The sequence below is a fragment of the Streptomyces sp. NPDC087859 genome (assembly GCF_044742595.1).
Taxonomy (GTDB): Bacteria; Actinomycetota; Actinomycetes; order Streptomycetales; family Streptomycetaceae; genus Streptomyces; species Streptomyces canus_F.
Map to the genome: position 1 here is coordinate 453,186 of NZ_JBIUUU010000002.1, position 56,254 is coordinate 509,439.

A 56,254-nucleotide genomic window follows, 5' to 3' on the forward strand; every position below is an offset into this window, starting at 1 on the left:
TCCCCAACGCCATCGACTTCTCCTCCAAAAAGGTCCTCATCACCGACGACGTCGCCGACACCGGCAAGACCCTCAAGCTGGTCCGCGACTTCTGCCTCGACACCGTCGCCGAGGTCCGCAGCGCCGTCATCTACGAGAAGACGCAGTCGCTGGTGAAGTGCGAGTACGTGTGGAAGCGGACGGATGAGTGGATCAACTTTCCGTGGTCCGTCGAACCCCCCGTGATCAAGCGGGCCGGGCAGGTGCTCGACGCCTGAGCAGGGGCGGGTGACGAAGAAGGGGCTTCCCGTCGTGGGGAGCCCCTTTTCGGTGTGTGGAGGGTCGGTGTCTAGAAGGTGCCCAGTTTCACGATCGACAGCAGGGCGATCAGCTGGATCGACGCCGCGCCCAGGGCCTTGGGCCAGGGGAGGTCGTGGGACTTGGAGACCATCAGGGTCAGGAGGGCGCCCGCTGCCACCCAGGTCGCCCAGCCGACGCCCTGGACGAACGTGGCGTCGCCGCCGAAGAACATGGCGAGCACGAGGCGGGGGGCGTCCGTCAGGGACATGATCAGCATGGAGAGGCCGACCGTGGGCTGCCAGGCGCCGTCACCGCCGAGCTGGCGGGCCAGGGTGTGGGTGACCACGCCCAGGACGAAGGAGGACAGGACCATCGCGACCGCCGTCGTCAGGACGATCGGGACCGCGTTGGAGAGGGTGGCGTTGATCGCGTCCTCGCGGGCGCCGTCGAAGCCGAAGACGGCGAGCAGGCCGTAGAGGAACGTCACGATCAGGGCCGGGCCCCACATCGTGTAGTCGCGCATCTGGAGGAAGGTCTGGTTGGGGGCCGTCACGATGCCCCTCAGAAGGTCCTTCCAGTGGAGGCGGGGGCCCACCGGGCCGGGCGGCGGGGTCGAGCCCGCGCGGTACGTGCCGCCCTGGTTGTAGGGGTCCTCGCCGACGGAGAACGCCTGGGTGTGACCCGGGTTGTTCGCCGCGTACGGGTCGTGGCCGCCGTCGCCGAAGTACTCCGGCTCGTCGTAGCCGCCGCCCTGGGGGCCGCCGTACTGCTGCTGCCCCGGGTGCGGGTGCGCGGGCGGCGCGGGGTAGCCGCCGTACGACGGTCCCTGCGGGGCCTGCTGCCCGTACGGAGGTTGTTGCGGTCGCGTGTGAGGAGCGCCGTTGTCCCGGCCGCGTCCGATCCTGAATCCAGCCACGCCTTCGAACGTACCTGGTCCCGGAGAGCCGCGTGCCGGGCCCGCGGGTTCGGACCCGGCTTTGCTGCCGAGCTGTGACATCCCCTAAGGGGTTGTCATGACTGTCCCTGACACGTCGTGAGGGTCAGCCCACCAGGACGTCGCCGAAGTACGCGTCGCCGGTGGGGCCGCCCAGGGTCGGGCCGCTGAAGGACTTCGACCCGGTGGCGGTGAGGCCGGAGGTGGTGGACTTGAGGAACCAGACGGCGCCGTCGCTGCTGTTCTCGCCGGAGGCGGAGGTCACCAGTTCCGTACGGCCGTTGTTGTCGATGTCCGTGAGGTGGACCGCGTAGCCGAAGTGGTCGTAGGACTCCGCCGTGCCGGGGACGTTCGCCGTGTTCTGGGAGTAGGACTTCGAGCCGGTGCCGGTCAGGCCGGAGGCCGAGCCGCGCAGGATCGTGACCGTGCCCGCGTGCTTCGCCGAGCCGATGGTCTCCTGCTCGGAGCCGACCGCGATGTCGGTGTAGCCGTCGCCGTTGACGTCGCCGGCCGACAGGCTCCAGCCGAAGAAGTCGAACTTCTCGGCGGTGCCGGGGACGCTCGCCGAGTCCTGCGTGAACTTCACCGGCGTACGGGTCGACAGGCCCGTGGACGCGCCGTACGTCACCGTCACCGCGCCGCCGAGACCGCCGTTCGGCTCGGACGTCGACTTCTCCATGAAGTTGCCGGTGACGATGTCGCCGTAGCCGTCCTTGTTCACGTCGGCGATGACACCGGCGTAGCCGCCCGCGAGCTTCTTGCCGACCTTGAGGGTGGTGGTGGCGTCGCCCGTGTAGAGGACGCTGCGGGTGCGGTAGTCGCCGGTGCTGGTCTCCTCCTGGCCCATGACCAGCAGGTCGGTGCGGCCGTCGGCGTTGACCTCGCCCGCGATGAGGCCGTCGGGGTAGATCGTGCTCTGGTCGACCGTGTCGACGCCGACGAGCGAAGCGGCCTTGCCGGTACGGGAGACGGGGCCGCGGAAGATGTTCAGGGACGGCGTGGAGTTGTTGCCGGCGGCCAGGTCGGTGTGGCCGTCGCCGTCGAAGTCGCCGGCCGCGAGGGACCAGCCCAGCTCGTTGCGGTACTCCGGCAGCGGGGAGGAGATGTCGGTACCGGACTTGATACCGGTCGCGCCGCCCCACAGCACGGTCAGCGCGCCGAAGGAGTCGGTGGAGCCGATCCTCTCGCCGTGCACGCCGACCACGATGTCCGTGTAACCGTCGCCGTCCATGTCGCCCGTGGTGAGGCGGTCGCCGAAGTACTCACTGGTCTCCGGGGTGCCGGGGATGCCGTCCGTGGCCTGGCTGATGATCTGGCGCTTGGTGGTGTCCAGGCCGCTCTTGGTGCCGTAGACGACGGCGACATAGCCCGCGCCGGTCTTGCCGGAGATCTTGGCGATCGGGGCGGCGATCGCGACATCGCGGTAGCCGTCGCCGTTGAAGTCGCCGTCCAGGCCGGAGGGGGCGGCGGTCGCGGTCGTCGCGGCCGAGAGGGTGAGCAGACCGCCGGTGAGGGTGGCCGCGACGGCGGTCGCGAGGGTGGTTCTGAGGTGACGCATCGGGTTCTCCTGGAAGAAAGCGCAGACAGCGAAGAAGGCGAAGAAAGCGCGGGGGGAAAGGTCAGTCGAGGAAGCCGCCGCCGTACTCCGGCAGGTGGACGGAGCCCGTCGCGGTCGGAGTGGTGCTCGTGCCGCGCATGAGCAGGGCGTCGCCGTTCCCGCCCACCGTCAGGTCGGCCTTGCCGTCGCGGTCGAGGTCGCGCAGCCGGACCGGGGAGCCGAAGGAGACGTAGGAGTCGGCCGGGCCGAGCACCGTCTGCGGGATCCACGTGGAGCGGGTGCCGGTCAGGCCGCCGGAGCCGCCGCGGAAGACGGTGACGCCGCCCTGGTCCTCCTTGCCGTCCACGTCCTCCTGCGGCACGCCGACCGCGAGGTCCGCGTAACCGTCGCCGTTGGTGTCGCCGGCGGAGACGGAGTAACCGAAGTTGTCGCCCGACTCGGGGCTGCCGGGGACACCGGAGGAGGCCTGGTTGTACGTCATCGAACCGCTCGGCCCCGAGGACGTCCCGCGCCAGACGCTGACGATGCCCTTGCCGTCGTTGTTGTCGGGCAGGCCGACGGCGATGTCGCCGTACCCGTTCTTGTCGAAGTCGCCGATCGCGGCGCCCCACGGCTCACTGGCGTACGTCTTGGAGGCGCCCGAAGTCAGGCCCGACGAGGCGCCCTTGAGGTACCAGATGCGGTTGGCGGGCTGGTTGCCGACGAACTGCGTGCCGAGGACGACCAGGTCCGTCTTCCCGTCGCCGTTGACCTTGCCGGCGGCGAGGCCGTACGAGTACCAGCCCTGGTCCACCTTGTCGATCTTGCTGACGCTGCCCGTCGTACCGGACTTGGTGAACGGGCCGCGGTACAGCCACGCCTCGCTGCCGCCGATGACGGCGAGGTCGGGCGAGCCGTCGCCGTTGAAGTCGCCGGTGGCGAGCTCGCTGCCGAAGTGGGACTGGGAGCCGCTCGCGCCGGACTTCGGGGCGAGGGTGGTGCCGCCGGACAGGCCCGTCCTGGAGCCCCAGACGATGGTGACCGTCCCGCGGTACTCGGCGCTGCCCACGTGCTCCGTGCCGTTGCCGACGACCAGGTCCGCGTAGCCGTCCTTGTTGAGGTCGGCGCTGCTGATCGACTCGCCGAAGTAGTCGTCCTCCTCGCCGGTCCCGGGGATGCCGGGGCTGTCCTGGTGGACGACCTGGGTGCGCGTCGTGTCGAGGCCGCTCGCGCTGCCGTAGACGATGTTGACGGCGCCGCCGGTCCAGCCGTCGTCGCCGGAGATGCCGGAGTAGTAGTGGCTGTACGCCAGGTCCCGGTAGCCGTCGCCGTTGAAGTCGTCGTAGTGCTTGGCGACCGCCGCCGAGGCGGGGGCGGCGAGGAACAGCGGGGTGAGGCCGGTCGCCACGAGGGTGACGGTCAGGGCGGCCGCGGTGCTTCTGCGCATGGGTATCGCTCCTGTGGGTCAGCCGATGAGGCCGGCGCCGAACGCGCCGTAGCCGCTGGACATGCCGAGGGAACCGGGGCCGAAGGAACGGATGCCGGCGGTGGTGATGCCGCTCGTCGTGCCGTTCAGCGACCAGACGGCGCCGGTGCCCTCGTTCTCGAAGCCGGCGGTCACCGTGTAGTCGGCGCGGCCGTCGCCGTTGACGTCGGACAGCAGGACGTCCGAGCCGAAGTAGTCGGTGGACTCCGAGGTGCCGGGGACGTCGTAGGTGTCCTGCGAGATCGCGCGGCCGCCGTGGAGAAGCGGGCCGACCAGCACCACGGAGGTGCCGGCGTCCTCGGCCTGGGTGGTGTCCTCGAAGGGGACGCCGATCGCGAGGTCGCCGTGGCCGTCGGCGTTGAAGTCGCCGATGGAGACCGCGCCGCCGAAGCCGTCGCCGGCCTCGTCCGTGCCCGCGACTCCCTCGGAGCTCTGGGTGAGTTCGGCCATCGGCGCGTCCCCGTTGACGGGCCCGCCCGCCGAGCCGCGGATGACGACGACCCGGCCGCCGAGGCTGCCGGACTGGTCGTCCTCCTCGCTGAAGACGTTGCCGAGGGCGATCTCGTCGTAGCCGTCGCCGTCGATGTCGCCGAGCGCGATCGACGTGCCGCCGTTCAGGGGGCGCGGCGAGCTGGTGTCGGGGCCGGCGGCGGAGCCGAGGTAGGCGACGCCCCTGGACCAACTGCCCGAGGCGTGCGAGGTGTTGTGGGTGCGGTAGGTGAGGACCAGGTCGGACTTCTTGTCGCCGTCGGTGTCGCCGGCCTTCATGGCGTCGACGGAATACGCCGTCTCCGGCAGGCCGATCTTCTTCACCGTGCCGGTGGTGCCGGACCTGGTGAAGCCGCCGCGGATCACATACGACTTGGTGCCGCCCGTGCCGACGGCGAGGTCGGCCCTGGCGTCGCCGTCGAAGTCGCCGGTGGTGAGAAGGGAGCCCCAGTTGTCGTGGGAGGAGACCGCCGGGTCCTTGACCGCGGTGCCGCCCTTGACGCCGCTCGCGGAGCCCCACAGCACGGTGACGGAGCCGCCGTCGACGTCCGTGCCGACGTCCTCGCCGGGGGCGCCGACGGCGAGGTCGGTGTAGCCGTCCTTGTTGAGGTCGGCGATCGCGAGGGCCTCGCCGAAGGTGTCCTCGGCCTCGGCGGTGCCGGGCACGCCGGTGGTGTTCTGGCTGAGGACGGTGCGCTTGGCGGGGTCGAGGCCGTTCTTGGTGCCGTAGAGGACGGCGACGTAGCCGGCCATGCCCTTGCCGCCGACCTTCGCGTACGGCGCGGCGAACGCGACGTCGCCGTAGCCGTCGCCGTTGAAGTCCGCGGTGTACTGCTTCGGCGTGGCCGCCGTCGCGGCCGGGGCCGCGAGGGTGAGCAGGCCTCCGGTGAGCGCCACGGCGGTGGCGATGCGCAGAAGTCGCATGGGGTTCTTTCGTTTCGGGGGACACGCCGAGGCCGTACGGTGCCGGGGCACCGGGCCGCGGACCGGTCGGGTGGTCGAGTGGCGGGGTGGCCGAGCGGCCGAGTGGTTCAGCCGCTCAGCCGCCCGGTGGCCGAGTGGCTCAGCCACCCAGCCGTTCAGCTGTTCAGCCGTTCAGTCCGCGAAGTTGGCGCTGAAGGCCGGGTTGCCCGTCGTCGAGACGCCCGACGTGCTCGGGGAGACCGTGCGGGCGCCGGTCGTGGTGATCTTCGTGCCGTTGGAGGGCAGGTAGAGGACCGCGCCGTTGCCGTCGTTCTCGTAGGAGCCCGCGATCAGGTCCGCGCGGCCGTCGCCGGTGACGTCGTCGAGCTTGACGTCGGCGCCGAGCGCGTCGTTCTTCTCGTCCTCGCCGGGCACGCCCGCGGTGGACTGGGCGAAGGACTGGGCGCCGGAGGAGGTGTTCAGACCGGAGGCCGAGCCGTACAGGACGGTGACCATGCCGGTGTCCGTCACGCCGTCGATGTTCTCGCCGGCGACGCCGACGACGAGGTCCTGGAAGCCGTCGCCGTTGATGTCGCCGAGGTCCAGCTCGTAGCCGAAGTAGTCGTTCTTCTCGGAGGTGCCGGGGACGTTTCCGGTGTTCTGGGTGATGCCGGTGACCGAGCCGGCGCCGCTCGCGGAGCCGTAGGTGATCCATACCTTGCCGCCGTCGGCGCCGCCCGGGTAGGTGACGCTGCCGTCGTCGGTGGTCCTGTTCCAGTACATGCCGGAGACGATGTCGCCGAAGCCGTCGGCGTTGATGTCGCCGATCGCGGTGATGGCACCGGGCTTGAGGGTCTGCGCGGACGCGACGGACAGGCCGCTCGCGGTGCCGGGGACCAGGTAGTTGGTGTTCCAGCCGTAGTCGGTCTCGGTCTCGAAGCCGTCGACCACCAGGTCGGTGCGGCCGTCGCCGTTGACGTCGCCCGCGGTGAGGTTGAGCGGGCCGCGGGCGCTGCCGCCGGACTGGATCGGCGGCTTGATGGTGGAGCGGCCGCCGACCGCGGTGCCGGAGGCGCTGATGCCGCCCTTGTAGACGTGGATCGTGCTGGAGGTGTTGCCCACCGCGAGGTCGTCCGTGCCGTCGCCGTCGTAGTCGCCGGCGGCGAGGTTCTTGCCCCAGGTGTCGTGCGAGGAGGGGGCCGGGTCGGCGATGGTCACGCCGGTGCCGGTGATGCCCTTCGCGGAGCCCCACAGCACGGCGAGACCGCCGCCGTCGGCGTCGCTGCCGACGTCCTCCCAGGGGGCGGAGACGGCGATGTCGTCGTAGCCGTCGTTGTTGAAGTCGCCGTAGGCGGTCTCCGCGCCGAAGAAGTCGTTCGTCTCGGCGGTGCCGGGCACGCCCGTGGTGTTCTGGCTGATGACGGAGCGCTTCGCGGACGACACCCCGGTGCCGGTGCCGTACAGCACGACGAGCTGCCCGGCGCCCTTCTTGCCGTTGACGTACGCACCGGCGGCCGAGAAGGCCACGTCGCCGATGCCGTCACCGTTGAAGTCGGCCTTCGGCACGACCGTCGAGTCCGCGGCCGTCGCCGTCGCGGCCGAGAAGGTGAGCAGACCGCCCGTCAGCGCGGCAGCGGTGGCCGTCGCGAGGGCGAGTCGCAGATGGTGCTGGTGCATGCGGGTTCTCCTGCGGCATGCGGGGACGCCTGGCGGGGCGTCCACAGTCGATGGGTGCGGACCGGCCGTGTTCGCCGGGAGTACTCCTCGGCTGCACAGGTCGGTCGGCGCACAGGAGACCTCTGTCGGTGCGTAAGGGTTGTACGTGTGTTCGGTAAATTTCTGTGCCCTCTGTGACGGCCGGGGACGACCCGGGTGCTCAGTCGGCTTCCAGGAACTCCGAGGTGGAGAAGGTGACCGTCGGCTCGGTGCTCAGGAGCCCCTTCTCGGCCCCGGAGAAGACCGCGACACTGTCCTTGGTCTCGCCCTGGTACGTCCGCACCGCGAGGTCCGCCCGCCCGTCCCCGTCGAAGTCGCCGACCGAGAGAACCCGGGCGGTGCCCACGGCGCCCGGCTCGACGGTGACCATGCCCGACGCCGACAGTCCGGCCGTACGGCCTCGGAACACCTTGATCCGCGACCCGCTGGAGACGAGTTCGCTCAGCCCGTCGCCGTCGAAGTCGGCCGCGTCGAGCATGGAGCCGGGGGAGGAGAGAGTGGCGCGGGCGGCGGTGGGCAGGTCGTAGCGCAGGGCGGTGCCGCCCATCGCGCCGATCGCCGCGTCCAGGGCCTTGCCCTTGCCGAAGCGGCCGAGGGCGACGTCGATGCCGGCCGGCAGGAGGATGCCGGTGCGGGTCGGGCCGGTGGGGCCGCCGAGGACGAGGGCGGAGGTGGCGGTGCCGTCCGCCGTACGGACGACCAGGTCGTCGTATCCGTCGCGGTTCACGTCGGTGGCCGGGCCCGTGGGGAGCTCGCCGGGGGCGGGGACGGGGGCGGTGGTCGCCTTCGGGGCGCCCTTCCTGGTGAACGGGCCGCGCAGATAGGTGAGTCGGGAGCCCGAGGCGTGCAGGACGAGATCCTGGGCGTCGTCCCCGTCAAAGTCCCCGCACACCGGCTGGTCCGGCCAGTCGTTGCCTGCCCGGGCGCGCGCCGGGACGACGAGCTTGACCGCCTTGCCGGTCAGGCCGGACGGGGAGCCGAAGAGGACCTGGAGGGGGACCGGCGGCTGTCCCTGGCCGTCGTAGGGCGGGTCGGTCGACACGACGAGGTCCGTGAAGCCGTCCCCGTCGAGGTCACAGGTGGCCTCCGCCTCGAACACGGCGGGCAGTTGCCCCTTGGTGGCGACGGCCTGCTTCGCCGGACTCAGCAACTGCCGCGCTCCCGGCGTCAGTCCGCGCGCACTCCCGTAGACGATGCCGATGCCCGCGTCGTCCGCGTGCGCCTGCGCCTTGACCAGGTCGTCGAGTACGAGGTCCCGGTGGCCGTCGCCGTTGAAGTCGTCGGCGGCCTCACTGCCCTTGCCGCGCGGGACGGGCAGCTTCGCGGGGGCGTTCGCGGCGCGCACGGGCGGCGTGCCGTGGCCGGCGCTCTCGGCGTGCTGGGTGGGTCCGCAGGAGACGAGCAGGAGGGCGCCGCAGAGCACCGCCGTACCCGCCCCGGCCATTCGCACGCGCACCGCACACCTCGTCAGCATCATCGACAACGAACCCCGGTAATGATGCACGCGTTCGAGCCCGGGGTTAAGGGGGAGTTCAGCCGGGGTTTGCGAGCAGGGGTCCGGGTGATGGCCGCGTACGTGCCGCGAGCCGTGATCGACGCATGACCGGGACCGTGCCCATGCCGGGTTCCCGGAGCGCGGTGTGCCCTCAGGGGCCTGCGTGGCCGCGGTCGTCGCCGATGCGGTGCTGGGGGGCGGGGCGGCTCCCGAAGGTGTTCTACGGCGGTCAGGGCGCCGTGGCGACGTCGTCGCGGCGCTGGTCCGGGCAGGCCCGCCCGGGGGCCCGCCCGGGGGCGCGTGTCACGGTGTGTCCCGCACCTCGCGGTGGACCGCCCAGGCGTCCGCCACCGGGCCCAGGTGCCGGAGCTTGTCAGGGTTGACGACGTTGCGGATCGCCTGGATCCGCCCTTCGCGGACGTCGAGGACCATGGTGTGGAGGACCTTGCCGTCCCGGTCCCGGAAGACCGCCCCCGGCTCGCCGTTGACCTCGTGCGGCTCGAACGTCACCGCGGCCCGGGCCATCCGGGGGAAGACGGCGGCCAGCAGCCGGGCCACGTTCCGCGCGCCGACGACGGCCCTGGCCAGCTGCGGGGCCTTGCCGCCGCCGTCGCCGACCAGCGTCACCTCGGCGGCGAGCAGTTCCTGGAGGCCGTCCACATCGCCCTCGCGCAGCGCCTGGAAGAACCGCGACGCCAGTTCCGTCCGCTCCTTGTGGCTCGCCTCGAACCGGGGCCGGCCCTCGGCCATGTGGCGCCGCGCCCGCACCACCAGCTGGCGGCACGCCGCCTCGGAGCGCCCCACCGCCGACGCGACCTCGGGAAAGCCGAAGTCGAACACCTCCCGCAGCACGAACACCGCCCGCTCCAGCGGGGACAGCCGCTCCAGCAGCAACAGGGCCGCCGTCGACACCGAGTCCGCCAGCTCCGCCGACCGCTCCGGGTCCTGGTAGGGGTCGGCGAGCAGCGGCTCGGGGAACCACGGACCGACGTAGGCCTCGCGCCGGACGCGGGCGGAACGGAGCACGTTGATCGAGACCCGGGTCACCGCGGCCGAGAGATAGGCCTTGACGGAGCGGGGTTCGGTCGGCGAGGCCTCGTAGCGCAGCCAGGTCTCCTGGACGGCGTCCTCGGCCTCGCTGACGCTGCCCAGGATCCGGTAGGCGATCGAGAAGAGCAGCGGCCGCAGTTCCTGGAACTCCTCGGTCCTGGTCCTGCTCATGCCGCTCCCCTCGGCCGACGGTGCTCCCCATTCTCGCGTCCTGTCAGCCGGTGAAGGACTCGGGGCCGAAACGGCCCCACGCGATGAACGCCGCGAGCACGAGGTAGACCGAGTTGAGCACCACGAACCTCGCCTCGCCGAGCCGGCCGTGGGTGATCATCGCACCGACCATGAGCAGGATCCAGCAGACGGCGGTGACCGGCACCAGGGCCGGGGCGATGTCGACCACGGCGGGCAGGACCAGGCCGACGGCGGCCAGCAGTTCGAGGACACCGAGGCTTTTGAGGAAGCCGACGCTCACCCGTGCCGTCCAGCCCCCGCCGGGGGCCGCGGCCAGCTTCTCCCGCGGTACGAAGGTCTTGGTGACGCCACCGGCCAGGGCGACCGCGGCGAGCAGTGCGGCACCGATCCACAGCGCGAGGTTCATCGTCCACTCCTTGAGTCCTTGAGCGAGATTGCCGTCGCCTCCTACGACAAGACGGCGGCTTCGCCAGTGACATCGCCGAGCACCTGGGCCGCATCCGCACAGCGACGCCCCCCACGCCCAGGTGGGCGTGGGGGGCGTCGGAGTGGCGTACGGGCTACTTCACCGGTTCCGATTCCGGGGCGGGCTCCGTCTCCGCCGCGTCCTGCGGGTCCACCGGGGTCTTCACGGACTCCAGCAGGAGCTGGGCCACGTCGACGACCGTGACGGACTCCTTGGCCTTGCCCTCGTTCTTCTTGCCGTTGACCGAGTCGGTCAGCATGACGAGGCAGAACGGGCAGGCCGTGGAGACGATGTCGGGGTTGAGGGAGAGGGCTTCGTCGACGCGCTCGTTGTTGATGCGCTTGCCGATCCGCTCCTCCATCCACATCCGCGCGCCACCGGCGCCACAGCAGAAGCCGCGCTCCTTGTGGCGGTGCATCTCCTGCTGGCGCAGGCCCGGGACGGCCGACATGATCTCGCGCGGGGGCGTGTAGATCTTGTTGTGACGGCCCAGGTAGCAGGGGTCGTGGTAGGTGATGAGGCCGTCGACCGGGGTCACCGGGAGCAGCTTGCCCTCGTCGATGAGGTGCTGGAGCAGCTGGGTGTGGTGGATGGTCTCGTAGTCGCCGCCGAGCTGCGGGTACTCGTTGCCGATTGTGTTCAGGCAGTGCGGGCAGGTCGCGACGATCTTCTTCGCCGACCGCGGCTTCTTCGTCGACTCGTCCTCGTCGTCCTCGCCGAAGGCCATGTTCAGCGCGGCGACGTTCTCCATGCCGAGTTCCTGGAACAGCGGCTCGTTGCCGAGGCGGCGGGCCGAGTCACCGGTGCACTTCTCGTCGCCGCCCATGATCGCGAACTTGACGCCCGCGATGTGGAGGAGCTCCGCGAAGGCCTTGGTGGTCTTCTTGGCGCGGTCCTCCAGGGAGCCCGCGCAGCCGACCCAGTACAGGTACTCGACCTCGGACAGGTCCTCGATGTCCTTGCCGACGACCGGCACCTCGAAGTCGAGTTCCTTGAGCCACTCCAGGCGCTGCTTCTTGGCCAGGCCCCAGGGGTTGCCCTTCTTCTCCAGGTTCTTGAGCATCGTGCCCGCCTCGGACGGGAACGCGGACTCGATCATCACCTGGTAGCGGCGCATGTCGACGATGTGGTCGACGTGCTCGATGTCGACCGGGCACTGCTCGACACAGGCGCCGCAGGTGGTGCAGGACCACAGGACGTCCGGGTCGATGACGCCGTTCTCCTCGGCGGTGCCGATCAGCGGGCGCTCGGCCTCCGCCAGAGCCGCGGCGGGCACACCGGCCAGCTGCTCCTCGGAGGCCTTCTCCTCGCCCTCCATGGTCTTGCCGCCGCCCGCCAGCAGGTAAGGCGCCTTGGCGTGCGAGTGGTCCCGCAGCGACATGATCAGCAGCTTCGGGGAGAGCGGCTTGCCGGTGTTCCAGGCCGGGCACTGCGACTGGCAGCGACCGCACTCGGTGCAGGTCGAGAAGTCGAGGAGGCCCTTCCAGGAGAACTGCTCGACCTGGGAGACGCCGAAGACGTCGTCCTCGCCCGGGTCGGTGAAGTCGATCGGCTTGCCGCCGGAGGTCATGGGCTGCAGGCCGCCGAGTGCGGTGGAGCCGTCCGCGTTGCGCTTGAACCAGATGTTCGGGAACGCGAGGAAGCGGTGCCAGGCGACGCTCATGTTGGCGTTCAGCGAGACGACGATCATCCAGATGAACGAGACGCTGACCTTGATGCCGGCGAAGAGGTAGACCAGCGTCTGGAGCGTGGAGACGTCGAGGTCCCGGAAAGCGGCGACCAGCGGGTACGAGGCGAAGAACGCGGCCTCGTAGTGGTCCACGTGGTGCATCGCGCCCTCGAGGCCGCGCAGCACGTAGATCACGATGCCGATGGTGAGGATGACGTACTCGACGAAGTACGCCTGCCAGGCCTTGGAGCCCGCGAAGCGGGACTTGCGGCCGGGGCGCGAGGGCAGGTTCAGCAGGCGGATCGCGATCAGCACGGCGATGCCGAGGCCGGTCATCACGGTGATGAACTCGACGTACATCTCCCAGGGCAGCCAGCCGCCGATGACCGGGAGGACGAAGTCGGCCTGGAAGAGCTGGCCCAGGGCCTGGCCCAGGATCGGGATCAGCGTCAGGAAGCCCATCGCCACGAACCAGTGGGCGAAGCCCACGATCCCCCAGCGGTTCATCCGCGTGTGGCCGAGGAACTCCTTCACCAGCGTCACACTGCGCTGGTAGGGGTTGTCGATCCGGGTGCCGGCGGGCAGAGGCTGGCCGAGCATGAAAAACCGGACGAACTGCGCGATGACGCGTGCGAACAATGCCGCGCCGACCACGGTCAGGACCAGCGACACGATGATCGCGGCGAGTTGCATGTCGGGGCTCCTCGGGCCTGCGATGGGGTTCTTTCGAGCGGGGTGGAGCGAGATTACTAAGCGGTAACTTATGCAGTTCTACGAGAGTACCCGCATCGTCTCTCGCACTGTAGCCAGGCGTGCGGTGATCTATGTCGCTGAGGGTTGCCTTAAGAACTGACCGTGTTATTCGTACCAAATTGATACATTCGCCCCTAATTTAGACCTGTGCTCTACGGGATCGCAGCCGCCACGACCGCCCTCCTTCTCGCCACCGTCCTCACCGCACTGCTCCGCACGGCCGCCCTGCGGCTCGGGGTCGTCGACCGGCGGTGGCAGCACCGCAAGGTGCCGCTGTTCGGGGGTGTGGCGGTGGTGCTCGCGACCTGCCTGGTGGCGGTCGTGGGGGACCGGACCGGCGTCGCCCCCCTCGGCTCCGGCGTCGGCGGGCTGCTCGTCGCCGGAGCCGCGCTCGCCGCGCTGGGGCTGTTCGCGGACGTACGGCGGGTCAAGGCGCGGGCGCTGGTCGCCGGTACGACGGTGGCGGCGGCCTGTGTCGTGCCGTACGCGGAGACCGGTGTCGCCGGAGGGCTCCTCGCCGTCTGCTGGATCGTCCTCGTCACCGTCGGTTTCCGGGCCCTGGACCATGCCGACGGCCTCGCGGGGGCCGTCGGGGTCGTCACCGCCTTCGGGGCCGGTGCCTGTGCCGCGGCGGAGGTGATGGACGGGCTCGCGGTGCTGCTGAGCGTGCTGGCCGCCGCGCTGACCGGGTTCCTCATGCACAACTGGCCGCCCGCGCGCGTGGGGCTCGGTTCGTGCGGGTCGCTGTTCGCCGGGTTCGTGCTCGCCTCGGCCGCGGTGGTGACCCGGGCGGGCTACGGGCTCGGCTCCAGCGCGGCGGTGCTGTTCGCGCTGACGGCCCTGATCGCCGCCGAGGTCCTCCTCGTCGCCCTGACCCGCCGCGGCACCGGCGCCGGCCACCTCGCCCACCGGCTCAGGCGGCTCGGGCTCACCCCGCAGGGCGTGATCGTCGTCCTCGGTGCGGGAGCCTTCTGCGGGGTACTCGTCGGGGTCCTCGTGCACCTCGGGTGGCTCGCGGCGTCGGGGGCCCTCTGGGTGGTCGCGGGTGCCCTGGTCGTCGTTCTCGCACTCCTCCGTGCGAAGCCGTCCGCGCAGGTCAGGGCTCGGTTGCGTGTAAGGAACGGATAAGAGTTGAGCCTCCCTGACTCAGGTCTGTTGACCGAGCGGCGGACGTCATGCACACTTGAGTCCGTTCCACTCAAGTCAGCTGGAGGAAATCACCATGGCACGTGCGGTCGGCATCGACCTGGGCACGACGAACTCGGTCGTCAGCGTTCTGGAGGGCGGCGAGCCCACCGTCATCACCAACGCCGAGGGTGCCAGGACCACGCCGTCCGTCGTCGCCTTCGCGAAGAACGGCGAGGTGCTGGTCGGCGAGGTCGCCAAGCGCCAGGCGGTCACGAACGTGGACCGGACCATCCGCTCCGTCAAGCGCCACATGGGCACGGACTGGAAGGTCGAGCTCGACGGGAAGCCCTTCAACCCGCAGCAGATGTCCGCGTTCATCCTGCAGAAGCTGAAGCGCGACGCCGAGTCGTACCTGGGCGAGAAGGTGACCGATGCGGTCATCACCGTCCCGGCGTACTTCAACGACTCCGAGCGTCAGGCGACGAAGGAAGCCGGCGAGATCGCCGGTCTCAACGTCCTTCGTATCGTCAACGAGCCCACCGCGGCCGCGCTCGCGTACGGCCTCGACAAGGACGACCAGACGATCCTCGTCTTCGACCTCGGTGGCGGCACCTTCGACGTGTCCCTCCTGGAGATCGGCGACGGCGTCGTCGAGGTGAAGGCCACCAACGGCGACAACCACCTCGGTGGTGACGACTGGGACCAGCGCGTCGTCGACTACCTGGTGCAGCAGTTCAAGGCCGGCCACGGTGTGGACCTCGCCAAGGACAAGATGGCCCTCCAGCGCCTCCGCGAGGCGGCCGAGAAGGCCAAGATCGAGCTGTCGAGCTCCACCGAGACCTCGATCAACCTGCCCTACATCACCGCCTCCGCCGAGGGCCCGCTGCACCTGGACGAGAAGCTCACCCGGGCTCAGTTCCAGCAGCTGACCGCGGACCTCCTGGAGCGCTGCAAGACCCCGTTCTTCAACGTCATGAAGGACGCCGGCGTCTCCATCAACGAGATCGACCACGTCGTCCTCGTCGGTGGCTCCACCCGTATGCCCGCCGTGGCCGAGCTCGTGCGCGAGCTCACCGGCGGCAAGGACGCCAACAAGGGCGTCAACCCGGACGAGGTCGTCGCCATCGGCGCCGCCCTCCAGGCCGGTGTCCTCAAGGGTGAGGTCAAGGACGTCCTGCTCCTCGACGTGACCCCGCTGTCCCTCGGTATCGAGACCAAGGGCGGCATCATGACCAAGCTCATCGAGCGGAACACGACGATCCCGACCAAGCGGTCCGAGATCTTCACCACCGCCGAGGACAACCAGCCCTCCGTGCAGATCCAGGTCTACCAGGGCGAGCGCGAGATCGCGGCGTACAACAAGAAGCTCGGGATGTTCGAGCTGACCGGTCTGCCGCCGGCCCCGCGCGGTGTCCCGCAGATCGAGGTCGCCTTCGACATCGACGCCAACGGCATCATGCACGTGACCGCGAAGGACCTCGGCACGGGCAAGGAGCAGAAGATGACCGTCACCGGTGGCTCCTCGCTGCCGAAGGACGAGGTCAACCGGATGCGCGAAGAGGCCGAGAAGTACGCGGAGGAGGACCACGCCCGCCGCGAGGCCGCCGAGTCCCGCAACCAGGGCGAGCAGCTCGTCTACCAGACGGAGAAGTTCCTCAAGGACAACGAGGACAAGGTCCCCGGCGAGGTCAAGACCGAGGTCGAGGCCGCCGTCGAGGAGCTGAAGACCGCGCTCAAGGGCGAGGACACCGCCGAGATCCGCACCGCCACCGAGAAGGTCGCGGCCGTCTCGCAGAAGGTCGGCCAGGCCATGTACGCCGACGCCAACGCCGCGCAGGCCGCGGGCGGCGCCGACGCCGGTGCGGAGGCCCCCAAGGCCGATGACGACGTCGTGGACGCCGAGATCGTCGACGACGAGCGCAAGGACGGTGCCGCGTGACCGAGGAGACCCCGGGCTTCGAGGAGAAGCCCGACGTCCCCTCCGGCGCGACCCCCGACGACGCCGAGCCGAAGGCCGCCCCCCAGGAGGGGGCGGCCCCGGCCGGGGACGCAACAGCACAGATCGCCGGTCTGACGGCCCAGCTGGACCAGGCCCGCAAGGCGCTCGACGAACGCACCGCGGACCTCCAGCGGCTCCAGGCCGAGTTCCAGAACTACCGCCGCCGCGTGGAGCGGGACCGGATCACGGTCAAGGAGATCGCCGTCGCGAACCTCCTGACCGAACTCCTGCCCGTGCTCGACGACATCGGCCGCGCGCGGGACCACGGCGAGTTCGTCGGCGGATTCAAGTCCGTCGGGGAGTCGCTGGAGACCGTCGCGGCGAAGATGGGTCTGCAGCAGTTCGGCAAGGAGGGCGAGCCCTTCGACCCGACCATCCACGAGGCCCTGATGCACAGTTACGCGCCGGACGTCACCGAGACGACGTGCGTGGCGATCCTGCAGCCCGGGTATCGCATCGGCGAGCGCACCATCCGTCCCGCGCGGGTGGCCGTCGCCGAACCGCAGCCGGGCGCGCAGACGGTCAAGGCCGAGGAGGACTCCAAGGCCGAAGACGACAAGGACAACGGCCCTGAGGAGGGCTGAGGTCACCACTGAGCGGGACACCAGGAAGGGGGCGCGTCGAGGATGAGCACCAAGGACTTCATCGAGAAGGACTTCTACAAGGTCCTCGGCGTCCCCAAGGACGCCACCGAGGCCGAGATCAAGAAGGCGTACCGGAAACTCGCCCGCGAGTTCCACCCGGACGCCAACAAGGGCAACGTCAAGGCCGAGGAGCGCTTCAAGGAGATCTCCGAGGCGAACGACGTCCTCGGTGACCCCAAGAAGCGCAAGGAATACGACGAGGCCCGCGCTCTCTTCGGCAACGGCGGCTTCCGCCCGGGGCCGGGCGCGGGCGGCGGCTCCTTCAACTTCGACCTGGGCGATCTCTTCGGAGGCGGCGCGCAGGGCGGTGGCGCCGGGGGTTCCGGCGGCTTCGGCGGCGGCATCGGCGACGTGTTCGGGGGCCTGTTCAACCGGGGCGGTACGGGCACCACCCGCACCCAGCCCCGGCGCGGCCAGGACATCGACACCGAGGTGACGCTGAGCTTCACCGAGGCCATCGAGGGTGCCACGGTGCCGCTGCGGATGTCCTCGCAGTCCCCGTGCAAGGCCTGCTCCGGCACCGGCGACAAGAACGGCACACCGCGCGTGTGCCCGACCTGCGTCGGTACCGGCCAGGTGGCGCGGGGCTCCGGCGGCGGCTTCTCCCTCACCGACCCCTGCCCGGACTGCAAGGGCCGCGGACTGATGGCCGAGCACCCCTGCCTGGAGTGCAAGGGCAGCGGCCGCGCCAAGTCCTCACGGACCATGCAGGTCCGCATCCCCGCCGGGGTGACGGACGGTCAGCGGATCCGGCTGCGCGGCAAGGGCGCACCGGGCGAGCGCGGCGGCCCGGCCGGCGACCTGTACGTCACCGTGCACGTCGACACGCACCCGGTCTTCGGCCGCAAGGACGACAACCTCACGGTCACGGTCCCGGTCACCTTCACCGAGGCGGCCCTCGGCGGCGAGGTCAGGGTCCCCACGCTGGGCGGCCCCGCCGTCACGCTGAAGCTGCCGCCGGGCACGCCCAACGGCCGCACCATGCGAGCCCGGGGCAAGGGCGCGGTCCGCAAGGACGGCACCCGCGGCGACCTCCTGGTCACCGTCGAGGTGAGTGTCCCGACGGACCTGACGGGGAAGGCTCGTGACGCACTCGAGGCGTATCGCGAGGCGACCGCGGGCGAGGACCCGCGGGCGGAGCTGTTCCAGGCGGCGAAGGGAGCTTGATCGAGATGGACGGCCGTCGACGCAATCCGTATGAACTGACCGAGGAGACCCCGGTCTACGTCATCTCGGTGGCGGCCCAGCTCTCGGGCCTGCACCCGCAGACCCTGCGCCAGTACGACCGCCTGGGTCTGGTCTCGCCGGACCGCACCGCCGGCCGGGGCCGCCGCTACTCGGCCCGCGACATCGAACTGCTCCGCGCGGTGCAGGCGTTGTCGCAGGACGAGGGCATCAACCTCGCCGGCATCAAGCGCATCATCGAGCTGGAGAACCAGGTCGCCGCGCTGCAGTCCCGCGTCGCCGAGATGGAGGCCGCCCTCGACGGCGCCGCCGCGGCGATGCAGCAGCGGGAGGCGGCGGTGCACGCGTCGTACCGCCGTGATCTGGTGCCGTATCAGGAAGTGCAGCAGACCAGCGCGTTGGTGGTGTGGCGTCCCAAGGGGCGGCAGGACTGACGCAGGCAGGTGAAAGGGGCCCGGAGGGATGAACCTCCGGGCCCCTTCCCTTGCGCCGGCTCAGAGCCAGGAGTCCCAGATGCCGTACGCCATCGGCGTGGACGCGGCCTCCGCGCCCGCGGCGTCCAGGCGGACGACGCGGTAGTAGTACAGACCCAGCGTGTCCTCGTGGACCGTCTCGTCCTTGTGGAACACGGCGTCGTACATCGTGCCCTCGGTGAGGGTGACATAGGCGGCCGAGGCCGGGTCCCAGCGCTCCACGCGGTAGCTCGCGAACCGGCCGCAGTCGCCGAGGCCGGAACTCTCGGAGCAGCCGACGTACAGCTCCGGGTACTGGTCCTCGCGGATCTCGGTCCCCGTCCAGCCCGGCGGCCGGGTGTCGGGCAGGGTGACGGAGAGCTCGGCGGGGTGGAAGGCCTCGGGCCCCGCCCACCAGTCGATCAGGGGGGAGCCGTCGGTGGCGGCCACCTTGTAGGTGTGCGCGGCGCCGTCGGGGACCGTCGGGCAGAGGATCTCGGTCCCGGCCAGGGAGTCGCCCGTCCAGCAGTTCTGGTCCCAGACCGTCTCGCCGGTCTCCGGGTCCGTGACGCCCTGCCACACCTTGTAGCCCGTGACGTCGTCGTCGGCCGGCGGCGTCCAGGTCAGGCGCACCCCGAGCGGGATCCGCTCGGCGGCCAGGTCCCGCACCGGGGCCGGGCGCTCGGTGTCCGGTGTGGTCGCGGTGGCGGCGGGGCCGGGCCGCGACTCATGGCCGTACGGGTCGATCGTCACGACGGTGTAGTCGTACGTCGTCTCGGAGGCACCGGAGACGTCCCAGCAGACGCCGTTGATCTGCCGGGCACCGGCGTAGTCGGGGGCGTCACCGGTGTTCCAGGTCCAGTACGTCGTGGGGTCCGTCAGCGGCAGGTCCCGCGAGTCGTTGGGCTTGCAGGCGGTCACCGTGCTGCTCTCGCCGGTCGCCTTGTCGGTGCGGACGATCCGGTAGGTGAGCAGCGGCTCGTCCTCGCCGAAGGTCCACGGGTCGGCGCTGCTCCACTCGATCATCACCCCCTCGCCGAACCGGTCCGCGGTGGTGCGGAACGGCGCGATCGCCCCGGGCCGGTCCGACATCGTCAGCGTGACCTCCACGGGGGCGGCGGCATTGCCCTTCGCGTCCACGGAGCGCACCGCGTACCGGTAGCTGTCGGCGACCGCGAGCAGCTGGCGCGGCACGGCGTCGGTCCCCGTGGTGGTGGTCGGGGTGTTGCCGGTGGCGCCGGGCAGCGCGTCGAGCCAGCCGCCGGTCGCCGCGTCGTACTGCAGGACCTGGTAGGAGGCGGCCCCGTCGACGGCCGACCACAGCACGTGCGGAACGCCCGACCGGTACTCGACGCGCGCGTCGGCCGCGGTTGCGGGCGGTGTCAGGTCCGAGGTGGTGAAGGTGGCGGCGGGTGAGTACGCGGACCAGTTCCCGACGGCGTCCCGGGCCCGGCCCCGGTAGGTGACCTTGCTGCCGTCGGCGGCGCGACCGGTGTCGCAGATCGCGCCCTTGGTGCCGGTGTACACGGTGGCCCAGGTGTTGGTGGCGGAGTTCAGCCGCTGCATCTCGTACAGCGCGATGTCGGCCGCGTTCTCCGCGGTCGTGACCAACTCCGGGGCCGCGTAGGGCTGGTCCACCGGGCAGGCGTCCATCTCGACGAACGGCGCGGCGGGCGGGGTGGTGTCCACGCTGGTGACCGCCTGGTCGGCGGTGCCGGCCGAGACATTGCCCGCCTTGTCGTAGGCGCGGACCTCGTAGTAGTAGGTCGCGCCGGTGGGCGGAGGGGTGTCCGTGTACGAGGTGGAGGTGGTCGTGGCGAGCGCCTTGCTGCCGAAGGAGGCGCCCTTGAGCCGCCGGTAGACCTGGTACCCGGCGAGGTCCATCTCCTTGTTCTTCGCCCAGACGGCCTTGGCCTTGTTGCCGCTCTTGTCGTACGAGACGGAGATCCCGGCCGGGGTGAGGGGCTTGGTCCTGTCGACGGTGGCGGAGGTGCGGGGTGTGTAGCCGAACTTGACCTTGGCGGAGCCGGTCCAGTTGACGTAGTCGACGCGCAGGGTGTGCTTGCCGGAGGGGATGGTCACGTTGACGGTCTTGCTCACCGTGGTCGAGACGTTCTTCCAGAGGTCGATCTTGCGGACGCCGTCGACGTAGACCCTGATGCCGTCCAGTCCGGAGGCGGCGAGGGTGAACGGCCCGCCGGAGCCGAAGTCGCGGGTCACGGACCAGCGGACGCCGAAGTTGTTCGACGGCAGGCCGGACGCGGGGGCGCCGCTCCAGCTCTGGTCGATCGCGCTGTCGCAGTCCGTCTTCTTCGGTGTCCCGGAGAAGCTCGTGTTCGCGAAGAGCTGCCGCTTGAACACCGGCGAGGTGCAGGTGGTCGCGGCGGAGGCGGGCGTGAGCGTGAGCAGGGTGCCCGCGGTGGCGAGTACGACGGCGGTCGCGGCAGCCGCGGTCGTACGTCTGGCTGGGTTCATGCGGTCCTTCGGTCCTGATTCGACGACGGGAGAGATCACCGTCGTCGAATCAGGACCGGCCAGGGCACCGATTGGTTGTACGGCGTTTCTCAGGGAAACGCGTCGAAGACCAGGTCGGCGGCTGTCGCCCACATCGATTCCGCGCCCGTGCCGAACGCGGCGGCCAGCGCGTAGCCGACGGCCGCGTCCATGGCGTCCGGCTTGGCGTCCGACCGCCACTCGGCGGCCTTCACCTCGCCGTCGCCCTTCGAGTGGAGGTCGCCCAGCCGCCGGCCGTCGCGCAGGAGGCGGCTGTCCGGCATGGAGTGGGGCACCAGCCGCCAGTGCCGGCCCGCGTGCCGGACGTCGACCCGGTACGAACGCCGGATCAGCCGTCCCCGGCCGGGTGCCAGCGCGGCCGCCTCGCCGCCGACGGTGAGGATGAGCAGACCGGCGTTCCGGGTACCGATGGGGGTCTCCCCGTCGTCCTTGGTGCCGGTCGCCCGGCTCAGCACGACCCGCGGTATCGCCTCGCCCTCGACGACGACTTCACCCCGCCAGGTGTTCAGACGGACGGTGAGCGGGCCGAAGAGGGTGTCCGTGACAGAGCTCTCGCTGATGGTCATACGGTCCTCGTGGGGTCGTCAGGAGTTCGGTGCTCTGACTGTCCAGTCGCCCGGGGGCGGGGGTTCGGTTCCGCTGTCGGCGTTCCCGCAGGTAGACGCGGTAGGAGCGAGAGGCTGTGATCATTTTCGGATCACGTTTTCTTCACCAGGAAACCATGCTGTCCGGACAGACCCGACGAGGCCGAGGGGCCCGGAGGTTCACCGAACCTCCGGGCCCCTCAGCCGTCCCCGGCGGCGGTCACGGGGTGGTGACCGCCCAGTCCCCGGCGGGGAGCGACTCGGTGCCGTCGGCGGCCACGGCCGCGACCCAGTAGTACGACGTGGTGCCGCGCGGGACGCCGGTGTCGAAGTACTGGAAGGAACCGGCGTCGGTCTCTGCGATCTTCTCGTACGCCGAAGCAGCCCGGTTCCAGCGGTAGACGCGGTACCCGCCCGCCTGCTCGGCCGCGGACTCGCCGAGCCCGGACCACTCCAGCAGATTCCCCTCGTCGCCCTCGGCGCCGGTCGCGGTGAGCGTCAGCGGCGAACCCTCCGGCGTCGGCGTGCTCGGCGTCATGTCGAGCTCGGTCGCCACGACGATCTGGGCCTCGCCGGTCCACCAGTAGGCGGAGTTCCCGTCGTCGTCGTAGGCGTCGACGACGAAGCAGGACGTGTCGCCGCTCGGGGTGGTGGCGTACGCGTACGACGTGGTGTCGGCCGACACGTGGTAGCCCGGGTAGAGGGAGCACACCTGCTCCTCGCCCTCGTCCCCGAGCAGTTCGCCCCGGCGCACCGCGTAACTGGCCAGATCGGCGGTCGGGTTGGCGTCCCAGGTCACCTGGAAGCCGTACTCGGTCGGGACGACGCTCACCCCGGTCACGGCGGACGGCGGGGTCAGGTCGGGGCGCTCGCCGCTGACCGCGGCCGACCGCGCGGACTCGTTGCCCGCCGCGTCGAGGGAGGTCACCCGGTAGTAGTAGGTGGATTCCTCAGCGGCCGAGGTGTCCGTGTAGGAGACCTGGCCGGTGGTCCCGACCCGGGTGTACGTCCCGCCCGCACTCGCCGACCGGTACACCCGGTACGACGCCGCGCCCTCGACCGCGTCCCAGCCGACCCACACCCCGGCCTGCCCGTAGGACGTGTTCAGCCCGGTCGGCACGGCGGGGGCGGTGCGGTCGACGGTGGTGACGAGCAGGTCGGCGGTACCGGCCGACTCGTTGCCGGCCTTGTCGTAGGCGCGGATCTCGTAGTAGTACGCCTCACCGGTCGGGCCGAGGGTGGCGTCCTTGTACGAGGTGGAGGTGGTCGTGGTGAGCGGAGTGCTCCCGAACGAGGTGCCCTTCAGCCGGCGGTAGACGCGGTATCCGGCGAGATCCATCTCCTTGCTCTTCGCCCACGCCAGCTGGATGTTGGTGGTCTCCGGGTTGTACGTCGCCGAAGCCCCCGTCGGGACGAGGGGCCTGACCGTGTCGACGGTGGCGGAGGTGCGGGGTGTGTAGCCGAACTTGACCTTGGCGGAGCCGGTCCAGTTGACGTAGTCGACGCGCAGGGTGTGCTTGCCGGAGGGGATGGTCACGTTGACGGTCTTGCTCACCGTGGTCGAGACGTTCTTCCAGAGGTCGATCTTGCGGACGCCGTCGACGTAGACCCTGATGCCGTCCAGTCCGGAGGCGGCGAGGGCGAACGGCCCGCCGGAGCCGAAGTCGCGGGTCACGGACCAGCGGACGCCGAAGTTGTTCGACGGCAGGCCGGACGCGGGGGCGCCGCTCCAGCTCTGGTCGATCGCGCTGTCGCAGTCCGTCTTCTTCGGTGTCCCGGAGAAGCTCGTGTTCGCGAAGAGCTGCCGCTTGAACACCGGCGAGGTGCAGGTGGTCGCGGCGGAGGCGGGCGTGAGCGTGAGCAGGGTGCCCGCGGTGGCGAGTACGACGGCGGTGGAGGCCAGGGCCGTCGTACGTCTGGCTGGGTTCATTCGATCCTCTGGGCGGAGTGGGAACGGCGGGCGTGGGCCGTCGTGATCACGACTCGTGAGGAACGGAGTTGGTTGTGTGTGGCGTAGCGCACTTCTGAAGGCTCGGCGGGCGGAGCCGTCGGTTCAACTTGCGCGTATCTGCACAGAAGCTACACGCGTTAACGTTGCTATCTCATTTGACGGTTGCTTCTTGACTGATACGTGAAGGCCGCGTTGGCTTCCTTCACCTGGGTGCGCAATATGCGCCCGAGTCCGGAAGGCACCAGATAGTGAGCTCCCCAATGCGTCGTACCGCCCTGTGTGTGGCTGTGTCATCGATGGCCCTCTCGCTCTCCGCCTGCGGGGCGCTGGGAGTCTCGGAGGACAGTGCCGACGCGACTCCTACCAAGGGCGACGACGTCACGGTGGGCGTGCTGATGCCGGAGCGGACCAACTCGCGGTACGAGGAGTTCGACTACCCGATCATCCAGAAGAAGGTCGCCGAGCTCACCGACAAGAAGGGCAACACGGTCTACGCCAACGGCGAGGCCGACGCGGGCAAGCAGGCGACCCAGATGCAGAAGATGATCGACGACAAGGTCGACGTCATCCTGCTGGACGCCGTGGACTCCAAGAAGATCGCGCCGACGGTGAAGAAGGCGAAGGACGCGGGCATCCCCGTCATCGCCTACGACCGTCTCGCCGAGGGTCCCATCGACGCGTATGTCTCCTTCGACAACGAACTCGTCGGCGAGGTGCAGGGCCGCACCCTCGTCGAGTCGCTGGGCTCGGACATCGACACCTCCGACAAGATCGTGATGATCAACGGCTCGCCCTCGGACCCGAACGCGGGCCAGTTCAAGGCGGGCGCGGTCTCCGAGATCAACGGCAAGGTGACGATCGCCAAGAAGTACGACGTCGACGGCTGGAAGCCGGAGATCGCCAAGAAGGACATGACCGAGGCGATCGAGGCGATCGGCAAGGACAACATCGCCGCCGTCTACTCCGCCAACGACGCCATGGCCGGCGCCGCCATCGAGGCCATGGAGGAGGCGGGCATCACCAAGCTGCCGCCGATCACCGGTCAGGACGCGGAACTGGCCGCCGTGCAGCGGATCGTGGCCGGCGAGCAGTACATGTCCGTGTACAAGTCCTACCCGCTGGAGGCCGAGGCCGCCGCGGAGATGGCCGTGGCCAAGGTCCAGGGCAAGGACATCCTGTTCGACTCCCTCACCCAGGACTCCGTCGACAGCCCCACCGACAAGGGCATCCCGGCGCAGCTGGTGACGGTGTCCGCGCTGACGCGGGCGAACATCAAGAGCACGGTCGTCGCCGACGGCATCTACACGGTGGACCAGATCTGCACCGCCAAGTACGCGGCGGACTGCGCGGCGATCAAGCTCAAGTAGGTCAGCCGCTCAGTTGCCGGCCAGCGGCTTCATCGGCACCAGCACCCCGTTCGGCGCCCGTCCGATCGGCTTGGTGCTGGTGAAGCTGGACGGGTCGTTGTCCCCCGATACGCGCAGGCCGGTGACCTTCGCGTCCTTGGGGACGTCGTACCAGAGCTCGACCTCCATGAGGGTGTGGCCGCCGAGCTTCACCGTGTCCGACTGACGCCGTACCGCCATCGCGAAGGGGTCGGGCCGGGCCCGGTCGCCGGTGACGCCCGCGAGGTGCTGCCGGGCGGACTCGTAGACGTGGTAGTTCGGGTCCCTGTTCTCCACCCGCAGCCGGGCGGCACAGAACTGCCCCTGCGGCGGCGCGTCGGCGTGCGACCCGGTTACCCCCGTGATGCCGCAGCGCAACGACAGGACGGTGAAGGTGAGATGGCCGTCCTTGTACGCCCGTGAGGGGCTCTGGGAGGGGGACGCGGAGGACGGCGTCGACCCGCCGGAGTCCCCGCCCCCGCAGCCCGTGAGCAGCAGCAGGGCGAGCACGGGAGCGGCAGTACGACGGATCGGGCGCGCGGTCGGCATAGGGGCGATTGTGCGCCCCGGGCGGGGAGAAGTGAACGTTCTGGGCGCTTCGGCCCGTGGGAGCCGCGGGCGGTGAAACCAAGATCAAAACTGTTCTAGGATGCCGGGCTGTCATGTCTCGAACACGGGGGAAGAACATGCTGCCCACGAACACGCCGCCCACCAAGGGGAGCCGCGTGCGCACGCGCGCCGCGGTCGTCGGTCTGTCTCTGTCCATGGCGCTGCTGACGGGCTGCGGCGGCGAGGGCGGCACCGAGTCCGCCGGCGGCGGCGGGAAGGCCACCGGGAAGCCGGTGGCGAGCGGCCCGGCGTACCAGGGCGCCGCCCTGCCCGGCTACGCGCGGAAGGCCGCCTGGAGCCTGCCCACGGACAACCCGGAGCTCGGTGTCCTGGACCTCGGCGAGGTCCTGCTGTTCGCCAGGGACGCGAGCGGCGCCTACCTCACCGACGCCTCGGTCGACGGCGAGCCCGACGACGTCAACCGCGTCCTGTTCGCCTCCGACGACGCGGAGAAGCTCACGCTGGAGTTCCGGGACGCCAGGACCGGCGCGGTCACCAAGACCCTCGGTGTGACCGCGCAGTCGGTCGAGGGCGTCACCTGGAAGGACGGCGCCCCGGCGGTCGCCGTCGGCACGTCCGCGACGAAGGAGTCCGACGGTCTGACCCAGGAGGAGACGACCACCTCGGCGATCCTGTACTCCGTCGACGGCACGAAGCTCGGCGAGACGTCCGGCTACGAGTTCGGCCACATCGTCAGCGGCTACGCGGTCACCGCCGCCGACGGCGCCGTGACCCTCACCCCGATCGGCGGCGGCACCGCCCGCACGGTCCCCTGCAACGGCGACGACGACGCCGAGTGCGACTTCGACGCGGAGACGGGGATCGCCAGCGGCGACCAGACGCACGCCCCGGTGATCGCGGGCGGCTACTACCCGGGCTTCGAGGCCGCCGGGAAGTACGACTACGACCCCTCGGACGTCACCCTCAACGACCTGGCCACCGGCAAGCAGATCTGGTCCTCCGCCAAGGCCGGGATACCCAAGGGCGTCGTGCTCGACGACGAGGGACAGCCGAAGTCCCGCACCATCCAGGTCGTCGAGGTCACCGACGGCAAGGCCCTGGTGGCCTGGCAGAAGGACCTCGGCCTCAGCCCCACCACCCAGGTCTACGCCTGGTACGACCTGGCGAGCGGCGCCCTGACCGCCTCCTACGAGGGCGGCGAGCTCGTCGTGCGCTCCGCCGACGGTGAGTTGGCGGCCCTGGACAAGAGCGAGTTCGACACCGGCTTCGACGGCACGGCGGTCTGGAGGACGGCCGACGGCACCCGTCTGTGGGCCCAGGAGGAGGGCGAGAACGCGCTCGACCCGATCCGCTTCTCCGGCAACGGCAAGGTCCTGTACGGCAGCACGGACGACGGCGACCTGGCCGTGGACGTCATGACGCGCAAGGTGCTCGCCAAGGACCTGACCGCCGTCCCGGACGTGAACACGCGGACCGGATACGGGTATCTGGCCACGGAGGACGGCTTCTTCGTCTTCGCACCGGCGTAGCCGGGGCGCGGGGCCGGGATCCGCCGCCCGGCCCCGGCCCCGCCCCCGCTCACGCCACCCGCGTGAACTCCACCGTCACCTCCGGCGGTCCGCCCGGCACGCCCCGGTAGATGCCCTTGTGGGGCGTCACGTCGTCGTAGTCCCGGCCACGCCCCACGACCACATGCGACTCGTCGGCCCGCGTCCGGTTGGTGGGGTCGTAGCCGCACCAGTCGCCCGCCCAGTACTCGATCCAGGCATGGCTCTGGCCCGCGACCGGCCGGTGCAGCTCCGCCTCCCGCTCGGGCTGGAGATAGCCGGAGACGTACCGGGCCGGCAGGCCCACGCCCCGCAGCATGCCGAGGGTGAGATGGGTGATGTCCTGGCAGACGCCGGCCCCCTGCTCCCAGGCCTCGGCGGCGGAGGTGTTCACGCTGGTGGCGCCGGGGAGGTAGGAGACCCGGTCGGCGACCAGGGCGGAGACGGCGACGGCGGCCTCGTGCGGGCCGAGGCCCAGCGCGGCCTTCCGCGCCTTCTTCAGCAGCTTGGGCGGGACCGTCGTACGGACCGTGGGGCCCGCGAACTCCAACAGGCGCGAGGTCCTGGCCCGTTCGGCCACCTCCGGCCAGCCGGGAGCGGCCGGCAGTGGTTCCGGCGGGGACGTCTCGACCAGGCTGGAGGCCGTGATGGTGAGGTCCGCGTGGGGGTCCATCAGGTCGAAGCCGGTGACCTGGGTGCCCCAGTAGTCCCAGTACGACCAGGTCGCGGTGGCCGGGGTGACGGTGACCCGGGAGTCCAGCGTGGTCTGCCCGGGCAGCGTCAGCGGCGTCATACGGACCTCGTTGTGCGAGGAGACGGCGGCCTGGGCGTACGCGACGCGGGTGATGTGCTTGATGCGGAGGCGACGGGTCATGTCAGGCTCCTTCCTGGGCCCACACCACGGGCCCCTGGTACGGGAAGAACCGCTCCGCGACCCCCTCCGCCGAGTTCAGGCAGGCCTGCTGCAAGTCCTGGAGCAGCACGGGGAGTTGATCCTGGAGGGCGTGCGAGTCGAGGTACTCCAGGCGGGTGCGCAGCCGGCCGATCGGGCGGCGCGCGGGGTCCTGGCGGGGGCGGCCGAGGGCGCTGAGGCACTCCTCCGCGGTGGTCAGCGCGTGCAGTGCCGAGCGCGGGAAGCCCCGGTCCAGCAGCAGGAACTCGGCGACCCGCGCGCTGTCGCCGAAGCCGCTGTGCACGCGCGCGTACGCCTCGTCGGCACCGGACGCGCTCAGCAGCGTCGTCCAGTCGGGCGCGTGCGCGGCGTCCAGCACCCGCACGGACAGCAGCCGCACGGTCATGTCCACCCGCTCGAGGCTCCGCCCCAGCACCACGAACCGCCAGCTGTCGTCCCGGCTCATCGTGGAGTCGGCGAGCCCGAAGAACAGCGCGGCACGCGCGCGTACCAGCTCCAGATAGCCGTACGGGCCCGTACGGCGGGCCGCGCGCCGCTGGTCGGCGAGCGCGTGCCAGGTGGAGTTGAGGCACTCCCACATCTCGGAGGAGACGGCCTCACGGGCGCTGCGGGCGTTCAGCCGCGCCGCGCCCAGCGCGCCCTCGATCGAGCAGGTCGAACGGGCGTCGAAGGCGAGTTGGTCCAGGACCTGCTGCATGTCCACGCGCTCGTCGCCCGCGTCGACGCCGAGGATCGCGTACAGCGACCGGCAGGCCACGTCCTCGTCGCGCCAGGGGTCCTCCAGCATGCGGTGCAGATACGCGTCGAGGATGCGCCCGGTGGCGTCCGCTCGCTCGACATACCGCCCGGTCCAGGTCAGCGCCTCGGCTATCCGGGAGAGGATCACGTCGCTCACTGCTGCTGCGCTCCTTCCTGTACGACGGTGGGGGCACCGTCGGGGCCCAGCTGACGGGGTGCGACGCCCGGCAGGGCCGTCCCGGCGCTCGGCTCCTCGGGGTGCTCGGCGGGCCCCTCGGCGAGGACCCAGGTGTCCTTGGAGCCGCCGCCCTGGCTGGAGTTGACGATCAGGTTGCCCTCCTGGAGGGCGACGCGGGTGAGGCCGCCGGGCAGGACCCAGATGTCGTCGCCGTCGTTGACGGCGAAGGGCCTGAGGTCGATGTGGCGGGGTGCCATGCGCTCGCCGGCGAGGGTGGGGGAGGTGGACAGCGCGACGGGCCGCTGGGCGATGTAGCCGCGCGGGTCGCCGATGACGGCCTTCCTGGTCCGCTCCAGGGTCGCCCTGTCCGCCTTGGGCCCGATGACGATGCCCTGGCCGCCGGCGCCGTCGACGGGCTTGATGACGAGCTGGTCGATCTGGTCGAGGACGGCGTCCAGCTGCCCCGGCTCGTCGGGCCGGAAGGACTCCACGTTGGGGAGGACGGGCTCCTCGCCGAGGTAGTACCGGATCAGGTCCGGCACGTACGTGTAGAGCAGCTTGTCGTCCGCGATGCCGTTGCCGACGGCGTTGGCGAGGGTGACGTTGCCCGCCATGGCCGCGTTCATGATCCCCGGGCAGCCGATCACCGAGTCGGGCCGGAAGTGCAGCGGATCGAGGAAGTCGTCGTCGAGGCGCCGGTATACGACATGGACCGGCATCTCGCCGCGTGTGGTCCGCATCCACACCCGGTTGTTCCGGCACACCAGATCGTGCCCCTCGACGAGCTGCACGCCCATCAGCCGGGCCAGCAGGGCGTGTTCGAAGTAGGCCGCGTTGCTGGGTCCCGGGGTGAGCACGACGACCCGGGGATCCGCCGTACCGCCGGGAGCGGCGGCGCGCAGGGCGGCGAGCAGCTTCTGCCCGTACCCGTCGACGGGCAGGACGTGCTGTTCGGCGAAGAGGGAGGGGAAGACCCGGGTCATGGCACGCCGGTTCTCGATGACGTACGAAACCCCGCTGGGCACCCGCACGTTGTCCTCGAGCACCCGGAAGTCCCCTGCCTCGTCCCGGACGAGATCGATTCCCGCCACATGGATCCGTACCCCGCCGGGTGGTTCGACCCCGTGGGCCGCGCGGTGGAAGTGGGGCGAGTTGAGCAGCAACCGCCAGGGCACGACGCCGTCCTCGAAGGCCCGGCAGTGCCCGTAGGCGTCCGCGAGATAGGCCTCCAGGGCCCGCACCCGCTGGCTCACCCCGCGTTGCACTAGATCCCATTCGAGGGCATCGAGGATCCTCGGCACGAGGTCCAGCGGCCAGGGCCGCTCCTCGCCCGCGAAGGCGTACGTCACGCCTCTGTCGGTGAACGCCCGGGCCATCTGGTCGGCCCGGAAGCGCAGTTCGCTCGGCTCGATCGGCTGCAGGGCCGCCAGCACCGGCTCGTAGGCGGTCCTGACCTCACCCGGCCGCACAAACATCTCGTCCCACGCGTCGGCCAACGCGTACGCGTCAAATATGTCCGCCATGAAAGGACGTTAGAGGCGATACGTAACGCGGCGATCACCCACGGATTTCGGGCAGCGTACGCGGAGAGCCGGATTCCCTTTGCGGAGGCCTTCTGTGGGTAGGGCCCACCAGCATCAGCTTGTTGCAACTCGACGGGCGGAGGCGCGGATAATCAGGGGCATACAGGTGGTTTCCCTCGGTCACAGGGGACGGAGCCGTGTTGCGGAGCAGGACCGGTCCGCGCATAGTTGCGGACCCGTAGGGGTGTGTCGGTGCCACGAGCGCGCGCACGCCGGGCACGAGAGGCTGGATACGGGGGTGGGCTGGGCGATGGCCGGGCACGGGACGGACGAGCACCCACACGGTGCTGACCGACTGTGCGAGGCCGGGGATCGCGTGTATTCCCGGGCCGTACGGCGCGGACGCGTGCCGCGCGAGGACGCCGGACCGGTGCCCTGCCTGCTTGAGCTGGCGCTGCTGCACCCGGACCCCGACGACATGGACTGGCTCGTGCCGACCTCCCCGCAGGAGGTCATGACACGGCTGCTGCGCGGGGTCCACGAGGAGGTGAGCGCGAGCCAGCGGCGGATGGGGTCGGCGGTGGCCGCCTTCGAGTGGTACGCCGGACTTGCGCCGCAGCAGCGCTCCTCGGCCGCGGAGGGCTCCTCGATCCGGGTCCTGGACGGCCTCTCCCGGATCCAGGCCGCGATGGACGCGGCGACGGAGGCGTGCACGACGGAGGTCCTGACGGTGCAGCCGGGCGGTATCCGCCCCGAACACGAGCTGACCGAGGGCCTGCACCGGGCGCTGGCGCTGCGCGGCCGGGGTGTACGGATGCGGGACCTCTACACGCATGTGGCGCGGCACGGCCAGGGCCTGCTGAACTATCTGGAGCTGATGGGCGACGCGGTGGAGGCCAGGACCCTCGACGAGGTCATCGACCGGCTGATCCTCTTCGACCGCACGGTCGCCTTCATCCCGGCGAGCCCGGACCGCACGCTGGCCCTGGAGCTGCGCCACCCGGCGCTGGTGAACTACCTGTTCACGACCTTCGAGCGGCTGTGGCGCCTCGCGATCCCGCTGACCGCTCCCCTTCCCGACACGGGCATCGAGGGCATCTCCCACCGCGAACAGTCCATCGCGGCACTCCTGGCGGAGGGCCACCAGGACGCGGTGATCGCGGAACGTCTCGGCATAAGCGTCCGTACCTGCCGGGCGCACATCGCGCGACTGTCGGAGACGCTGGGCGCGGCGAGCCGGACGCAGCTGGGCGTACGCATCGCGCAGGTGGGCCTGGACGGCCCCCGGGACGCGGGCCCGTACCTCAGTGTTCCCGGTCAGGGGTCCCCGACGGTCCGCTGAGGCAGCCGGGTCGGGCCCGGCTTTCACGAGTGGCTCTCTCCCCCTGCCGTCGGCTGGTCCGACTTGAGGATTCCGGACTCGGCGATGAGGAAGCCGAGCTGGGCGCGGCTGCCGCTGCCCAGGGCCGCGGCCAGCTTGGCGATGTGGGCACGGCAGGTGCGCACGTTCATGCCCAGCCGGCGCGCGATGGCCTCGTCGACATGGCCTTCCACCAGGAGTTTGGCGATGGAGTGCTGGATGTCGGTGATGCCGTCGGCGGCGGTTTCGTAGGGAGCCCCGGCGCTCAGCGGGACCGAGCGGCCCCACATGAACTCGAAGACCTTGATCAGGTAGCGCACGAGGCCCGGGTGGCGCAGTTCCAGGGCGACTTCCTGGTCATCGCGGGTGGGGATGAAGGCAACGGTCTCGTCGCAGATGATGAGGCGCTCGACCAGCTCGTCGATGGTGCGGTACTCCACCTTGCCCTTGGAGAGCTGTTCCACGTAGGCCAGCTTCTCGGGGCTGTACCTGGCGGTGTGCTGGTAGAGGGTCCGGATGCGCACACCACGTTCGATCAACGTCGTGTCTCGTTCCAGTCCCTGGACGAGGCTGCGCTCGGTTCTGCGGTTGCTGGGCTGGACCGTGAGCATCTCCACCTGGCACTGGCCCGCGGCCAGGTTGAGCGCGGCGTTGATCCGGTCGCGGCCCTCCAGCACCGTGATGGAGTGCGTGGGTGTCGTCGCCTGGGCGCTGAGTGCCATGAACGGCTTGAAAGCATCTGCCAGTTCGATCGACAGCTGCCTGCGCTCGGTGATCTCGTGCTCTATGGGGTTGAGTCGCTGTGCCAGGGCGATCGCCGGGGGCACCGGGCGCAGCCAGCTCGGATCGTCCGGGTCGGGGTGCAGCAGGTCGAACTCGATCAAGCAGGGTGCGGCCTCCACGTCCGAGCGGGCAACGCGTCCTGTGCGCAGAGCGTTCGCATAAAGCAGGCCACCTTCCTCACACAGCGTGGTCACCGCGTGTGGATGTGTCGCGCTTGTCCCCTTTGTTGTCAAATCTCCACCCCCCAGGGTCCTGAACGTGCAGGAACATGATGCATCGATTGTGTGGCCATGACGTGCCCGAATGAGCCATCGTCTTATCTCACGGGGTGAAGAGGGGACCTTCAAGTGAGGACGAAGCCGACTATGCAGAAGAAATTGCTTCGCTCGGTGCTTGCCGCTGCTTTTTCCGCCGTTTTTGCCTTCGGAGCGTTGAGCGGCTTGTCCGAAGCGAAGGGCGACGTTCGGGCGGACAGCGCCTGGCGCGTCGCAGCTGCCTCCACGCCGCTGCCTGACGACAGCGCCTGGAAGGTCGACGACAGCGCCTGGGCGGTTGAGAGCTGACATGACCACTCCGCCCGACGATCGCTCATTCCGTCGCGAAATGGCCACGGCCTACCGCTCCGGCTGGCACTTCATCGACCTGGTCACCGCGATCCCCCACGCCGGTGACTCGTTGATGGTGACCGTGTTCGGTGAGCCGGTGGTCGTCACGCGGGACGAGGACGAGGACCTGCGGGCGTACCGCTGTCTGCGGCGGCCTCGGGGGGCGCCGCAGCCAGTGCGGTGTGCCATCCGGTACGGAATGATCTTTGTGAATCTTGACCAACGAGACCATCGGCTGGTGGAACCGGAATCCCCCACCTCACGGGCCATCCCAGCCACCCCCCGCAGTGCCTGACGCGATTCCCCCGTCGTAACAGATCGCGCAGGTGCTTCCCCCCGCAGCGGCGTCACCGTGACCTGAACACGGTGACGCCGCTGTGTTTCTGGGGACATTTCCGGGTATCCACCCAATCGATCACTGGCCGGAAAAGATCGCTCACGCGTCCTCACCCGTGACCGAGCGCCCGTGTCACCTCGATCTCGATCACCACCCGCGCGGGATTCGGCCGCGGCTCCCGCTCGTAGCGCTGCGCGTACCGGCGCACCGCCTCCGCGACCCGGTCCGGCTCCGTGCGGACCCGTGCCCGCCCCTCCAGCGTCGCCCACCGCCGGCCCGCCGTCTGGCACACCGCCACCCGTGCCCCCTCCGGCCCGGCCGCCAGCACGTTCCGCGCCTTCTTGCTCGACCCGCTCGTGATCACCCGAGCAACTCCGGTCTCCTGGTCGTACGTCACTCCGACCGGCACGACATGCGGGCTGCCGTCCGGGCGCAGGGTCGTCAGCGTGCACAGGTGCCGTTCCCGCCAGAAGCTGAGATACGGCTCGTCGAGGGCCGTGAGGTCCTGGAGGTGCGCGGTCGTGGGAGGAGTCGTCATGGCTTGGAAGTTAGCCCCTCGCAGGCTCCCGCATCCCGCCTTGAGTGGAATAGACTCAACTTTGTGTACGTTGACTGAGTCAGTCCAGGGAGAGCCCACACCGAGGAGGAGTACGCGAACGTGGACGCCGAGCTGACCAACCGGAGCCGGGACGCGATCAACGCGGCCGAGAAGCGGGCCGCCACCGAGGGACACCCCGATCTCACCCCCGCTCACCTGCTCCTCGCTCTGCTCCAGGGGCAGGACAACGAGAACATCGTCGATCTGCTGGCCGCCGCCGAGGCCGACCAGGCCGCCGTGCGGGTCGGCGCGGAGAAGATCCTCGCCGCACTGCCCAGCGTGACCGGATCCACCGTCGCGCCCCCGCAGCCCAGCCGTGACCTGCTCGCCGTGGTCGCCGACGCCGGCGCCCGCGCCAAGGACCTCGGTGACGAGTACCTCTCCACCGAGCATCTCCTCATGGGCATCGCCGCGAAGGGCGGCCAGGCCGCGGACGTACTCTCCTCGCAGGGCGCGAACGCCAGGAAGTTGCAGGAGGCGTTCCAGAAGGCCAGGGGAGGACGCCGGGTGACCACACCCGATCCGGAGGGGCAGTACAAGGCCCTGGAGAAGTTCGGCACCGATTTCACCGCCGCTGCCCGCGAGGGCAAGCTCGACCCCGTCATCGGGCGGGACCAGGAGATCCGGCGGGTCGTCCAGGTCCTGTCCCGGCGCACCAAGAACAACCCGGTCCTCATCGGTGAGCCCGGCGTCGGCAAGACCGCCGTCGTCGAGGGGCTCGCCCAGCGGATCGTGAAGGGGGACGTGCCCGAGTCCCTCAAGAACAAGCGGCTCGTCGCCCTCGACCTGGGCGCCATGGTCGCCGGGGCCAAGTACCGCGGTGAGTTCGAGGAGCGGCTCAAGACCGTCCTCGCCGAGATCAAGGCCTCCGACGGGCAGATCGTCACCTTCATCGACGAACTGCACACCGTCGTGGGCGCCGGGGCCGGCGGCGACTCCGCCATGGACGCCGGCAACATGCTCAAGCCCATGCTCGCCCGCGGTGAGCTGCGCATGGTCGGCGCGACGACGCTGGACGAGTACCGGGAGCGGATCGAGAAGGACCCCGCCCTGGAGCGCCGCTTCCAGCAGGTGCTGGTCGCCGAGCCGACGGTCGAGGACACGATCGCGATCCTGCGCGGACTCAAGGGCCGCTACGAGGCCCACCACAAGGTCCAGATCGCCGACGCCGCCCTCGTCGCCGCCGCCACCCTCTCCGACCGGTACATCACCTCCCGCTTCCTCCCCGACAAGGCCATCGACCTCGTCGACGAGTCCGCCTCCCGCCTCCGTATGGAGATCGACTCCTCGCCCCTGGAGATCGACGAACTCCAGCGCGCCGTCGACCGGTTGAAGATGGAGGAGCTCGCCCTGGACAAGGAGACCGACCCTGCCTCCCGCGAGCGACTGGAGCGGCTGCGCCGCGATCTCGCCGACAAGGAGGAGGAGCTGCGGGGCCTGACCGCCCGCTGGGAGAAGGAGAAGCAGTCCCTCAACCGCGTCGGTGAGCTGAAGGAACGCCTCGACGATCTGCGCGGCCAGGCCGAACGCGCCCAGCGCGACGGCGACTTCGACACCGCCAGCAAGCTGCTCTACGGCGAGATCCCCACCCTGGAAAGGGACTTGGCGGAAGCCTCCCAGGCCGAGGAGGAGGTCTCCAAGGACACCATGGTCAAGGAGGAGGTCGGTCCGGACGACATCGCCGACGTCGTCGCCGCCTGGACCGGCATCCCCGCAGGCCGCCTCATGGAGGGCGAGACGCAGAAACTCCTGCGCATGGAGGAGGAGTTGGGGCGCCGGCTGATCGGCCAGTCACAGGCCGTGCAGGCGGTCTCCGACGCCGTGCGCCGCACCCGGGCCGGCATCGCCGACCCGGACCGCCCCACCGGCTCCTTCCTCTTCCTGGGCCCGACGGGCGTCGGCAAGACCGAACTCGCCAAGGCGCTCGCCGACTTCCTCTTCGACGACGAGCGGGCGATGATCCGCATCGACATGAGTGAGTACGGCGAGAAGCACAGCGTCGCCCGTCTCGTCGGCGCGCCTCCCGGCTACATCGGCTACGAGGAGGGCGGCCAGCTGACGGAGGCCGTCCGCAGGCGGCCGTACAGCGTGGTGCTGCTGGACGAGGTGGAGAAGGCGCACCCGGAGGTCTTCGACATCCTGCTCCAGGTGCTGGACGACGGACGTCTGACGGACGGCCAGGGTCGCACCGTCGACTTCCGCAACACCATCCTGGTGCTGACGTCGAACCTCGGCAGCCAGTTCCTGGTCGACCCGATCACCAGTGAGACGGAGAAGAAGGAACAGGTGCTGGAGGTGGTGCGGTCCAGCTTCAAGCCGGAGTTCCTGAACCGCCTCGACGACCTGGTCGTCTTCTCGGCCCTGAACAAGGACGAGCTGCGCCGGATCGCCCGCCTCCAGATCGACCGGCTCGCCAAGCGTCTCGCGGAACGCCGGCTCACCCTCGTGGTCACCGACGAGGCCCTGGCCTGGCTCGCCGACGAGGGCAACGACCCGGCGTACGGTGCCCGGCCCCTGCGCCGCCTCGTCCAGACCGCCATCGGCGACCGCCTCGCCAAGGAGATCCTCTCCGGCGAGGTCAAGGACGGCGACACGGTCCGGGTGGACGCGTTCGGGGACGGTCTGATCGTCGGACCGGCGACCGGCAAGACGCTCTGACCCATGATCGAGGGGGCTCGTCCGGGGCTCCCTCGATCACCCGACCAGCACCCAGGCCGCCATCATCGCGAGGAGGCCGAACAAAAGCAGCGCGGGCAGTCCCAGGATGGCGGCCACCACTCCCCACCTGGTACGTCCCGTTGTTTCGCCGCCGTGTGCCATCGTCATGAGCCCCGCCCCTTCGCGCCCTGCCGACCGGTTCCTGTCAGCTGTCGGCTGACAGTACCCGTCGGGGTTGCCACGCCCCTCCCCGTATGGGGGAGGATGAAGGAATCCGTACGAAGGGAAATTCACGGTGACCATCGATCCGTCCTCGATTCCGAACTTCGGGGGCCAGCAGCCCGAGCCGCAGCCCCAAGGACCGGCGGGTCCCGTCGTCCCGGATCAGGACCTCGTGAAGCAGCTCCTCGAACAGATGGAGCTGAAGTACGTCGTCGACGAAGAGGGTGACCTCGCAGCGCCGTGGGAGCAGTTCCGTACGTACTTCATGTTCCGTGGCGAGGGTGACCAGCAGGTCTTCTCGGTGCGGACGTTCTACGACCGGCCCCACCAGATCGACGAGAAGCCGCAGCTGCTGGAGTCCATCGACGACTGGAACCGCCGCACCCTGTGGCCCAAGGTCTACACGCACACCCATGACGACGGCACCGTCCGTCTGATCGGTGAGGCGCAGATGCTGATCGGCACCGGCGTCAGCCTGGAGCACTTCGTCTCCTCGACGGTCAGCTGGGTGCGGGCCGCCATCGAGTTCGACAAGTGGCTCGTCGAGCAGCTCGGCCTCGAGCAGGAGGTCAATGACGCGGAGAAGCCCGAGGACGAGGAGTAGATCCTCAGCCACCCTCGGCACCCGACTACAGGGGCGTATCGGCGAGTACGACCAGATACGCGCCGTAGCCGAACGAGAGCCCGGCCAGGGCGCAGGCCAGCACGGCCGCGTGCCAGGGCCGGGCTCTCGCCGTCCGCACCAGGGCCCGCGCGAGCGGCAGCAGGAGCGGGAAGGCGGGGAGCAGGAAGCGGGGCTTCGACGCGAAGAAGCCCGAGCCGCCCAGCGTGATCAGCAGCAGGACGCCGCTGTAGACCAGCAGGGGCAGCGGGGCGCGGTCGGCCAGCAGCAGCGCGTACAGCACGACCGCCGCCGCGACGATCAGCAGCGCCATGGGGAAGACCAGCCGATCGCCCTGGAGCAGCAGACGGCGCACGAAGCGCAGGGAGCCCCGGCCGAAGTCGAAGCGTGAGCCCCACCGGCGCTGCACCTCGAAGTAGCCGCCGAGCAGGTCGCCCTTGCGGTGCCCGACCCACAGCACGTACGCGCACCAGCCGAGCGGGGCGAGCGCGGCGCCCGTCCACAGCCTGTGGGTAACTTTTCCGCGCCGCCGCCCGATCTCGCAGGCCGCCGTCACCAGCACCGCCGCCGCGACCGCGAACCCGTTCGGCCGGGCAAGGCCCGCCAGCGTGGCGAGCGTGCCCGCCCACAGCCAGCGGCCGGTGAGCACGGCGTACAGCGACCAGGCGGCGAACGCGGTCAGCAGGGGCTCGGTGTACGCCATCGACAGCACGACCGAGTGCGGCAGCAGGCCCCAGAGCAGGACGAGCGTGGCGGCGACGGCCCGGCCGTGGAGGTGGGCGCCGAGCGCGTAGAGGCCGGCGGCGGCGACGGCCGCGGCGGTCCAGGAGATCAGCAGGCCCGCCGCGCCGCCGCTCAGCGGGCTCACCGCGGTCACCGCCCGGACCAGCGCCGGGTACAGCGGGAAGAAGGCCAGGTCGCTGAAGACCAGGTCCGGGGGGACGTGCAGGGCGCGGCCGTAGCCGTGCTCGGCGATCCCCAGGTACCAGCGGGAGTCCCAGGACCGCCCGAGCAGGGTGAGCGGCCGATGCCCGGTGGCCCAGGCGGTCGCCGCGAGCACGGCGACGCCGGTGAGCCGGGCGAGCGCGAACAGGCCGAGAGCCGTACCGAGCGTCGCCGCGAGGGGGGCGCGCGGGGCGGCCCGCCCGGCGGTGGTGTGTGTGACGGCGGGCGGTGCGAGGGTACTGGCGTGAGTCACATCCGCACATTGCAGGGGAAAGCAGGCATAAGCGAGCATTGAGCGCCCGGGCGGGTGGGGATTCACCGCGCCCGGCGTGGCGGCGTGACGCGTCCCGCCCGCCGACGCCATCGGGCTCGGGGGCGGGCAGCTCCCGGGCGGAGACGCCGAGCTCGGCGCCGCCGGCCGGCCGGGTCGAGGCGTTGACCGCGACCACCGCGGTGTCCGGCGCGGCGGGCCGCCGCCGGGGAGTCGGTGACGATCGCCTCGGTGTGACCGCTGCCGTGCGGCCGGACGCGGTGCGCGGGCAGGCGGTGTCCAGCGGGGCCTGACCGCCGCGTCGGCGCGCTACCGCAGAAGGCGGGCGGCGGCGTCGCGCAGCACCTCGTCCCGCTTGCAGAACGCGAACCGCACCTGGCTGCGGCCGGCCTCCTTGTCGTCGTAGAAGACCGAGTTGGGGACGGCGACCACACCGGAGCGTTCCGGCAGGCCGCGGCAGAAGGCCAGGGCGTCCTTCTCGCCGAGGGCGGCGATGTCGGTGGTGATGAAGTACGTGCCCTGCGGCCGGAAGACCTCGAAGCCCGCCGCGGTGAGCCCGTCGGCGAGGATGTCGCGCTTGCCGCGCAGCTCCTCGCGGAAGCCGGTGAAGTAGCTGTCCGGCAGCCGCAGCGCCTCCGCGATCGCGTACTGGAACGGCCCGGACGACACATACGTCAGGAACTGCTTCGCCGTACGGACGGCGGCGATCAGCGGCGCGGCCGCGGTGATCCAGCCGACCTTCCAGCCGGTGAAGGAGAAGGTCTTGCCCGCGGAGGAGATGGAGACCGTACGGTCGCGCATCCCCGGCAGCGAGATCAGCGGGATGTGTTCGGCGTCGTCGTAGGTCAGGTGCTCGTACACCTCGTCGGTCACCACGAGCAGGTCCCGCTCGACCGCCAGCTCGGCGATGGCCGTCAGCTCCTCGCGGGTCAGCACCATGCCGGTCGGGTTGTGCGGGGAGTTGAGCAGCAGCAGCCGGGTGCGGTCGGTCACCGCGTCCCGGAGCGCGTCGAGATCCGGGCGGAAGTCGGGGGCGCGCAGGGTCAGCGGGACGCGGGTGGCGCCGGCCATGCTGATGCACGCCGCGTAGGAGTCGTAGTACGGCTCGAAGGCGATGACCTCGTCGCCCGGTTCCAGCAGCGCGAGCATCGTGGCCGCGATGGCCTCCGTGGCGCCCGCGGTGACCAGGACCTCCGTGTCGGGGTCGAAGGTCAGGCCGTAGAAGCGGTGCTGGTGGTCGGTGACGGCCGTGCGCAGCTCGGGGACGCCGGGCCCGGGCGGGTACTGGTTGCCCCGCCCCTCGCGCAGCGCCCGCACCGCCGCCTCCCGTACGGCCTCGGGGCCGTCGGTGTCCGGGAAGCCCTGCCCGAGATTGATCGCGCCGGTCCGTACGGCCAGTGCCGACATCTCCGCGAAGATCGTCGTGCCGAATCCGTCCAGCCTGCGGTTCAGCAGCGCCCTGTCGCCCATGTCCCAGCCATCTCCTCGCACGTCTCGCCGGCCGCCCGCACCCGGCCGCCCTCTCGCCGGTGCCGGAGAAGGCCGTCGCGGTCATCCTGCGCCCAAGCTCTGGAGTTCCTCAACTCTGCTTTGGCTGGTGAGACACGGGGGCATCTCCCTCGCACGCACAACGCGAGGCGCCCACGGGGGGTCGTCTCGGGGAAACGGAAGGAGGGTGACGCCATGACTATCGGCATCATCCTGGCGATTGCCGCAGTACTCGTCTTCGTGGTGGTACGTCTCAGTCTTCGGGAGGACAGGCAGGCCGCGCAGAGCCGGGCCGGGGCGCGGGGGCGCCGCCGGAGCGGGAACAGCAGTGGCAGCTGGTGGGCCGGGGGCGGGGCGAGCGGCGGTGTCGGCTCGTCGTGCGGCTCCTCCGGGTCCTCCTGCGGCAGCAGCTCGTCCTGCGGGGGCGGGTCCTCCTGCGGCGGCGGGGGCGGCTGCGGCGGCGGCAGCTGAGCCGCGGAAGAGGGGGGACGCCATGCCCATGGCTCTCGGGATCATCGTGCTGGTTCTGTTCATGGCCCTGCTCCTGAGGGCGATCGTGGGGGCCGGGCGCCGACAGCGCAGCAGTGGCCGGCGATCGTCCGGCGGCAGCGGCAGCGGCAGCGGCAGCGGCGACAGCTGGGCCGACGGGGGCGACAGCGGCGGTTCGTCCTGCGGAGGCGGTTCGTCCTGCGGAGGCGGGTCGTCATGCGGAGGGGGCGGTGGGGGCGGATGCGGCGGAGGCAGCTGACACGGGGCAGCTGAGCTTTCCGCATCCGGAACACGAGAGCCGGGCCCGCACGGGGGTGGGGCCCGGCTCTTCGTGTGCCGCGAGCACCCGGCCGCTCCGGCGCACGCTCATGCGGGCCTGGCGTGCGCCGTGGTTGAACAGTTGAACTGTGGAGCCCTCTGAGGGATGGAAACCCCACGAAGTTGGGTAAAAACGCTGTGGCGGCGCCGCAGTTCATGATTCTCTCTAAATCACCCACGCAGCGGCCCTGCGGACGTCCAGAGCCACCCCTGCCGACCTTCCGACCGGGCCGATCGGGCCGAATCCCCGCCGGTGTCGACCCGAGTGCGCCGGACCCACACCTCCCTTTTCTTCCTTTGCGTGCCTAGCGGAGCCGATCCATGCTCACGACCCTGAAAACCTCGTACACCGACACGCGCGCGGCCGACCTCGCCTGGGCCCTGGGGCGCGAGCCGCTCCCCGCACTGGCGACCCTCGACCTCGTGTTCGACGGCACGAAGCTGGAACTGAGACTCCTCGGAGCGTCCCATCAGGTGCTCCTGGAGGAGGAGCGGGGCACCTGTTCGGAGACGGTGGCGTGCATCTCGGGCAGCAGCACCCCGCTCCCGCTGGGCGTCGCCAAGCGGGTCGGCGACTGGGAGTACGAGTTCGCGGCCCGGGTGGAGGTCCTTTCGCCGGGCCAGTTCGCGGGCCGCGCCCAGGAGTTGCTGGCCCTCGTCTCCGACCATCCGCACGGCCTCGCCGGCGTCTTCCCCGGCAGCCCGCACGCCTTCACCGCGCTGCTGGCCCAGCGCCAGGAGGGGCACGTGCTGTGGCGGACCTGGCACGCGTACCCGCAGGACGGACAGCTGGTGGCGACCAGGACCCGGGTGGGGGTGAGAGTCCCGGCGGGCCGGCTCAGCCCGAGCGCCGTCTGACGGCACACCCAGGATCTCGGGCGAGATCACCCTTCACGTCGTACAAACGCCACACGCCCGATCGACCCGCAGTTCCACACGTGTGGGTGACGAAGCGTGCACCGGGCGTGACGTAACGTCGCAACGTGATCGAACCGCACGCGCCCGCCCCACCCGGCACCACGCCGCCCTGGGCCGGGCCCGCGCGGCTTCCCGTCCGGCCCGGGATCGGCAGGTTCCTGGTCCTCGCGGGCGTCTTCGTCTGCGCCGCGTGCGGACTGGTGTACGAACTCGAACTGGTCGCCCTCGCCTCGTACTTGATCGGCGACTCGGTCACCCAGGCCTCCGTCGTGCTGTCCGTCATGGTTTTCGCGATGGGCATCGGCTCGCTCTTCGCCAAGCGGCTGCGCTGGCACGCGGCCGCCGCCTTCGGCGCGATCGAGGCCGCCCTGGCCCTCGTGGGAGGCCTCAGCGCGATGGCCCTCTACGCCGCCTTCGCCTGGACCGGCGACTGGGGCGGCATCTGGGCGAACGGCTCCCGCTGCCTCCTCGTCGCCTTCTCCCTCGCCATCGGCCTGCTGATCGGCGCCGAGGTCCCGCTGCTGATGGAGCTCATCCAGCGCGTCCGCCGCCAGGACCCGGGCGGCGCGGTGGCGGACCTGTTCGCGGCGGACTACGTGGGCGCGCTGGTCGGAGGCCTGGCCTTTCCGTTCCTGCTGCTGCCCCTGCTGGGCCAGCTGACGGGCGCCCTGATCACCGGCACGGTGAACGTGATCGTGGGCGGCGCGCTGGTGCTGGGCCTCTTCCGCCGGGACCTGTCCTGCCGGGCCCGTTGTCTGCTGCTGATCGCCAACCTCGCCGTGCTCGGCACCCTGGCCGCGGCCGCCGTCCTGGTCGACGACTTCGAACGGGCGGCCCGACAGGCGGTGTACGGCGACGACGTACGGGTGGCCCTCCAGACCGACGTCCAGGAGGTCGTCCTCACCGGCGGCACGCGAGGCCGCCCTCTCGACCTCTTCCTCGACGGCCGGCTGCGGGTCAGCGGCCGCGACGAACACCGCTACCACGAGGCGCTGGTCCACCCCGCGATGTACGGCGAGCACGCGCGCGTGCTGATCCTGGGCGGCGGTGACGGCCTGGCGGCCCGCGAGGTGCTGCGCCATCCGGATGTGCACCGGGTGGACGTCGTGGAACTCGACGCCGGGGTGGTGCGGCTGGCCCGCGAGGACCCGGCACTGTCCGCGCTGAACGGCCACGCGTACGACGACCGGCGCGTCCAGGTCACCACGGGTGACGCCTTCGACTGGCTGCGCGGAGCGCCGCGGGGCGGGTACGACGTGGTGATCGCGGACCTGCCCGACCCCGGGATCACGGCCAGCACGAAGCTGTACTCCCAGGAGTTCTACGGCCTGGCGAGGCGGGCGCTGGCTCCGGGAGGCCGCCTGGTGGTGCACGCCGGTCCGGTGTCGAGCCGCCCCCGCGCCTTCTGGACGGTGGACAGGACGATCCGCGCGGCGGGGCTGAGGACGGTGCCGTACTGCGTGGGCGGCCTCGACTCCGGCTTCGCGGCGGGCCCGGACCGCACGACGGGGGCGAGCCGGGCGCCGCGGGACTGGGGGTTCGTGCTGGCCTCCGCCCGCCGCCCGGCCCTCCGGCTCGACGCCGAGGGGTCGGAGCGGACGCTGACCCAGGCGGGCCTGGAGGCGGACAGGAGGGCGGCGGAGAAGACGCGGGTCGGAGGGTCGGAGGTGTCGACGCTGGTGCATCCGCGCTATTGAGGCCCACGCCGACGCGCGGTCACTTTCGACCAACCAGGGTGCGCGGTGGTGCCCACTGGGTAGGCTCGGTGACCATGGAGCATGAGGTGTTCGTTCCGGTTCCGGCCGAGCGGCTCAGGGAGGCGCTGGCCGACCCCGTTCGGCTCGCCCGGGCTGTTCCCGGACTCCAGCAGGACGTCGGCGCCGAGCCCGTCACCGGGCGGCTGAAAGTGCGGGTCGGCGGCCACACCATCACCTACCGCGGCTCGGCCCGCCTCTCCGCCCAGGACGACGGTTCCTACGTCGTCGAGGGCGACGCCACCGAGGCCCGTGGCACCGGCGTGGTGAGGCTCTCCCTCACGCTGAGGGTGGACGAGGCCGACGGCGGCTCCCGGCTCACCTTCGACGGCACCGCCTCCGCCGACGGCCGCATCAAGGAGCTTCCGGCGGATGCCGTCACCTCGGCCGTCACCCGGCTGCTGAACCGTTTCGCGGAGCACCTGGGATCGGCGGCCGAGCCCAAGCGGGGCCCGCAGCCCGCACGCGCCACCGACACGGCCGGGCCTCCGGCAACCGAGGCCCCCGAGCCGCCGACGGCCAAGGGCACCGAGTCCCCGGCCGCCGAGACCACCGAGCGTGACGAACCTCCGGCCGGCGAGGCCGCCGAGCGTGACGAGCTTCCGGCCGGCGAGGCCGCCGAGCGCGAGGAACCTTCGGCCGCCGAGGGCGCCGACGTTCCCGATCCCGCCGAAGCCTCCCCGCCCGCGACTCACGACGCCGACACCACCGAGTCCGCCGCCCCCGAAGCCACCGAGGACCTCGAACCCTCCGCGACGGGCGACGCCGAGGCCGGTCCCGACGCCGACGACACCCCGGTGCCCGCGGACGAACCCACCACCCCCGAAGCCCCGCGCACCCCGGACGCCCTCGACGAGCCCACCCCCGGGCTCGTCGAACCCGAGCCCGCCGCCCCCGCCGGCTTCACCCCCGACCTCCCCGCCGAAGCCGCGCACGCGCGCCGCACGATGATCGGCCGGAGTGCGGAGGAGGTCGACCACGCCCCGCCGCGCGGCCGGTACGCGCCCGTGCCCGCCCCGCACACCGGCGCCCCGCACTCCGCCCTCCGCTGGGCGGCCCCCGCGGCGGCCCTCGTCGTCGCGTCGGCGATCGTCGTCGGCAGGGTGCTGCGCAAGCGGCACTGAGGAAGCGGGGGCCAGGTGGGCCGGAACCACGCCGCCGGGGCCCGGGCGGCGGGAATCCGGGATGGCCGGAAGCACCCCCTTGATCACCCCAGTAGGGTCGTCCCGTGAGTAACGAACCCATCACGCTGACCGCGGGCGACGCGGAGGTGACCGTGCTGCCGGGAAACGGCGGCCGGATCGGCGGACTGCGCGTCGGCGGTACCGAACTGCTGCGGCAGGGCGAGCGCTTCGGCTGCTTCCCGATGGTGCCCTGGTGCGGCCGGACCAGGGACGGCCGTTTCCGGGACGGGGCGACGGTCCGTCAGATGCCGCTCAACTCCCCGCCGCACGCCATCCACGGCACCGCCCGCGACGGCGCCTGGCGCGTCGCGCGCACGACGACGGACGAGGCGGTGATCACGTACGACCTGGTCGAACCCTGGCCGTACCCGGGCCGGGTCACGCAACAGGTCGCCCTCACGCCGGACGCCGTGACGCTCACGATGTCCGTCGAGACGTACGACTCCTCCTTCCCGGCCCAGATCGGCTGGCACCCGTGGTTCAACAGGAACCTCGGTGGCGAGGACGTGCAACTGGCCTTCTCCGCCGCCTGGCAGGAGGAGCGCGGTGACGACCACCTGCCCACCGGAAACCGTCTCGACCCCAAGCCCGGCCCGTGGGACGACTGCTTCGGGATGCCCGGCGGGGTGGACGTGACGCTCACCTGGCCGGGGCTGCTGGAGCTCACCGTCGCCTCCCGCGAGGAGTGGGTCGTGGTCTACGACGAGCAGGCCGAGGCCGTCTGTGTGGAGCCGCAGACCGGGCCGCCGAACGGTCTGAACACCGCCCCCCGCCTGGTCACGCCCCTGGAGCCGCTGGAGGCCTCGACGACCTGGAGCTGGCGCCGCCTCTAAGCTGGCAGGCATGACGGACGACGTACGCGGCACGCTGCTGCAGCAGATCAAGGACAAGGCCGTGGTCCACGGCAAGGTGACCCTCTCCTCGGGCCTGGAGGCCGACTACTACGTCGACCTGCGCCGCATCACCCTGGACGGGGAAGCCGCCCCGCTGGTCGGGCAGGTGCTCCTGGACCTCACCGCCGACCTCGACTTCGACGCGGTGGGCGGCCTGACGATGGGCGCCGACCCGGTCGCCGCCGCCATGCTGCACGCGGCCGCCGCCCGCGGCCGCAAGCTCGACGCCTTCGTCGTCCGCAAGGCCGCCAAGGCGCACGGCCTCCAGCGCCGCGTCGAGGGGCCCGACATCGCGGGCCGCCGGGTCCTGGTCGTCGAGGACACCTCCACCACCGGCGGCTCCCCGCTCACCGCGGTCGAGGCCGTGCGGGAGGCGGGCGCCGAGGTCGTCGCCGTCGCCACGATCGTGGACCGCGCGACCGGTGCGGCGGAGAAGATTCAGGAGGGCGCGGGGGTTCCTTATCGCTTCGCCTTCTCCAAGGATGAGCTGGGCCTGGACTGAGTCATCCACAGGGTGAGACCGAGGGCGGGACCATCCGGTCAAGTCTGGAAAGATGGGGCCGACGATGACGTCGCCCCCTAGGTCAGGGCCGTAAGGAACCAGCCAACCCGCACAATCAAGGAGCGGTCAGATGCCCATCGCAACTCCCGAGGTCTACAACGAGATGCTCGACCGGGCGAAGGCGGGCAAGTTCGCCTACCCGGCCATCAACGTCACCTCGACGCAGACCCTGCACGCGGCGCTGCGCGGCTTCGCCGAGGCCGAGAGCGACGGCATCATCCAGATCTCGACCGGTGGCGCCGAGTTCCTGGGCGGTCAGTACAACAAGGACATGGTCACCGGTTCGGTGGCGCTCGCCGAGTTCGCGCACATCGTCGCCAAGAAGTACGACATCACCGTCGCGCTGCACACGGACCACTGCCCGAAGGACAAGCTCGACGGGTATGTACGTCCGCTGCTCGCGGTGTCGGAGGAGCGCGTCGCCCGTGGCGAGAACCCGCTCTTCCAGTCGCACATGTGGGACGGCTCGGCCGAGACCCTCTCGGACAACCTGACCATCGCGCAGGAGCTCCTCGAGCGCGCCCGCGCCGCGAAGATCATCCTCGAGGTCGAGATCACCCCGACCGGCGGTGAGGAGGACGGCGTCTCGCACGAGATCAACGACTCCCTCTACACCACGGTCGACGACGCGATCCGCACCGTCGAGGCCCTCGGTCTCGGTGAGAAGGGCCGCTACCTGCTCGCCGCCTCCTTCGGCAACGTCCACGGTGTCTACAAGCCGGGCAACGTCGTCCTGCGCCCCGAGCTCCTCAAGGAGCTGAACGAGGGCGTGGCCGCCAAGTACGGCAAGGCGTCCCCGTTCGACTTCGTCTTCCACGGCGGCTCCGGCTCCACCGAGGCGGAGATCGCGCTCGCGCTGGACAACGGCGTCGTGAAGATGAACATCGACACGGACACGCAGTACGCCTTCACCCGCCCCGTCGCGGACCACATGTTCCGCAACTACGACGGTGTCCTGAAGGTCGACGGCGAGGTCGGCTCCAAGAAGACCTACGACCCGCGCACCTGGGGCAAGCTGGCCGAGGCGAGCATGGCCGCGCGCGTGACGGAGGCCTGCGCCAACCTGCGTTCCACGGGTACGAAGCTCAAGTAACCCGAGATCCTCACGAGCCCGGCGTCTGTCTACGGCGCCGGGCTCGCTGTATACCTGGGGCATGTCCGATGTCCGGCTGTCCTCGCCGCAAGGCAAGTGGATCCTGCTGACCACCGTCCTCGGCTCCAGCATGGCGCTGCTGGACTCGACCGTCGTCAACGTGGCGCTTCCCCGTATCGGCGAAGACCTGGACGCGGACCTCGCCGCCCTCCAGTGGACGGTCAACGCGTACATGCTGACGCTGGCCGGGCTGATCCTGCTGGGGGGATCGCTCGGGGACCGGTACGGGCGGCGCAAGATCTTCGTCGTGGGCGTGATCTGGTTCGCCGCCGCCTCCCTGCTGTGCGGGCTCGCGCCGAACGCCGGTGTCCTCATCGCCGCCCGCGCCCTGCAAGGGGTCGGCGGCGCGCTCCTCACCCCCGGCTCGCTCGCCCTCATCCAGGCCTCCTTCCACCCCGACGACCGGGGCCGGGCCGTCGGCCTGTGGTCCGGGTTCGGCGGTATCGGAGCGGCGGTGGGGCCGTTCCTGGGCGGCTGGCTGGTGGACGGGCCGGGCTGGCGCTGGGTGTTCCTGCTGAACGTGCCGGTGGCGCTGCTGTGCGCCCCGATCGCGGTGCGCCATGTCCCGGAGTCCGGGGACGGGCGGGTCCACAGCCGTTTCGACGTGCTCGGCGCGGTGCTGGGCGCGCTGGCCCTGGCGTTCGTGACGTACGCGCTGATCGAGGCCCGCGGGGGCTCCGTGGCCGTCGTCGTCGCGGCGGTCGCCGGGGTGGCCGCGGGGGTGGCCTTCGTGGTCGTCGAGAAGCGCCGCCCGGACCCGATGATGCCGCTCGACATCTTCGCGTCGAAGCAGTTCACCGCCGTCAACCTCGTCACGCTCTGCGTCTACGCGGCCTTCGGCGGTTTCTTCTTCCTGGCCGCGCTCCAGCTCCAGGTCGTCTCCGGCTACACGGCTCTCGGCGCGGGAACGGCCCTGTTGCCGACCACCGTCCTGATGCTGCTGTTCTCCGCCCGCTCGGGCGCCCTCGCCGACCGCATCGGCCCCCGCATCCCGCTGACCGTCGGATCGCTGCTGTGCGCGGCGGGGATGCTGCTGATGCTGCGGGTCGGCGAGGACGCCTCGTACGTCGCCGACGTCCTGCCCGCCCTGCTGGTCCTGGGCCTCGGCATGGTCGGCCTGGTCGCCCCGCTGACCGCGACCGTCCTGGCCTCCGTGGACGTGGGGCGGGCGGGCCTGGCCAGCGGTGTCAACAACGCGGCCGCCCGGGTGGCGGGCCTGATCGCGGTGGCCGCGCTGCCGCTGATCGCCGGGATGGGGGAGGAGGCGTACCGGTCGCCGGCCGCCTTCGACGAGGCGTTCGGGCGGGCGATGACGGTGTGTGCCGGGCTGCTGGTGCTGGGAGCGGGCGTGGCCTTCGCGACCGTACGCACCCTCCCACCGGACTGCGTCCGGCCGGAGTGCCTCCACCACGGGTCCGTCATGGCACCTCCGCTGGAGGGGCAGCCGGCGCGGAAGCGGCTGGCCTAGCGGGGCCCTCGGCCGCCCCGCCGATGGAGGAGACTTGACCCATGTCGATTCACGAAAATCTCCTCGGGGGACCGCCCCCGACCCACCTCCCCGACGACCCCGGGCCGCGTGAGCTGCTGGCCGCCGGTACCGCGCCCGCCGATGTCGCCGCGAAGTACCCGACGTCCTCGCTGGCCTGGGCCCAGCTGGCCGACGACGCCTTCGAGCGGGGCAGCGTCGTGGAGTCGTACGCCTACGCCCGTACGGGCTACCACCGCGGTCTGGACGCGCTGCGCCGCAACGGCTGGAAGGGCCACGGCCCGGTGCCCTGGGAGCACGAGCCGAACCGCGGTTTCCTGCGCGCCCTGCACGCCCTCGCCCGCGCCGCGGGGTCGATCGGTGAGCAGGAGGAGTACGAGCGCTGCTCGCAGTTCCTGAAGGACTCCTCGCCCACGGCGGCACAGACGCTGGGCTAGGGAAGTTCCGGTGCGGGCCCGTCCGGCGGTGACCGGGCGGGCCCCGCGCTTTTCCCGCTCCCTTGCGGCCGCATGACCGGCTGACAGGTTCTTCAACAGTTCTTCATCGGCTCCGCCCTACGGTCGGCCTGCCCGGCGCGGTCGCGACGGGTTCGACAGGAGAGCGGGAGAACCGATGGGGACGTATCGGATACTGCCGGCCGTGGCGGCCTCGGTCGTGGTGTTCGTGGTCGGCGGGTGCGGGAGCGGCGGCGATGAGGCGGGTGTCCCGACGGCCGACGGCGGCACCGGCGTGGCGGCCTCGCGGAGCGCCGGGGACGACGTGGCCGCGTATGTGCAGGCCCGGCGGGAGTACGTGAAGTGCCTCCGGGAGAACGGCATCGACGCCCCGGACCCGGACGCCAAGGGGAACATCGACTTCGGCGGCGCAGACATTCTGCGCGCCTTGAAGAAGGACCCCAAGTTCCTCACCGCCACCCAGAAATGCGGCAAGGACCTGCCCGCCGTGCCCGAGAGCATCGAGAAGGGCAACCAGCCCCCGCTCTCCGCCGAGCAGATCGAGGTGGAGCGCGAGTACGCCGAGTGCATGCAGAAGAACGGCGCCGCCGACTTCCCCGACCCGGGGCCCGACGGTCTGGGGCAGGGCGAGTGGGACCAGACCTCGGCCGGTGCGAAGCGGGCCACCCGTATCTGCGGGCCGATCATCGGGGTTCCGGCGACCCCCGGCCCCGGCAAGGGCTGATCATGGCGGATCTCGCGGACACGACGGACACGGCGGACCCGGCCGGTGCGGTGCCGTCGGCGGCGCGCGGCGGACCGGGACGGCGTACGGCGCTCATCGCCTCCGTCGGGGCCGTCGTCGTGACGGCCGTCGCCGTCGTCGGAGCTCTCGGGCTCGGCGGCGGTGAGGAGGAGGGCCCGGGCACACCGTCCCGGGCCGGCTCGGTCGTCCCGGTCACCCGCGCGACGCTGACCGAACGCACCCAGGTGGACGGCCGGTTGGGATACGGCACGGAGATACCCCTGCCGGTCAGGGCGACGGGCACGGTGACCTGGCTGCCGGAGCAGGGTGCCACGGTGCGGCGCGGGGGCGCGCTGCTGCGCGTCGACGACCGTCCCGTGGTGCTCCTGTACGGGAGGCTGCCCATGTACCGGGACCTGGGGCTGACCGCCACGACCGATACGACCGATACGACCGGCTCCGAGTCCACCGAGTCCACCGAGGCCGCGGGATCCGGGGCGGACGGTGAGCGCGCCGCACCGACCGAGCCGCCCGCGCCGACGGAGCTCACGGGCATGGACGTCCTCCAGTTCGAGACCAACCTGGCCGCACTCGGCCACACCGGCTTCACGGTGGACGAGACGTTCACCGCGAAGACGGCCGAGGCGGTCGAGCGCTGGCAGAAGTCGCTCGGGCTGCCCGAGACCGGGACGGTCGGCATCGGTGACGTCGTCTACTCCACGGGCCGGGTGCGGATCGGCCGGCCGGGCGTCCGGCTCGGCGGCGCCGCCGGAGAGAACACCCTCACCTACACCGGTACCGCCCGGAAGGTCGTCGTCGACGCCTCCGCCGCGGACGCCGCCTGGGCCGTACGCGGTACGGGGGTCCGCGTCCGGTTGCCCGACGGGAAGACCGTGAAGGGCGAGGTGGCGTCGGTGGGGAAGCAGGCGGCCGCGCCCGAGGGGGGCGGCGAGGGCGACCCGGAGCAGGGCGGCGCCACGGTGCCGGTGACCGTCACCCTCAGGGACCAGAAGTCCGTGGGGCGGTGGGAGAGCGGGCCCGTCACCGTCGAGTACGTGGGCCGTGAGGCCGAGGACGTCCTGGCGGTTCCGGTCGCCGCGCTGGTCGCCCTCGCCGAGGGCGGGCACGGACTGGAGACCGAACAGGGCCGGTTCGTCGCCGTACGGACGGGTCTCTTCGCCGACGGCCAGGTGGAGGTCAGCGGCCCCGCGGTCCGCGAGGGCATGAAGGTGAGGATCCCGGAGTGAGTGAACTTCCGCCCGCGGTCGTGGAGTTCGACGCGGTCTCCAAGACGTATCCCGGCCCGGTGACCGCGGTCCGTGACGTGAGTCTGCGCATCGGGCGCGGTGAACTGGTCGGTGTGGTCGGCCCGTCGGGCTCCGGCAAGTCCAGCGTGCTCCATCTCATGGGCAGCCTCGACCGGCCCTCCGCCGGCCGTGTCCTGATCGACGGCCACGACGTGGCGCGGCTGTCCGACCGCGAGGTCTCCGCGCTGCGGGCCACCCGGATCGGCTTCGTCTTCCAGCAGTTCCACCTGGCGGTCGGCGTTCCGGTACTCGACTCGGTGGCGGACGGCCTGCTCTACGCGGGCGTCCCGGTGCGCCGCCGCCGGGCCAGGGCCGCGGCCGCGCTGGCCCGGGTCGGGCTCAGCCACCGTGTCCACCATCTGCCGCACCAGCTCTCCGGCGGCGAGCGGCAGCGCGTCGCGGTCGCCCGCGCGGTGGTCGGCGGACCGTCGGTGCTGCTGGCGGACGAACCGACCGGAAACCTCGACTCCGCGTCGGGAGCCGCCGTACTGGAACTGCTGCGCGAACTGCACGCGGGCGGTACGACGGTCGTGGTCATCACCCATGACCGGGAGATCGCCGCCCAGCTGCCCCGCCGTATCGAGATGCGCGACGGCCGGCTGGTCGGCGACACGGTGCGCGGCACGACGAGCGGAGCGCGCCGGTGAAGGACAGCGTGCCGAACCCCGCCCGGCGCGAACCGCCGCGCGCCGCGCGGCTGCGGCCCGCCGACGTCGTACGGCTCGGTGGGACCGGTCTGCGGACCCGGCCGTTGCGGGTCTTCCTGTCCGCGCTCGGTATCGCCATCGGGGTCGCCGCCATGATCGCGGTGGTCGGCATCTCCGGCTCCGGACAGGCGGAGGTGGACCGGCGGCTCGACGCCCTCGGTACCAACCTGCTGCGCGTCGCCCCCGGTGAGTCCCTCGCGGGGGAGAAGGCCGAGCTGCCGTACGAGGCGGTCTCGATGATCCGTCGGATTCCGCCGGTGCGGCAGGTCGCGGCGACCGGCGCGACCGACGCCCACGTGTACCGCAACGAGCGCATCGCCATCGGCCGCACCGGCTCACTGACCGTTCTCGCGGCGGGCCGCGAGCTCCTTCCCGCCGTCGGCGGTCAGGTCCGCAGGGGCCGCTGGCTGGACTCGGCGACCGGCGAGTACCCCGCCGTCGTCCTCGGCGCCACGGCCGCCCGGCGGCTCGACGTGTACACCCCGGGAACCCGTCTCTGGCTCGGCGGCCGCTGGTTCTCGCTGATCGGCGTCCTCGACCCGGTACCGCTCGCTCCGGAGCTCGACAGCGCCGCCCTGGTCGGCTGGTCGGCGGCCCGGACCTATCTGCGCTTCGAGGGCCATCCGTCGACGGTGTACGTCCGCGCCCAGGACAGCGAGGTCACCGCGGTACGGGCGGTGCTCCCGGCCACCGCCCACCCCGAGAACCCGGGCGAGGTACGGATCTCACGGCCCTCCGACGCACTCGCCGCCCGGGAGGCCACCGAGTCCGCGCTGACCGGACTGCTGCTCGGCCTCGGCGGGGTCGCCCTGCTCGTCGGAGGCGTGGGCGTGGGCAACACCATGGTCATCTCCGTCCTGGAACGGCGCGGGGAGATCGGCCTGCGCCGCGCCCTCGGAGCGACCCGGGGTCAGATCCGCACGCAGTTCGTGACGGAGTCCCTGCTGCTCTCGCTCATCGGCGGCCTGGCCGGAACGGTCCTCGGCACCCTCATCACCGCGGGCTATGCCCTCAGCCGCGACTGGCCTACCGTCGTCCCGGCCTGGGCGAGCGTGGCGGGCGTCGCCGCGACGCTGCTCATCGGCGTGATCGCCGGCCTGTATCCGGCGGTCCGGGCGAGCAGGCTGGCGCCGACGGAGGCGCTGGCCGGCCCATGAGTACCGTCGGACATTCCGCGCCGACGGTCCCGTACGGAACAGGAGTCACGTTGAGTCCCTGCGCTGCGGCAGCCGAGGGCGGACCGCGATGAGCTTCCGGATCAGGGTTCTCGGTCTGCTCATGGTGGTCGCGCTGGCCGCCACCGCCGCCACCGCCTGGCTGACGCTGCGGCAGGCCAACCGTCAGGTGCAGGAGACCGCCGCGGCCGGCCGCCAGGAGGTCTCCCGGATCACCGGTGAACTGCGCGCGTACGGATTCGCCCACGGCACCTGGGAGGGACTGTCGCCGACCGTGGCCGAGCTCGCCCGGGACACCGGCCAGCGCATCCGGGTCGCCACGGAGTCCGACGTCCTGCTCGCCGACTCCGACGCCCTGGCCGGCCGCACTCCCCGGGCGCTGAGCGGTCAGCCCGCGGTGCTGGTGGACGCGCGCCCCGTCCTGAGCGTCCCCGAGGGCAAGGTGCCCCGGATGTCGCTGAAGCAGACGGCCCTCGCGATCTCCGACTACCGCGCCGCCGTGGCGTACGCGGCCTGTCTGACGCGGGCGGGAGCCGAGGTGAGCGCCCGGCCGACCGCGACCGGTGTCCCCCGGATCAGCACGGACCGTCGCCCCTCGCAGTGCCGGGAGCCGAGCGGAACAGCGGATCCGCGGACCCAGCAGGACCTCGACGCGCTCCGGCCGTGCGAGTCCGAGCAGCCGATCGCCGCCTGCCTCCAGCGGGTGTTCAACGAGCGCGTCGGCGCCACCGCCCCACCGCGCCTGGAGATCCGCCTCGGCTTCCGGAACGAGTCACCGCCCACCCTGGCCACCGCGCCCACCGTGGCCGTCGCGGTGGGGGTCGCCCTCGCGGTCATCCTCGGCGCCCTGCTGCTGAGCCGGGCCGTACTGCATCCGGTGCGGGCCATGACACTCGCGGCGAAGGAGCTGGGCGAGGGCGACCTGGCCAGGCGGGTCCCCGTCTCCGGCCGGGACGAGATCGCGCAGCTCGGCGGCGCCTTCAACCGCATGGCCGACTCCCTCCAGGCGGGCGAGGAGCGCCAGCGCCGCCTCACCGGTGACATCGCGCACGAGCTGCGCACCCCGCTGGCCAATCTGCGCGGCTATCTGGAGGCGCTGCGGGACGGTGTCGTCGAGCCGACCCCGGAACTGCTCGCCTCGCTCCACGAGGAGGCGCTGCTGCAGCAGCGGGTCGTGGACGATCTCCAGGATCTCGCCCTGGCGGAGGCCGGCGCGCTCACCTACCACCCCGTCGCGGTCGATCTGCGTGACCTCCTGGAGGCCGGCCGCACCGCCCACCGCGCCCGGGCCGAGGCGGCGGGCGTGGCGCTGGAGCTGCGGGCGCCGGGGTCCGTGATCGTGACCGCGGACCCGGACCGGCTGCGCCAGGTCGTCGGCAACCTGGTCGGCAACGCACTGCGGGCCACCGCGGCGGGCGGGACGGTGACCCTGGCCCTGGTCCCACCAGGTCTCGCACAGGGCGGGCCGGCCGTCGCGGAGATGGAGATCCGGGACACCGGCCGGGGGGTATCGGCCGAGGACCTGCCGCATCTCTTCGACCGCTTCTGGCGGGCGGACGCCTCCCGGGGGCGGGCGACCGGCGGCAGTGGTCTGGGGCTGTCCATCGCCCGCCAGATCGTCACCGACCACGGGGGCACGATCGAGGTGCGCAGCGAGGTCGGCGTCGGCACGAGCTTCCGGGTGAGCCTGCCGGCGGCACCGGACGGCGTCGGCGGGCCCGGAACCGCCCGGGGTCCGGGGACTGCGGAGGTTTCGGGAGCTTCAGGAGCGGGCTGAGTCCGGGCCCTCCGCGAGGCGGTAGCCCCGGCCGTACACCGTTTCCAGGAGGCGGGGCCGCTGCGGGTCCGCCTCCGTTTTCCGGCGCATGTTCATGATGTGGGCGTCGACGGTCCGCTCCATGACGTCCCGGTCGAAGCCGAAGACGCGCTCGATGATCTGCGCCCGGGTGAAGACCCGGCCCGGTTCCCGCGCCAGCATCTCCAGGATGGCGAACTCCTTCGCGGTCAGCGTCACCGGCCGTCCGGCCACGCGGACCTCGAAGCGCGCGGTGTCCAGCTCCACCGCACCGACGCGCAGCACCGCGGGCTCCGCGGCACCGCCGGAGTTCCTGGAGCGGCGCAGCAACGCCCTGACCCGCGCGGTCAGTTCACGGGGGCTGTACGGCTTGGTGAGATAGTCGTCGGCACCGAGGTCCAGGCCGAGGAGCATGTCCTCCTCGGTGGTGCGGGCGGTCAGCAGCAGAATCGGGACGGCCGACTCGGTGCGCAGGATGCGGCAGACGTCGAGTCCGTCGACCAGCGGGAGCATCACGTCGAGCACGATGAGATCCGGCTTCGAGGAACGGGCCCGTTCCAGCGCCGCGCGGCCGTCGGCCACGACGTGCACCGCGTTCCCCTCCCGCTCCAGATAGATCCGGATCAGTCGGGACTGCTTCTCGTCGTCCTCGGCCACCAGAATCCGAGCGTTCAACGCTTCTCCCCCAGCACAGGCCTTCCCCCGGCGCGGTCCCGCGCGCTCCAGAACCGTAATACAGGCGGCCGAGCCGGGTCCGCCCGGTGTGATGGGGCGAACCTTGCCATTTCGCGGGACCATCGAAGAGGATGCCTGGCGGGGACCGGGGCCCCCGTGTCGGTAACGGCAGGGGCGGACCGCTACCCGGAGTACATAACAGGAGACAGCGATGTCCCACGAGGCTCATGACGTTCAGGAGCCAGAGACTCCGCATCTCGACTTCGAAGGCACGACGCCGTACGAGGACTACGTCAAGGCGGACGTGCTCACCCACCTCCAGCACACCCTCTCCGACGATCCCGGAGAGATGGTCTTCCTGGTCACGACCCAGGTCATGGAGCTGTGGTTCACCGTCATCGTCCACGAGTGGGAGACCGCCGCGCGGGCGCTCCGCTCCGACGACGTGCCGGTCGCGGTGGACGCCCTGAAGCGTTCCGTACGCGAGCTG

Annotated in this window: 51 protein-coding genes (2 of these 51 only partly in view); 29 read left to right on the forward strand and 22 right to left on the reverse strand. The window is 71.2% G+C overall.

The features are described from left to right. Positions 1-257, forward strand: the 3' portion of a protein-coding gene (locus ACIOHP_RS05985; protein ID WP_401883770.1) for a phosphoribosyltransferase. It extends 241 nt beyond the left edge of the window; the window shows 257 of its 498 coding nt (coding positions 242-498); its start codon lies beyond the left edge, outside the window; its stop codon occupies positions 255-257. Positions 258-328: 71 nt separating this feature from the next. Here ACIOHP_RS05985 and ACIOHP_RS05990 read toward each other — a convergent pair whose 3' ends face one another. From ACIOHP_RS05990 to ACIOHP_RS06030, 9 genes are all read right to left on the reverse strand, one after another. After that, positions 329-1,276: a Yip1 family protein gene (locus ACIOHP_RS05990; protein ID WP_361550563.1), complete on the reverse strand. Its 948-nt coding sequence runs from the start codon at positions 1,274-1,276 to the stop codon at positions 329-331. 43 nt (positions 1,277-1,319) lie between these two features. After that, a complete protein-coding gene (locus ACIOHP_RS05995; protein WP_401883772.1) occupies positions 1,320-2,771 on the reverse strand; it encodes an FG-GAP-like repeat-containing protein in 1,452 nt (483 codons plus the stop codon). A 61-nt stretch (positions 2,772-2,832) separates the two neighbouring features. After that, on the reverse strand, positions 2,833-4,197 hold the full coding sequence (locus tag ACIOHP_RS06000; RefSeq protein ID WP_401883774.1) for an FG-GAP and VCBS repeat-containing protein: 1,365 nt from the start codon (positions 4,195-4,197) through the stop codon (positions 2,833-2,835). An 18-nt stretch (positions 4,198-4,215) separates the two neighbouring features. Next, positions 4,216-5,649, reverse strand: coding sequence for an FG-GAP repeat protein (locus ACIOHP_RS06005; protein WP_401883776.1), 1,434 nt, complete (start codon positions 5,647-5,649; stop codon positions 4,216-4,218). 171 nt (positions 5,650-5,820) lie between these two features. Further along, positions 5,821-7,305, reverse strand: coding sequence for an FG-GAP-like repeat-containing protein (locus tag ACIOHP_RS06010; protein WP_401883778.1), 1,485 nt, complete (start codon positions 7,303-7,305; stop codon positions 5,821-5,823). Positions 7,306-7,504: 199 nt separating this feature from the next. Next, entirely contained in the window at positions 7,505-8,788 is a 1,284-nt protein-coding gene (locus ACIOHP_RS06015) for an FG-GAP repeat domain-containing protein (RefSeq protein ID WP_401884128.1), read from the reverse strand. Between the two features lie 354 nt (positions 8,789-9,142). Then, positions 9,143-10,060, reverse strand: a complete 918-nt coding sequence (locus tag ACIOHP_RS06020) for an RNA polymerase sigma-70 factor (protein WP_401883780.1) — start codon at positions 10,058-10,060, stop codon at positions 9,143-9,145. Between the two features lie 43 nt (positions 10,061-10,103). After that, positions 10,104-10,487 (reverse strand): DoxX family protein, encoded by a 384-nt coding sequence (locus ACIOHP_RS06025; RefSeq protein WP_361550552.1) that lies wholly within the window; start codon positions 10,485-10,487, stop codon positions 10,104-10,106. Positions 10,488-10,641: 154 nt separating this feature from the next. After that, the gene (locus tag ACIOHP_RS06030; protein ID WP_361550550.1) at positions 10,642-12,909 is read right to left on the reverse strand and encodes a heterodisulfide reductase-related iron-sulfur binding cluster; all 2,268 of its coding nucleotides are present in this window, start codon (positions 12,907-12,909) and stop codon (positions 10,642-10,644) included. A 207-nt stretch (positions 12,910-13,116) separates the two neighbouring features. On the opposite strand from ACIOHP_RS06030, the gene ACIOHP_RS06035 reads away from it, so the two are divergent. The 5 genes from ACIOHP_RS06035 to ACIOHP_RS06055 all read left to right on the forward strand — a co-directional run bounded on the left by ACIOHP_RS06035 (position 13,117) and on the right by ACIOHP_RS06055 (position 18,359). After that, a complete protein-coding gene (locus tag ACIOHP_RS06035; RefSeq protein WP_401883783.1) occupies positions 13,117-14,097 on the forward strand; it encodes an MraY family glycosyltransferase in 981 nt (326 codons plus the stop codon). A gap of 94 nt (positions 14,098-14,191) precedes the next feature. Then, positions 14,192-16,036, forward strand: a complete 1,845-nt coding sequence (gene dnaK, locus ACIOHP_RS06040; protein WP_361550546.1) for a molecular chaperone DnaK — start codon at positions 14,192-14,194, stop codon at positions 16,034-16,036. After that, positions 16,033-16,680 (forward strand): nucleotide exchange factor GrpE, encoded by a 648-nt coding sequence (grpE, locus tag ACIOHP_RS06045; protein WP_361550544.1) that lies wholly within the window; start codon positions 16,033-16,035, stop codon positions 16,678-16,680. Before dnaK ends, grpE begins: the two co-directional genes overlap by 4 nt. Before the next feature lie 42 nt (positions 16,681-16,722). Continuing rightward, positions 16,723-17,907, forward strand: a complete 1,185-nt coding sequence (gene dnaJ, locus ACIOHP_RS06050) for a molecular chaperone DnaJ (protein ID WP_307028098.1) — start codon at positions 16,723-16,725, stop codon at positions 17,905-17,907. A 5-nt stretch (positions 17,908-17,912) separates the two neighbouring features. Beyond that, entirely contained in the window at positions 17,913-18,359 is a 447-nt protein-coding gene (locus ACIOHP_RS06055) for a heat shock protein transcriptional repressor HspR (protein ID WP_266889660.1), read from the forward strand. Between the two features lie 60 nt (positions 18,360-18,419). Here ACIOHP_RS06055 and ACIOHP_RS06060 read toward each other — a convergent pair whose 3' ends face one another. The 3 genes from ACIOHP_RS06060 to ACIOHP_RS06070 all read right to left on the reverse strand — a co-directional run bounded on the left by ACIOHP_RS06060 (position 18,420) and on the right by ACIOHP_RS06070 (position 23,405). Beyond that, a complete protein-coding gene (locus ACIOHP_RS06060; protein ID WP_401883787.1) occupies positions 18,420-20,852 on the reverse strand; it encodes a PA14 domain-containing protein in 2,433 nt (810 codons plus the stop codon). An 89-nt stretch (positions 20,853-20,941) separates the two neighbouring features. Next, positions 20,942-21,457 carry a hypothetical protein gene (locus tag ACIOHP_RS06065; RefSeq protein WP_401883789.1) on the reverse strand — a complete coding sequence of 172 codons (516 nt, stop codon included), beginning with the start codon at positions 21,455-21,457 and terminating at the stop codon, positions 20,942-20,944. A gap of 238 nt (positions 21,458-21,695) precedes the next feature. Then, positions 21,696-23,405: a PA14 domain-containing protein gene (locus ACIOHP_RS06070; RefSeq protein ID WP_401883791.1), complete on the reverse strand. Its 1,710-nt coding sequence runs from the start codon at positions 23,403-23,405 to the stop codon at positions 21,696-21,698. Positions 23,406-23,686: 281 nt separating this feature from the next. Here ACIOHP_RS06070 and ACIOHP_RS06075 point away from each other — a divergent pair, with 281 nt between their 5' ends. After that, positions 23,687-24,793, forward strand: coding sequence for a substrate-binding domain-containing protein (locus ACIOHP_RS06075; RefSeq protein WP_361550535.1), 1,107 nt, complete (start codon positions 23,687-23,689; stop codon positions 24,791-24,793). Positions 24,794-24,802: 9 nt separating this feature from the next. Here ACIOHP_RS06075 and ACIOHP_RS06080 read toward each other — a convergent pair whose 3' ends face one another. After that, positions 24,803-25,360, reverse strand: coding sequence for a DUF4352 domain-containing protein (locus ACIOHP_RS06080; RefSeq protein ID WP_401883794.1), 558 nt, complete (start codon positions 25,358-25,360; stop codon positions 24,803-24,805). A gap of 113 nt (positions 25,361-25,473) precedes the next feature. On the opposite strand from ACIOHP_RS06080, the gene ACIOHP_RS06085 reads away from it, so the two are divergent. Then, positions 25,474-26,910 carry a hypothetical protein gene (locus ACIOHP_RS06085; protein WP_401883796.1) on the forward strand — a complete coding sequence of 479 codons (1,437 nt, stop codon included), beginning with the start codon at positions 25,474-25,476 and terminating at the stop codon, positions 26,908-26,910. Positions 26,911-26,959: 49 nt separating this feature from the next. On the opposite strand, the gene ACIOHP_RS06090 is transcribed toward ACIOHP_RS06085, so the two are convergent. From ACIOHP_RS06090 to ACIOHP_RS06100, 3 genes are read right to left on the reverse strand one after another with little or no spacing between them, the layout of a single operon-like run. Next, positions 26,960-27,802, reverse strand: coding sequence for a transglutaminase N-terminal domain-containing protein (locus tag ACIOHP_RS06090; protein ID WP_401883798.1), 843 nt, complete (start codon positions 27,800-27,802; stop codon positions 26,960-26,962). Position 27,803: 1 nt separating this feature from the next. Continuing rightward, the gene (locus tag ACIOHP_RS06095) at positions 27,804-28,736 is read right to left on the reverse strand and encodes an alpha-E domain-containing protein (RefSeq protein ID WP_361550527.1); all 933 of its coding nucleotides are present in this window, start codon (positions 28,734-28,736) and stop codon (positions 27,804-27,806) included. Beyond that, entirely contained in the window at positions 28,733-30,280 is a 1,548-nt protein-coding gene (locus ACIOHP_RS06100; RefSeq protein WP_401883800.1) for a circularly permuted type 2 ATP-grasp protein, read from the reverse strand. The genes ACIOHP_RS06095 and ACIOHP_RS06100 overlap by 4 nt, the downstream gene beginning before the upstream one ends. A 310-nt stretch (positions 30,281-30,590) precedes the next feature. Between ACIOHP_RS06100 and ACIOHP_RS06105 the strand changes: the two genes are divergently transcribed. Next, positions 30,591-31,622 (forward strand): helix-turn-helix transcriptional regulator, encoded by a 1,032-nt coding sequence (locus ACIOHP_RS06105; protein ID WP_307028077.1) that lies wholly within the window; start codon positions 30,591-30,593, stop codon positions 31,620-31,622. Positions 31,623-31,645: 23 nt separating this feature from the next. On the opposite strand, the gene ACIOHP_RS06110 is transcribed toward ACIOHP_RS06105, so the two are convergent. Further along, positions 31,646-32,656, reverse strand: a complete 1,011-nt coding sequence (locus ACIOHP_RS06110; RefSeq protein ID WP_401883803.1) for a helix-turn-helix transcriptional regulator — start codon at positions 32,654-32,656, stop codon at positions 31,646-31,648. 132 nt (positions 32,657-32,788) lie between these two features. Between ACIOHP_RS06110 and ACIOHP_RS06115 the strand changes: the two genes are divergently transcribed. Together ACIOHP_RS06115 and ACIOHP_RS06120 are read left to right on the forward strand one after the other, a co-directional pair. Further along, positions 32,789-32,986, forward strand: a complete 198-nt coding sequence (locus ACIOHP_RS06115) for a hypothetical protein (RefSeq protein ID WP_361550522.1) — start codon at positions 32,789-32,791, stop codon at positions 32,984-32,986. 1 nt (position 32,987) lies between these two features. Beyond that, positions 32,988-33,323: a hypothetical protein gene (locus ACIOHP_RS06120; protein ID WP_046247603.1), complete on the forward strand. Its 336-nt coding sequence runs from the start codon at positions 32,988-32,990 to the stop codon at positions 33,321-33,323. Positions 33,324-33,474: 151 nt separating this feature from the next. Here the strand turns inward: ACIOHP_RS06120 and ACIOHP_RS06125 are convergent, their stop codons facing one another. Beyond that, the gene (locus tag ACIOHP_RS06125) at positions 33,475-33,903 is read right to left on the reverse strand and encodes a pyridoxamine 5'-phosphate oxidase family protein (protein ID WP_401883806.1); all 429 of its coding nucleotides are present in this window, start codon (positions 33,901-33,903) and stop codon (positions 33,475-33,477) included. 120 nt (positions 33,904-34,023) lie between these two features. On the opposite strand from ACIOHP_RS06125, the gene clpB reads away from it, so the two are divergent. Next, positions 34,024-36,621, forward strand: coding sequence for an ATP-dependent chaperone ClpB (clpB, locus tag ACIOHP_RS06130; protein WP_401883808.1), 2,598 nt, complete (start codon positions 34,024-34,026; stop codon positions 36,619-36,621). Positions 36,622-36,657: 36 nt separating this feature from the next. Here clpB and ACIOHP_RS06135 read toward each other — a convergent pair whose 3' ends face one another. After that, positions 36,658-36,789, reverse strand: a complete 132-nt coding sequence (locus tag ACIOHP_RS06135) for a hypothetical protein (RefSeq protein ID WP_361550516.1) — start codon at positions 36,787-36,789, stop codon at positions 36,658-36,660. A gap of 127 nt (positions 36,790-36,916) precedes the next feature. Between ACIOHP_RS06135 and ACIOHP_RS06140 the strand changes: the two genes are divergently transcribed. Beyond that, positions 36,917-37,447, forward strand: a complete 531-nt coding sequence (locus ACIOHP_RS06140; RefSeq protein WP_046247600.1) for a YbjN domain-containing protein — start codon at positions 36,917-36,919, stop codon at positions 37,445-37,447. A 25-nt stretch (positions 37,448-37,472) separates the two neighbouring features. Here ACIOHP_RS06140 and ACIOHP_RS06145 read toward each other — a convergent pair whose 3' ends face one another. Further along, the gene (locus ACIOHP_RS06145) at positions 37,473-38,663 is read right to left on the reverse strand and encodes a hypothetical protein (protein ID WP_401883810.1); all 1,191 of its coding nucleotides are present in this window, start codon (positions 38,661-38,663) and stop codon (positions 37,473-37,475) included. A gap of 182 nt (positions 38,664-38,845) precedes the next feature. On the opposite strand from ACIOHP_RS06145, the gene ACIOHP_RS06150 reads away from it, so the two are divergent. Next, positions 38,846-38,974 carry a hypothetical protein gene (locus ACIOHP_RS06150; protein WP_401883812.1) on the forward strand — a complete coding sequence of 43 codons (129 nt, stop codon included), beginning with the start codon at positions 38,846-38,848 and terminating at the stop codon, positions 38,972-38,974. Positions 38,975-38,990: 16 nt separating this feature from the next. Here ACIOHP_RS06150 and ACIOHP_RS06155 read toward each other — a convergent pair whose 3' ends face one another. Next, positions 38,991-40,151 carry a pyridoxal phosphate-dependent aminotransferase gene (locus ACIOHP_RS06155; protein ID WP_307028046.1) on the reverse strand — a complete coding sequence of 387 codons (1,161 nt, stop codon included), beginning with the start codon at positions 40,149-40,151 and terminating at the stop codon, positions 38,991-38,993. A gap of 213 nt (positions 40,152-40,364) precedes the next feature. On the opposite strand from ACIOHP_RS06155, the gene ACIOHP_RS06160 reads away from it, so the two are divergent. From ACIOHP_RS06160 to ACIOHP_RS06225, 14 genes are all read left to right on the forward strand, one after another. Continuing rightward, positions 40,365-40,640: a hypothetical protein gene (locus ACIOHP_RS06160; protein WP_401883814.1), complete on the forward strand. Its 276-nt coding sequence runs from the start codon at positions 40,365-40,367 to the stop codon at positions 40,638-40,640. 657 nt (positions 40,641-41,297) lie between these two features. Further along, positions 41,298-41,834 (forward strand): DUF2617 family protein, encoded by a 537-nt coding sequence (locus ACIOHP_RS06165; RefSeq protein ID WP_401883816.1) that lies wholly within the window; start codon positions 41,298-41,300, stop codon positions 41,832-41,834. A gap of 125 nt (positions 41,835-41,959) precedes the next feature. Then, the gene (locus ACIOHP_RS06170; RefSeq protein WP_401883818.1) at positions 41,960-43,591 is read left to right on the forward strand and encodes a polyamine aminopropyltransferase; all 1,632 of its coding nucleotides are present in this window, start codon (positions 41,960-41,962) and stop codon (positions 43,589-43,591) included. Positions 43,592-43,665: 74 nt separating this feature from the next. After that, on the forward strand, positions 43,666-44,772 hold the full coding sequence (locus tag ACIOHP_RS06175; protein WP_401883820.1) for an SRPBCC domain-containing protein: 1,107 nt from the start codon (positions 43,666-43,668) through the stop codon (positions 44,770-44,772). 104 nt (positions 44,773-44,876) lie between these two features. Beyond that, positions 44,877-45,665, forward strand: coding sequence for an aldose 1-epimerase (locus ACIOHP_RS06180; protein ID WP_401883822.1), 789 nt, complete (start codon positions 44,877-44,879; stop codon positions 45,663-45,665). 10 nt (positions 45,666-45,675) lie between these two features. Beyond that, complete coding sequence (gene pyrE / locus ACIOHP_RS06185; RefSeq protein WP_361550503.1) at positions 45,676-46,227, forward strand: orotate phosphoribosyltransferase; 552 nt, start codon at positions 45,676-45,678, stop codon at positions 46,225-46,227. 130 nt (positions 46,228-46,357) lie between these two features. Continuing rightward, positions 46,358-47,380: a class II fructose-bisphosphate aldolase gene (gene fbaA, locus ACIOHP_RS06190; RefSeq protein WP_361484277.1), complete on the forward strand. Its 1,023-nt coding sequence runs from the start codon at positions 46,358-46,360 to the stop codon at positions 47,378-47,380. A gap of 61 nt (positions 47,381-47,441) precedes the next feature. Next, positions 47,442-48,908, forward strand: a complete 1,467-nt coding sequence (locus ACIOHP_RS06195; protein WP_401883825.1) for an MFS transporter — start codon at positions 47,442-47,444, stop codon at positions 48,906-48,908. A gap of 41 nt (positions 48,909-48,949) precedes the next feature. Further along, positions 48,950-49,363, forward strand: coding sequence for a DUF3151 domain-containing protein (locus tag ACIOHP_RS06200; protein WP_361550497.1), 414 nt, complete (start codon positions 48,950-48,952; stop codon positions 49,361-49,363). 175 nt (positions 49,364-49,538) lie between these two features. Continuing rightward, positions 49,539-50,105 (forward strand): hypothetical protein, encoded by a 567-nt coding sequence (locus tag ACIOHP_RS06205; RefSeq protein ID WP_401883829.1) that lies wholly within the window; start codon positions 49,539-49,541, stop codon positions 50,103-50,105. Between the two features lie 2 nt (positions 50,106-50,107). Beyond that, positions 50,108-51,352: a peptidoglycan-binding protein gene (locus tag ACIOHP_RS06210; RefSeq protein ID WP_401883831.1), complete on the forward strand. Its 1,245-nt coding sequence runs from the start codon at positions 50,108-50,110 to the stop codon at positions 51,350-51,352. Beyond that, positions 51,349-52,059 (forward strand): ABC transporter ATP-binding protein, encoded by a 711-nt coding sequence (locus ACIOHP_RS06215; protein WP_401883833.1) that lies wholly within the window; start codon positions 51,349-51,351, stop codon positions 52,057-52,059. Before ACIOHP_RS06210 ends, ACIOHP_RS06215 begins: the two co-directional genes overlap by 4 nt. After that, positions 52,056-53,276, forward strand: a complete 1,221-nt coding sequence (locus ACIOHP_RS06220) for an ABC transporter permease (RefSeq protein ID WP_401883834.1) — start codon at positions 52,056-52,058, stop codon at positions 53,274-53,276. The genes ACIOHP_RS06215 and ACIOHP_RS06220 overlap by 4 nt, the downstream gene beginning before the upstream one ends. An 88-nt stretch (positions 53,277-53,364) precedes the next feature. Then, complete coding sequence (locus tag ACIOHP_RS06225) at positions 53,365-55,071, forward strand: sensor histidine kinase (RefSeq protein ID WP_401883836.1); 1,707 nt, start codon at positions 53,365-53,367, stop codon at positions 55,069-55,071. Here ACIOHP_RS06225 and ACIOHP_RS06230 read toward each other — a convergent pair. Continuing rightward, the gene (locus tag ACIOHP_RS06230) at positions 55,057-55,764 is read right to left on the reverse strand and encodes a response regulator transcription factor (protein WP_401883838.1); all 708 of its coding nucleotides are present in this window, start codon (positions 55,762-55,764) and stop codon (positions 55,057-55,059) included. The two genes, ACIOHP_RS06225 and ACIOHP_RS06230, sit on opposite strands and share 15 nt — an antisense overlap. A 211-nt stretch (positions 55,765-55,975) precedes the next feature. Here ACIOHP_RS06230 and ACIOHP_RS06235 point away from each other — a divergent pair, with 211 nt between their 5' ends. Next, positions 55,976-56,254, forward strand: partial view of a tryptophan 2,3-dioxygenase family protein gene (locus ACIOHP_RS06235; RefSeq protein ID WP_361550483.1) — the beginning only. 561 nt of this gene lie beyond the right edge of the window; 279 of the gene's 840 nt are visible here — the first part of the coding sequence; its start codon is at positions 55,976-55,978; its stop codon lies beyond the right edge, outside the window.

Bases quoted from the DNA above. Each gene is read 5' to 3' on its own strand.
- ACIOHP_RS05990 (WP_361550563.1), bottom strand. From the start codon at position 1,276: ATGTCACAGCTCGGCAGCAAAGCCGGGTCCGAACCCGCGGGCCCGGCA.
- ACIOHP_RS05995 (WP_401883772.1), bottom strand. From the start codon at position 2,771: ATGCGTCACCTCAGAACCACCCTCGCGACCGCCGTCGCGGCCACCCTC.
- ACIOHP_RS06000 (WP_401883774.1), bottom strand. From the start codon at position 4,197: ATGCGCAGAAGCACCGCGGCCGCCCTGACCGTCACCCTCGTGGCGACC.
- ACIOHP_RS06005 (WP_401883776.1), bottom strand. From the start codon at position 5,649: ATGCGACTTCTGCGCATCGCCACCGCCGTGGCGCTCACCGGAGGCCTG.
- ACIOHP_RS06010 (WP_401883778.1), bottom strand. From the start codon at position 7,305: ATGCACCAGCACCATCTGCGACTCGCCCTCGCGACGGCCACCGCTGCC.
- ACIOHP_RS06015 (WP_401884128.1), bottom strand. From the start codon at position 8,788: ATGGCCGGGGCGGGTACGGCGGTGCTCTGCGGCGCCCTCCTGCTCGTC.
- ACIOHP_RS06020 (WP_401883780.1), bottom strand. From the start codon at position 10,060: ATGAGCAGGACCAGGACCGAGGAGTTCCAGGAACTGCGGCCGCTGCTC.
- ACIOHP_RS06025 (WP_361550552.1), bottom strand. From the start codon at position 10,487: ATGAACCTCGCGCTGTGGATCGGTGCCGCACTGCTCGCCGCGGTCGCC.
- ACIOHP_RS06030 (WP_361550550.1), bottom strand. From the start codon at position 12,909: ATGCAACTCGCCGCGATCATCGTGTCGCTGGTCCTGACCGTGGTCGGC.
- dnaK (WP_361550546.1), top strand. From the start codon at position 14,192: ATGGCACGTGCGGTCGGCATCGACCTGGGCACGACGAACTCGGTCGTC.
- dnaJ (WP_307028098.1), top strand. From the start codon at position 16,723: ATGAGCACCAAGGACTTCATCGAGAAGGACTTCTACAAGGTCCTCGGC.
- ACIOHP_RS06055 (WP_266889660.1), top strand. From the start codon at position 17,913: ATGGACGGCCGTCGACGCAATCCGTATGAACTGACCGAGGAGACCCCG.
- ACIOHP_RS06060 (WP_401883787.1), bottom strand. From the start codon at position 20,852: ATGAACCCAGCCAGACGTACGACCGCGGCTGCCGCGACCGCCGTCGTA.
- ACIOHP_RS06065 (WP_401883789.1), bottom strand. From the start codon at position 21,457: ATGACCATCAGCGAGAGCTCTGTCACGGACACCCTCTTCGGCCCGCTC.
- ACIOHP_RS06070 (WP_401883791.1), bottom strand. From the start codon at position 23,405: ATGAACCCAGCCAGACGTACGACGGCCCTGGCCTCCACCGCCGTCGTA.
- ACIOHP_RS06075 (WP_361550535.1), top strand. From the start codon at position 23,687: ATGCGTCGTACCGCCCTGTGTGTGGCTGTGTCATCGATGGCCCTCTCG.
- ACIOHP_RS06080 (WP_401883794.1), bottom strand. From the start codon at position 25,360: ATGCCGACCGCGCGCCCGATCCGTCGTACTGCCGCTCCCGTGCTCGCC.
- ACIOHP_RS06085 (WP_401883796.1), top strand. From the start codon at position 25,474: ATGTCTCGAACACGGGGGAAGAACATGCTGCCCACGAACACGCCGCCC.
- ACIOHP_RS06090 (WP_401883798.1), bottom strand. From the start codon at position 27,802: ATGACCCGTCGCCTCCGCATCAAGCACATCACCCGCGTCGCGTACGCC.
- ACIOHP_RS06100 (WP_401883800.1), bottom strand. From the start codon at position 30,280: ATGGCGGACATATTTGACGCGTACGCGTTGGCCGACGCGTGGGACGAG.
- ACIOHP_RS06105 (WP_307028077.1), top strand. From the start codon at position 30,591: ATGGCCGGGCACGGGACGGACGAGCACCCACACGGTGCTGACCGACTG.
- ACIOHP_RS06115 (WP_361550522.1), top strand. From the start codon at position 32,789: ATGCAGAAGAAATTGCTTCGCTCGGTGCTTGCCGCTGCTTTTTCCGCC.
- ACIOHP_RS06120 (WP_046247603.1), top strand. From the start codon at position 32,988: ATGACCACTCCGCCCGACGATCGCTCATTCCGTCGCGAAATGGCCACG.
- ACIOHP_RS06125 (WP_401883806.1), bottom strand. From the start codon at position 33,903: ATGACGACTCCTCCCACGACCGCGCACCTCCAGGACCTCACGGCCCTC.
- ACIOHP_RS06135 (WP_361550516.1), bottom strand. From the start codon at position 36,789: ATGACGATGGCACACGGCGGCGAAACAACGGGACGTACCAGGTGGGGA.
- ACIOHP_RS06155 (WP_307028046.1), bottom strand. From the start codon at position 40,151: ATGGGCGACAGGGCGCTGCTGAACCGCAGGCTGGACGGATTCGGCACG.
- ACIOHP_RS06160 (WP_401883814.1), top strand. From the start codon at position 40,365: ATGACTATCGGCATCATCCTGGCGATTGCCGCAGTACTCGTCTTCGTG.
- ACIOHP_RS06165 (WP_401883816.1), top strand. From the start codon at position 41,298: ATGCTCACGACCCTGAAAACCTCGTACACCGACACGCGCGCGGCCGAC.
- ACIOHP_RS06175 (WP_401883820.1), top strand. From the start codon at position 43,666: ATGGAGCATGAGGTGTTCGTTCCGGTTCCGGCCGAGCGGCTCAGGGAG.
- pyrE (WP_361550503.1), top strand. From the start codon at position 45,676: ATGACGGACGACGTACGCGGCACGCTGCTGCAGCAGATCAAGGACAAG.
- fbaA (WP_361484277.1), top strand. From the start codon at position 46,358: ATGCCCATCGCAACTCCCGAGGTCTACAACGAGATGCTCGACCGGGCG.
- ACIOHP_RS06195 (WP_401883825.1), top strand. From the start codon at position 47,442: ATGTCCGATGTCCGGCTGTCCTCGCCGCAAGGCAAGTGGATCCTGCTG.
- ACIOHP_RS06200 (WP_361550497.1), top strand. From the start codon at position 48,950: ATGTCGATTCACGAAAATCTCCTCGGGGGACCGCCCCCGACCCACCTC.
- ACIOHP_RS06205 (WP_401883829.1), top strand. From the start codon at position 49,539: ATGGGGACGTATCGGATACTGCCGGCCGTGGCGGCCTCGGTCGTGGTG.
- ACIOHP_RS06210 (WP_401883831.1), top strand. From the start codon at position 50,108: ATGGCGGATCTCGCGGACACGACGGACACGGCGGACCCGGCCGGTGCG.
- ACIOHP_RS06225 (WP_401883836.1), top strand. From the start codon at position 53,365: ATGAGCTTCCGGATCAGGGTTCTCGGTCTGCTCATGGTGGTCGCGCTG.